Origin of the sequence: Occallatibacter riparius (assembly GCF_025264625.1) — a bacterium.
GTDB classification, from domain to species: Bacteria; Acidobacteriota; Terriglobia; order Terriglobales; family Acidobacteriaceae; genus Telmatobacter; species Telmatobacter riparius.
In genome coordinates, this window is record NZ_CP093313.1 from 4316473 (window position 1) to 4373387 (window position 56915).

Genomic DNA, 56915 nt, shown 5'->3' on the forward strand with positions numbered 1-56915 from the left:
CTGTTTCATGGGTTTCCTGCCGGCCTTTTCACAAGCGCCGGCCGCCTCCCAACCGGCGGTTAAGATCGCACCGCCCGTTCAAACCAAAAAATGGACAGGCGACCTCGACGAGTTGCTGAAGAAACGTGTGATTCGTGTCGGAGTTCCCTATTCAAAGACCCTCTACTACACCGTGAAGGGCGTGCAGTACGGTACTGCCTACGAGACCGGCAAGGAATTTGAAAAGTATCTGAACAAGAAATATCCTCAGTCCAACAAGAACATCAAGGTCCTGGTCATGTTCTTCGTTGTCCCACGCGGTAAGGCGTACGAGAAGCTTCAGGAGGGGAGCCTCGACATCCTGGCAGGCGGCGTCACCATGACCGGCGAGCGCGAGAAGATGGTCGACTTCACCCAGCCGATCTACTCCGATCTGAAAGAAATTGTCGTCATGGCACCCGGAGCGCCGGCTTTGAATTCGCTTGATGATCTGTCCGGCAAATCCGTCTACATGCGCAAGAGCTCGAGCTATGTGGAGGATATCCAGGCCATCAACGATCGCCTCAAAAAGCAGGGCAAAGCGCCCATCAATATTGCCGCCGTACCGGAAGACATCGGCGACGAGGATCTGCTCGACATGGCCAACGCGGGCCTGTTGCCCTATGTCATCGCAGACGACTGGTTCGCAAAGCTCTGGAGCAAGCTGCTTCCCAGGATGCAGGTTCGTGAAGACCTCGCCATCCATACAGGCGGAACATTTGCCTGGGCAGCGCGCAAGAATTCGCCCAAACTCATGGCCGACCTCAACGACTTCTTCAAAACGCACAAGCAGGGGACCGCGTTCGGGCAGGAGCTGCTCGGCCGCTATACCAAGGGCACTTACATGCTCAAGCAGGCGGTTTCAGAGAACGCCATGAAGCAGTTCGAGGCCACCTCCGCCCAATTCCAGAAATACGCGGGGCAGTACCAGATGGATTACCTCCTCATGATGGCTGAGGGATTCCAGGAGTCGGGCCTGAAGCAGGAGGTCAAGAGCCCCGTGGGGGCCATTGGCGTCATGCAGCTTATGCCTGCCACCGGCAAAGAGATGCAGGTGGGAGACATCACGCAGCAGGAGCACAACATTCATGCGGGCATCAAGTACTTCCATCAGATGGAGGAGAAATATTTCGGCAACGAGCCGATGGATGATCTCAACAAGGTGCTCTTCACATTTGCTGCCTATAACTGCGGCCCGGCGCGTGTGAAACAATTGCGCGCGGAAGCCGCGCAGAAAGGCCTCGATCCGAACGTCTGGATCAACAACGTCGAGGTCATCGCCGCGGCACGCATCGGCATGGAAACGGTGACTTACGTATCCAACATCTACAAGTACTACGTCACATATAAGTTGGTCACCGAGCAGATGGAGCAGCGCCGGAAAGCTCGCGAGTCGCTTACAACCAAGCCGAGTTGACTTTCGCGCTTGCGCCGGCTCACGGAAGCTCGTTCACTGGAATCAACCGTCCCCACGGGCCCATATCGAGGTGCTGTGATGAAGACTGTTCGCTGGACCGGCATCGCCCTTCTCTTCTTTCTCGCCGCAAGCTCCATCATCGGCAGCATTCCTATGCTCGCTGATCCGCACGGCAGCCCCTGGAGCATGCAGCAGTCGCTGCTTCAGCACAGCCCCTTTCCGTCCTACCTGGTCCCTGGAATCCTGCTGCTGCTCCTCAACGGCCTGCTGGCGCTGTGGGCTTTGTGGCTCGCACTGGATCAGGCTCCCCGCTACGGCCTGTGGATGGCGTTGCAGGGCTGCGTCCTTCTCGGCTGGCTGATCGCGGAGTGCCTCATGATCCGCCTGGTGGTCTGGCCGCACTACCTTTACGGAGCCATCGCCATTGGCCTCATCTCAATCGGCGTTCTGCTCTGGCGCGATGAGTACCAGCCGGGCGATCTGCCCGCGGCGCCCTTCGGCGAGAACATCTGAAGAATGAAACTGGAGTGGTGGCTGAGCCTCGCCGCAGGTTGACATGTGCGGCACATGCAAATATGCTGAGCACATGGAACGCATGATTCAGGTTCGGAATGTCCCTGAGACGCTGCATCGCGCTCTCAAAACGCGTGCCGCCAGCGCCGGTATGTCGCTTTCCGATTATCTGCTCGGGGAACTTCGGGAGATTGCGGAACGTCCTAACTTGGCCGAATTCCGTGAACGCCTGCATACGCGTAGACCGATTTCCGCCACTCTGGACACCGCCGCTCTCCTGCACGAGGAACGTGCGGCAGGATGATCGTCCTCGATGCCTCAGCCGCCGTCGATTGGCTGCTGCGAACTACGGCAGGACAACGCATCGAGCAACGGATCTATCAGCAACCCGAAACCCTGCACACCCTGCATTTGCTCGATGTCGAATTCGTTCAGGTATTGCGGCGCTTGGTGCGTGAAGGCACCTTGGCTCCAAAGCGTGCGCAGGAGGCTATTGAGGATCTGGCAGCGCTTCGGATTACACGCTATGCTCCCGTACTGCTGCTGCAGCGAATCTGGCGGCTACGCCAGAACCTCAGTGCCTACGATGCATCCTACGTGGCCCTTGCGGAAGAATTGCGTGCTCCCCTGATCACCCGCGACCATCGGATTGCGGCTGCCCCGGGCCACGCAGCCGCAGTCGAGATCTTCTGAGTACGCCTAGCCCACCGGAACCGGCTGCGTGCAATGCGCGCACCGCCGCGCTTCCAGCGGGATATCGCTCAGGCACTCGGGGCATTTCTTGGTCGCCGGCGCCGCGACTGGCTCGGCCTTCTTCATCCGCTGCAGGAACCAGGCCATGGGCATTACTACGCCGAAGTAGACTACCGCTGCGACAATCACAAAATAGATCGTCGCGTTGAGGAACTCGCCAATCTTGATCTCGCCTTTGCCCAAATGGAAGATGATGTATCCGAAGTTAGGCTTGCCCACCGTTGCGGCGATCAGCGGATTAAGAATGTTGGTCACGAATGAGGTGACGATTGCCGTGAATGCCGCACCCACCACGACCGCCACGGCCAGGTCCACTACGTTCCCGCGCAGAATGAAATCGCGAAAGCCCTTCAGCATCGTTTCGCCTCCTTAGCAGCGTACGAAGCAGCCTAACAGCCGATCCACTGTCGCTTCAACCTCTTACGGATAAAAGAAAAGGAACACCGCCATGCTCAGGATCATCACTTCGGAGTACAGCAGGATCAGGACGCCTGCATAATAGAGGCTCCAGGTGCGGTCGGCGCAGCGGATCGTTTCGACCATGCTCCAACAGGCCAGCAGCACCGCCAGGGTCTGCCAGTGCGACAGGTGCATAGTATTCATATGCGGAAAGCCGCTCAGGTACAGGCTGAGGAAGAATGCCCCTATGCAGAGAAGAATGCCGCGCAGCAGTGATCGTTGGCGCAGGCGGAAAATGGATGTGCGGGGAGGCACTATCCCTCCATTATCGCAGTGCGATTGAACCCGGCCGTTCTTGAGGAGCAAACCACTTTCGGAGCCGTGAAATGAATCAAATCCGACGGGAGTCCCATGCAGCCCTTCGATAAAGTTTCCACCGTTACCATTGCCGTCCGCGATCAGGACGAGGCGCTCACCTGGTTCACTCAGATGCTCGGATTCGAAAAGCGTATCGACCAGGTCGGCAACGGATTCCGCTGGCTCACCGTGGCTCCGCCTCAGCAGGCTGAGGTCGAGTTCCTGCTAGCGTCCTGGTTTCCCGATCTCGTCGGCAAGAATCCCACCTGGGTCATCTCCACCCGCGACTGCCAAGGTGGCTACGAAGAGCTGAAGTCGAAGGGCATTGAGTTCGTGCAGTCACCCAGTCCGCGCCCGTGGGGGATCGAGGCAGTCTTCGTCGACCTCTACGGAAATAAGTACGCGCTCGTCCAGGAGTCTGCGCAGGTCCTCACCGACGAAGCCGAATCGAACGCGCTCGGTTTGAAGGGCGTCGCTGTCGGAACTGTCCTCCCTGCGGGCCGGGCATGACTATGATCTCTCGTTCCGCCCGCCCCCAAGCGGGACTACAATAATCGATTCACACAGCAACTCTAAGTTAAGCTGTGAGAATCGCTTCCATGAAGAGCTGCCCCGTCTGCGAAACGGCATATCCCAACGACCTTGCCGTCTGCAGCAAGGACGGAGCCGTTCTCGTGCCCAATGCTGAACGCGAGCCCGGCGCAATCATTCGGGGCAAATACCGCATTGTCCGGACGCTGGGGCATGGCGGCATGGGCACTGTCTACCTCGCCGAGCACATGCTGCTGGGCCGCCTCCGCGCACTCAAGTTCATCCTCGGGAATCTTGCCCACGACATCCGTTTCGTCAAGCGCTTCCGCCAGGAGGCGCAGACAGCCGTCGAGTTGCGTCATCCGAACATCGTGGAGGTCGTTGACCTGGACCAGGCTGAAGACGGCACTCCCTACATTGCTATGGAGTTCGTCGATGGGCCCGATCTGCGCACCGTGCTGCAGTCCGGAGCGCTCCCCATCGACCGCGCTATCGCGATCGCCCGAGGCGTCGCACTCGGCCTTGGAGCAGCTCATGCCCGGGGGATCGTGCATCGTGATCTGAAGCCGGAAAACATTCTCCTTACCGCGCACCGCAGGGACGCAACTCACCCCAAGCTTGCCGACTTCGGCATTGCCGCAATCAATGACGCGGCCGGCGCCATCAGCCGCACCAGCTTACTGCTCACTCCCGAGTACGCCTCGCCCGAGCAGTGGCGCGGCACGGCGGTTCAGCAACTCGACGGCCGCACCGATCTCTACGCGCTCGGCTGCGTTCTCTACGAGATGCTCACTGGCCGCAATCCGTTCCAGGCCGAAGATCCCCACGGCTGGATGCATCAGCACCTGGAGGTTGAGCCGCCGCGCCCCAGCATGGTCCGTCCTGAAGTGGCCGAATGGGCCGGGCTCGACGAGGCCGTACTGCGTCTTCTTGCGAAAAATCGCGACCGCCGCACACCCAGCGCAATCGCTGCGTTTGACGCCCTGCAGGCTCTGCGGCGCTTGCCGCACACGGATGTGGATGATGTCATCGTCCAGCGCACTATGCGCTTCAAGCATCCGGAGCGGCCCGCGCGGCTTGAACGACCCCCGGCTAAATCGGCGCCCTCCACGGCCGCGGCCGATGAGACCGAGCAGACTTCATGGCAGAGGTCGCGCGGGATCTTCATCGGGGTCATCGCTGCCGCTGCTTTACTCCTCGGCCTCGCGATTGCCGCAGCATCGATTCCTGCTGCGACCCTCAACAGTTATGGGCGCAAGCTGGACAGCCCGAGCCATCCCGGGCTTGCCATGATGCTCTACCACGTTGCGTGTTCGCGCGGCAGCGGACAAGCATGCGCGTCCATGGGCCTGGATTATGAAGATGAGGCGGGAGGAGACTTCGACCCTGAGCAGGCCGCCCAGTTCTTTTCGCGCGCCTGCGCCGACGAATATCTGCCGGGCTGCGTAGAAGCGGGCCGCGTCTACGAGCGGGGCCGCGGAGTGCAGCAAAACCTGCCGCGCGCGGTGGAATTCTACTCCCGCGCGTGCACCCTGTCCGATCCCGAAGGCTGCGCCAGCCTCGGCCGCATGTATGAGCAGGGAAGCGGCGTGGACCAGGATTATGGGCACGCTGTCGCTCTCTTCGCGCAATCCTGCGAAAGCGCAAACCGCGACGGCTGCGAAGGCCTGGCGCGCTCCTATCGCGACGGCCACGGCGTTGACCGCGATCCGAATATGGCTGCAACGCTGTTTGAAAAGGCGGAAACGCTGACGCGACGGTGAGGTAAGTTCATAGTGCGCTGTTCACAGCCCGGCTCCCATGAGCCCAAAAGCAATCCGGCCATAAAAAGCACGCTCTGCGCACTGGCCATGGCCGGAGGGTGATGACTGTGAACTGCGAACTAAGAACGCTGAACTGTGCGCCGCCTACTGCGCAGCCATCTCCATCTCTCTGAGCGACTCCGCATACGGCGCACGCAGCACGCCGCGCTCGGTGATGATCGCGCTCACGTACTTTGCCGGAGTCACATCAAACGCGGGATTGCAGATGCCTACTCCGTGCGGCGTCAATTGCTTTCCACCATGATGTGTCACCTCAACCTGGTTGCGCTCCTCAATGGGAATCGCATCGCCGGTCGACGTTTCCATGTCGATGGTGGACCACGGCGCCGCGCAATAGAACGGAATGCCGTGCTCCTTCGCCAGGATCGCCACGTTGTAGGTGCCGATCTTGTTGGCGAAGTCACCATTGGCTGCGATGCGGTCCGCGCCGACCACTACCGCCTTGATCTTGCCCGCGCGCATCAGGCTCGCCGCCATGTTGTCGCAGATCACCGTGGTGGGAATGCCGTCGGCCGTCAGTTCCCATGCGGTCAGCCGCGCTCCCTGCAGAAACGGCCGGGTCTCATCGGCATAAACGTGAATCTGCTTACCCTGCTCCACTGCCGAGCGGATCACGCCCAGCGCCGTACCGTATCCGCACGTGGCCAGGGCACCGGCGTTGCAGTGCGTCAGCACGCCGCCTTCGTCCGGCAGCAGCGCTCCGCCGAATGCGCCCATCGTTTTGCAGGCCGCGATGTCTTCGTCGTACATGGCATGCGCCTCGGCCAGGATGCGCTCCTTGACCTCGGCCATGGAAGCGCCCTTCGAGCGCAAATCGGCAAACAGCTTCTTCATGCGGTCGATCGCCCAGAACAGGTTCACGGCCGTGGGCCGCGTTCCTGCCAGCCGCGCGCAGATCTTGTCGAACTCCGGCGCGAAGCGCTCCGCGCTCTCACTCTCTGAGTGCTGTGCCCCAAGAGCCACGCCGTAAGCGGCCGACACGCCGATGGCAGGCGCGCCGCGCACCACCATCGTTACGATGACGTCTGCCACCTGTTCGTACGTGGTGGCAACCACATAACTCTCCTCGAGAGGAAGCCGCGTCTGATCAATAAAACGGACACCCTCGGGTGTCCACGAAAGCGTAGGAATCATGCACTTCCAGTGTACCTGTTCTGCAATCGGTGCGGGTTCAATCGTCGCCGGCCGAGAGCGGCGGAAGACCTCGCAATCGCAGCACCGCTTCGCGCAACTCATGCGCCCGGCGTGACTTCACCAGCACCTCGCGCGCTCCCAGCGTCCGGCAGATCTCGTGGGTCAGATCGTCCTCTACGATTGTCCACACCAGCACAGGGATCTTCCTCAGCGTCTCGCGCCCCCGGATGTACCGCATCACTTCCTGACCCGAACTGTCTTTGAGCAGCAGGTCGAGGATTACCGCCTCTGGGGCAGATTCGTCTCCACTCTCCACCTGCTTGAGGAACTCCAGCGCCTTACCCGCCGTGTTCACCACACGCGAGGAACGCGCGCCCAGCCGCGACAGGCAAGCCGCGGCCATTGCCAGATCCATGCCATTGTCTTCCACAAACAGGAACATCTGTTCGCTCTCGCACCTCGCCGATTCATCAGCTTCCGACGAGGGTTTGGAAACAACTGAGAGCGATGGGGTTGCAGCGGCCCCCGGGTCTGCGCGGCCCGGGGCCGTCGCACGTATTGCTACTGCTCCCGGATCGCCGCCACAGGATCCGCCCTCATGGCCCGCTGGGCCGGAAGATAGCACGCGATCAGCGACATTGCCCCAAGCACAACCACCACGCCCAGCACCGTCGAAGGATCGTAAGCACTCACTCCGTAGAGCAGATCCCCAATCAGCCTCGTGAGCGCGAACGCCAGCGCCAGACCCAGCGTCAATCCAATCACGGTCAGCCAAAGGCCCTGCAGCAGAACGAGCTTGAGCACATCCGCGCGTGAAGCTCCCAGGGCTATCCGCACGCCGATTTCGTGCGTACGCAACTGCGTCCGGTACGCTACCACGCCGTAGATGCCCGTAGCTGCCAGAATCAGCGCAACCACCGCGAACATGCCCGCAAATGTGCTCTGCATGACCGCGAAGATCCGCGCCATCTGCGTTGTCTCGCGCATGGTGCGCACATCGAACACCGGTATCCCTCGATCTACCCCGCGGATCGCCTCTTCGACCGCTGGCGCCATCTCCGCCGGATTCCCCTTCGTCTTGACCTGGAAGATCGTTTCGTTATCCGCAGACTGGAAGTAGCTCATGTAGACCATGGGCTCAAGATCTTCCTTCAGGAACTGGTGCTTCGAATTCCTCACCACGCCCACCACGGTGAACAGAGTGTGGTTCCACAGCGTGAGCTTCTTGCCGACCGGATCTTGCCCCGGCCAATAGTGCTTCGCGGTTGTCTCATCGATGATCAGCACCTTCGGCGCCTTCTCATCATCGGCGAGTGTGAAATCGCGGCCTTCCACGAACGGAATCCCCAACGTCTCGAAGTACCGTGGCGTGATGTCGGCCCGGCGCACCTCCAGCGAGTCATGCGGCTTCGGTGCATAACCCTGCGGATACGCATCCGCTGTCTTCCGCGTGAAGCTCATCGGAAGCCAGTCCGTCAGCGAGGCCACACTCACTCCCGGCAGCGCCGCCAGGCGGTCGAGAATCTTATGGCGGATCACCTTCGCATCCTCATTCGAATAGCCGGCCATATTCAGGCCCACGGATGCCGTCAGCACGTGCTCCTGCTCGAATCCCGGATACGCCCCGGCCAGGTTTCGCAGCGTCTGCAGAAACAGCCCCGAGCACACCAGCAACGCCAGCGAAAGCGCGATCTGCACCACAACGAGACCGCTAAGCAGATGCCGGTTGCGTGACCCGCCTGAAATGCTCGCAGCCTCATCCTTCAGAACCTCGGCTGCCGGTACCTTCGAGGACCGCCATGCCGGAAACGCTCCGCAGAGCATGCTGGCCGCAATCGCCAGTGCCACGATCCCGATGATCACGTTTTGATCCAGAATCCCGTTCAGCACAATCGGATTGGAAGTAGGCGGAATGAAGAGTGCAAACGTCTTCGCCGTCCAGGAGGTCAGCAGCAGCGCCGCCGCACCCGCGGCGGCAGCAAGAACCATGCCCTCCAGAACCATCTGGCGCACCAGTTGGAAACGCTGCGCCCCCAGCGATTGCCGGATCGCAATCTCACGCCGCCGCGCTACAAAGCGCACCAGCGTGAGCGTGGCCACGTTGGCACACGTCAGCACCAGCACCACGCCCGCTATCGCCAGCAGGATCGGCAGTGTCGCCGCCATGTAGCCGTTGGCCCCGAAGGGCGAGCGCCACATCGGATCGAGCGTGATGGTATTCACGCCGAGATGGTCGTCAGGGTACGCCGCGACGATGCGGCGCATGATCGTTTCGAGATCCTGGTTTGCGGCCTCGCGCGTCACGCCGGGCTTCAGACGCCCGAGTATATTGAGGAAGTTCGCGCGGCGATGCGTCATTCGGTATGCATTCGTCCCTATAGGATTCAGCGTCAGCCACAGATCCTGCCGGATCCCCGGCATGGCTCCGATGAATCCCTCCGGCGCTACGCCAATCACCGTCACGGGGTGCTTGGCGATTTCGATTGACCTGCCTACGATTCCCGGGTCTCCCGCGTAGCGGTTCTGCCACAGCGAATAGGACAGGATCACCAGCGGCACAGCATCCGGACGTGTCTCTTCTTCCGGCCGGAAGAAGCGCCCCAGCCACGGCTTCACCCCCAGCACGTCGAAGAAGTTCGATGACACATTCGCCACATAGACGCGCTCCGGCTGTGCCCCGCCCGTGATACTCAGCCAGTCGTGGTTATAAGCGAGAATCCCGGAGAAGCTGTGGTTCTGCTCGCGCATGTCGCGATAATCGGGATAGGACAGCGGCGGAACCGGCGAGGGGTTCGGCTCTCCGCGCATCAGGCTCACCAAGTCGCCTGTATTGCGCGCCCCCGGAATGGGATGCAGCATGGTGCCGTCAATCCAGCTCAATACGGTGCTGTTGGCGCAGATTGCCACCGCCAGCATCACCGTCGCCGTAACCATGAAGCCCGGATTCTTGCGCAACTGCCGTAACGCAAAGCGAACATCCTGGAGCAGGCCTGTCATCGCAGCCCTCCTTCGGAACTTTGCTCTTGGGGAATCAGAGTATTGCCCCTGCTATTTGCAAGCAGTGCGCCACAGCACGTATGCACCTAACTGTCTGCTGAATCAGTAGATTACCGATAAGAACCGTAGTGCCGTCTTTCCTCCCTCTGTCCGTCTATGCGTGGCCATGTCCGAATCTGAACAGCACCGGCGTGCAGGCTCGCCCGCACCAAGGTGTCACAAAGTCTTCGATTTCACTACAACTCCCTGTATCAAAAGCCTAAGATTCGCGATGGACTTCCCCCTGGGCCCCCTACTTTCCCACGTGAGGTAGCTCTCCATGTCTAGAGTTAAGTCTCCCCTCTGTGTGTATGCAGGCACGCTCCTCTGTTCGTTCCTGCTCGCCTCCACGCCTAATTTTGCGCAACAGCTCGTTCAACATGGCGCGCCTGAAGCGCCGCAGTCCATCATCTCGCTGGCACCCACGCCGCGGCCGCAGGGGCAAGTTCTTGCACGCCTGCCCGGCGACGCCACCTTTCAGCACGCTCCTGCCAACTACCACATCTTCGCTACCGCGAACGTCGGAGAAGATGCAGGCGTCGAGCCCCTCACGCTGAACTTCGCGGCCGCTACAAAGCTTACCCGCATCGAGTCGAAGAACAAGGACTTTGTCGTCGAGCCCGGCGGCACCTGCCATGAGGGCAACAGCTACAGCCGCGGCGACAGCTGCACGCTGATGGTCCGCTTCAATCCGCAGGGACCGGGCCACAGGTTGGGGTTCATTAAAGTCAGCAACTCGGCCGAGGCGAGTCCGATGAGCTTCGGCTTGACCGGCAACGGCTATGCGCCCGTGGTCAGCTTTACTCCGTCGCAGATCACGACGGTGCCCAGCTCTGTGTCAGCGGGCACCGGCACCATTAAGAGCGCAACCAACATGGCCATCGATGGCGGCGATATCCTCTACATCGCGGATACCGGCAACAGCAAGCTCAAGGAGATGGATTCGAGCGGCACGATCGTGAACAGCGCGGCCTCTCCGATTGCGACTCCCGCGTCGGTTGCTGTCGACTCCTTCGGAATCGCGTACACCGCCAACGTCCACAGTGCCACCTACTACTTCAGCCTTTACTACCCCTGGGGATCCGAGACGGCGTATGGATTCGCCTACGCCTCCAGTACCTGCACGGTGAGTGCACCCTGTGCCTTCTCGGCTGTTGGCATGAACTATCCCGCCAACATGAGTATCGACAATTACGACAACCTCTTCTTTGAGGAGGGGACTACCGGAGCGGCCGAGATGCCGGTGACGAACATATCCGGCGGAACAGGTACGCTCAACCTGTGGCATCTGAGCGACCAGTTCTCGTACTCCTCGGGGTCTCCCGGTTCTTTCGCGGTGGATGCCTACGGCGATCTCTTCACCAAGTACAGCTTCCCTTCAGCTGGAACCTGCTTCATCCTCGAGGAGCCCCTGTATAACGCCGAGTACTCGCCCACCGCTAACCGAGTGGCCGGAGGCGTGGCTTGCGGGTTCTCCGGCGATGGCGGACTGGCACGCAGCGCGGAGATCAGCTCCAACATCGGGCAGATTGCCTTCGACATTGCAGGCAATTTGTACTTCGCCGATACCGGCAACCAGCGGGTTCGCCGCATTGATGCCGCCACCGGCATCATCAGCACGGTTGCAGGCAACGGCACGCAAGGGTACACCGGCGATTCGAACGGCGCCACCCAGGCAACCCTCAGCAATCCAACCGGCGTGGCAGTGGATTCGCAGGGGCAGATTTACATCTTGAGCAACGCTCCTTCGGCTGGACCGACCCAGGTTCTGAGGATGGTCAATCGAACCGGGCACTGGGGCTATGCTAGTCAACTGAAGGGAACAACCAGCGCGGCTAAGGTATTCCAATTAGCAAATACCGGTAATTCCACACTGGTTCTTTCATCAGCTCCCTTCTTTGCCGGCACAAATCCGACCGACTACGCCATTGACTCTCCGACTACCGATTGTGTGCTCACTACCGGCTCCACGCTCGCATCAGGCCGCAGTTGCCACGTCGGAATCGTATTCAAGCCTTCCGCTGGCGGTACTCGTTCGGCAGCGCTGGTGTTTCCGGACAACTCGGTAAACGGCTCCAACTCGATCTCCCTGTCAGGCCGCGGCATGCTCTCGCCGACCATGACCATCACTTCCCCTACCGGTGGATCGTCTGTGACATCAGGAACCACTGTGACCTTCGCAGTGAAGGTGACCTCAACCTTGTCCCCCCTCCCGACTGGGACGGTAACCTTCAAAGTGAACGGCAGCACGATTGGTGCTCCGGTTACGCTCAACTCTTCCGGCGTAGCGTCTACCACCTTTAGTGAAGCTTCGGCCAGCACCTACACGCTTGAAGCCGACTATAGCGGCGACGCGAATTATGTGTCTGCCGTCGCCACCGAGAGTCTGATTGTCACCGCGCTCAAGCTTCCGGTCTCAGTAAACCTGGTGCCCATGGCTACCCCCATGTCCTCTTGCGGTTCCGCCAGCTTCTCTGTCCAGGTCTCCTCGACGTCCGGAGCACCACCCACCGGACTGGTCCAGCTGAAGAGCGGATCGTCGGCGCTGGCGTCGGCAACGCTCACGAACGGCATCGCAACGCTTTCTGCTGCCGGGCTCTCGCCGGGTTCGCACTCCTTTGTTGCCACCTACAGCGGCGACAGCCTGCACGAGGCTGCCACTTCCGCGCCGATTACAGTGAAAAGCGGCCTGAACTGTGTCGGGATCAATCCACCCACGATTCGTGTGAAGAGCCCAGGGGTGCAATAGCTTCACCGGAAACAGAAGGGCGAGAGCCGCAACGGCTCTCGCCCGATTTGTTCTTGGATCCTCACCCTCACCGCGCAGGGTAATTCTGCGCGTAGGTGTCCCGCGGCAGTCCCAGGGCTCGCGCCTTGCGTGCCAGCGCATAAGCCTCATCGCGGTCCATCGCGCCGCCAATCGTCACCAGCCAGGGTGCTCGTCCCTTTGCAGAGAACACCTCTGGCCGCAAGTCCGCATGCTTCTGCGACAGGGACGACGCCTTCTTCTGCGCCTGGTCCTGGCGGTTGTAGGTGAAAGCCACTACGCGCCACGGTTTCCTGCTGTCGCTTGATGCTGTCGTCGCGGCGACGGGCCGAGCCGCCGGATGCGCCTGTGCGCCCGGCCTGTCCTGCACAGCCGCCGTGAACGGAGCCGCCCCTGCTGCCGGCGTCGCTGCCGTCGATCCTGCGGATGCAGAGTGCCCCGAACGGTGCACCAGCATCCATCCCAGAAGCAGAACCACCAGTACCAGCACTCCACCGATGGCCAATTTCCGGGGCTCGTGTTGAAGCCCGTTCACCCACGCCTTCCAATCGAACGTGGCACCGTCCGGCCCGGGAAACGGCTTCCGCTCCTCCACATCCCGGCGCCGCGAAGAAATAGGATCCGCCCACGGCTCTGGGCGCGGCTGAAACCGCGGCTCAGCCTTGGGCTGCGATGGAGCCTTTAGCTCAGGCACCGCTTTCGGCTGTGCCTCAGCACTCTTGTCGCTGCCAAGACCGCCGGCTGCTGGCACAACCTTCGCCTCTGCTTGCACCGTCGCGGGTTTCGAGACAGGAGCTGCCGCAGCCGAAGTGGCCAACGGCTTCGGCGCAGCAGACTGAGGCGTCGCCGCCTTCGTTTGCGTGCTCTTCGCCGTGCCATTGGTGCGCTTGTAAGGCGACAGCGCTGCCTGGATCTCCTTCAGCCCCCACTCGCCGCTCATGCCCTTGCGTACAATCTCATCGAACCGGGCAATGAGCATGCCTCCGCGCGGCATGTCCACGGCCCGCGGATTCCCCAGCAGCACCTGCATCAGCACCACCGCCAGGTCGTGCACATCGCGGCGGCGCGCAGCCAGCCCGGCCTCGCCTTCCTTCGTCTCGCGGATACAGTCGCTGCGCAGCTTCACTGCTTCACCTACTGCGTAGATGTTCCGCGCCTCCACGTGCTCGTGGACGAATCCATTGGCGTGCAGTGTCTCCAGGGCTGACGCGATGCTCAGCCCGATCTGCCCCGCCTCTTCACTCGAGAGCCGCCCCTGCTCCAGCACATCTCCCAGGTTCGCGTCCACCCGCTCGAAGACGGCATACACCGCTGTAATATCGTCGGCTTCAATCAGGAATTGACCGAAGCGGTCAATGCACAGAAAGCTGGGGTGGCCCAGCGTCTGCACGCCCCGCCACCGCGCCAGAATCTCATCCTCGTCGAAGTGGCACTCGATAATGCGAATCAGAACCGGCTCGCCGCTCGCATTGCGGGTTTGAAAGAACGCGCTGCGCCCTTCCGTCTGCAGCAGCTTGCTCAATGCGAAGGATTGATCGATCGTTACGCCTTCAAACTCTGTCCACAGATCCATAGGGAATTCCTGCTCTACGTTTGAATTTCTTCTTCAAGGCAGGAGACCCACACGGGCTAAGAATTGCAATCTAGATAACGATCCGAGACGCGACTGCGTGCAAAGCGGCTCTATTTATGGTTCGATTATGCACGATCGGACGTCACTCCAGTGTTGGCGAGTGGGATTCCAGCCAAAAATCCTGCTTGCATTCACAATGCCAGGATGTAAACGCCCAGCCCAATAAATACAAACGGCACGATCCAGCGGCCCCCCCTCAATCCCGTGAAGAAGGAGCGGACGGCGGCCGAGCCATCGACCCGTCACACACCATAGAGCGACCAGTCCGCCATAAACCATCAGAATGAGCAGGAGATGATGGCTGTTGAAACGGAAGAAGGGATGTAAACACCCACGTTGTCCGCACCGTTTGAAGGAGTCACCAGGGCGATCGCCATCGCGGTTTGCTTTGGCCCGAACCGCTCCCGCTCATCCTGGGCCTTCCTCAACCGCAGCAGTTCCTCACACCGAGCACCAGAGGCAGCAGGCCGAGAAAACGAATCCACTGTGCGGGGATCGCGAAGCTGAGCAAGCCGCCCAGGCAGCTCATCAAAACGATCATGGCGAAGCCGAGGAACTGACCCGCGACGATAGGTGGCCCGGGATTCGCCGCGGGAAAAACAATGTGAGAAGGCAAAGATCGTCGACGTTTGTCGCCGCGAAAGTGGTCACGCTCGCGGTCAATACGGAGATTTCCCGGTCCATTCCTCCAAGACTAGCAGTGCGTCTCTGCGCCATTTCCGTTGAATGCAGGCGCTCACGTACATGGGTGCGGTTCATCACTGCCGGGCCCCAGGCGATCAGTATCCACTACGGATAGCACCGACCCCAGGAGCCCATCATGGAAAGTCCTAAGCTCTGCGATCGCGTGCGCGTCCGCGGAGAGCAAAACCGGCGGACCTATATCGTCATTAGCATTGACGAAGAATCCGCGACCGTCGACCTGGTGGCGGCCGCCGGATCGACCCACCTGCTGAATGGCGTTCCTTTTTCCAAGCTCATCAGGCCCGGAGAGCGCTCCGGCTCATAGACGCTGCCACCCTTCCATTCCGCTGCTGACCCGCACTACCCAAATCACTCGGTAATCGTTCCCGTGTGACCTTCCGGGGCGGCCGTGCTGCGTTGGTGCTATTGCCGGGTGTGGTTCATTGCCGTCTAATTGAATCATCCAATAGGACGGGCCCCTTGGGTGCTTTGCTTCGGGTTCTGGGGGAGGGCACGAGGCAGGGCACCCAACAAATTTTAAAAGGGAATACGGGCGCGGGCAGTAAGCCGCGCCCAATTTCGTGTTCAGAGCAGCAGCAATCCGGCACGCTGGCCTGACTGTTCGACAAGAGCCACATGGCGGCAGATCATTTGGAGTGCCCTCCCTCGGGCCTGCTGGGGCAGGACGCGATCCGCTCCAAGCTCGTGACTTAGACCGACTGGCGCTTCTGGTACCTCACGGAAGGCCAATGCTGCTCAGGAACCCATTTCCCATGCGCTGACGCAACACCTACGGAAGCGCCGCACGATTCGCACTGGTAGATCCCCCACTGCTCTCGATTTCTGTTTTTGGTAAGGACGACTTGCAGTTCCTCCTTGAAGCGGCCGTCGCACGGCTTTGCGGGTGTTGGCATTTTTCTCCTGTTCTAAAGGGTTAGATGCGCAGCGCCCGGCGCAGGAGGCGACGGAAGAGCTTTAGTTGGCAGTCTCCTGTCGGAGGAAACACCAACTCGCCCATAACTCTCAAAGAATGTTCGGTTTCAACCCCTCATGAGCCCGCTCTCGCCTGTCTGCAGCGTAGTCCGCGAGAAAGCTCAGCAGTTCGCTGGGAGGGAACGGCTTTGCAAGGACAGGCAACTTGCTCAACTGGCCGGGACGCAGCCTCCGGCTAGTGTCCGGGTGACCCGAGATCAGTAACACGATGCAATCCGGGTAGCGGTCTTCGAGCCACGCGGCAAACTCCACGCCGTCTATTCCGGGTAGCATCACGTCTGAAATAACCACGTCCGGACGGAACTCGGGCACGATCTCGATTGCCTGCTCTGCATTGTATGCGGTGCGCGTGAAATGGCCACGGCCTTGCACAATCAGAGAGAGCGAGTTCGCAATCGTCTCTTCGTCGTCCACGATAAGGACACGAAGGGATTTGGCTTCGGTAGACATAAAGCTCAAAGATTGGGGAATGTGACTCCACTCTAAGTCTAGCGCGAGGCGCCCCGTGCTAGACCAAGGAAAACCCTAGCTAGGCCCTTCGTTCAATAGAGATGCACGCGTTCCCTCAGCGGTAGCCCGACGCACCGCGGCGGGAAGCAGGGCGAAGCGCCCAGGACCCAGCCGCGAGCCCAATCATCACGATCGGGAATGTCATGTTAGCGGGGTCCATCCACCCTGATGCAAGCTGCGATGCAACCGCGCCCGTCAAATCGAAGATCACTCCGGCGTACGCCCACTCCTTGAGTCGCGGGAACCGCGGCACGAGCAGCGCAATCGCTCCCAGGAGCTTCCATATCCCCAGAATCGAAAGGAAGTACATCGGATATCCCAGTCGTTCCATCACGCTGCGAACCTGAGGGACCTGCAGCACATCCCAAAGGCCTCCCAGGGTCAGTTCGAAAGCCACCAGCATGGTGGTCACCCAGTACGCAACCGTGCGAAAGCGTGAAACCGATCCTGCATTTGTGAATTCAGTCATAGCTGTGGTTCCCGATGTCCTCGTCAATTCATTCAGTTAGTGAGCCAGCAGCATGTGGACTTTCTCGACAGCGCTGGCCAAACCATCTTCCGTTCGCATCGCTTGCCCAATGACCCGGGCTCGCTCCCGCATCGGTTCCGATTGCGCTGCGTCGATCGCGCGGGCCAGGACGTCGGCATTCACTTTCGTGGCGCTGCTTGCCGCGGGCGCGATGCCTCGCTGGTGCAACTGCTCGGCCCAGAAAAACTGATCGGCAGCAAACGGCAGAACCACGGAGGGCACACCGGCGCGTGCCGCGGAATGCGACGTCCCCGACCCGCCGTGATGAATTACCAGCGAAGTGCGTGGAAACAACCAGTCGTGTGGAGTGTCACCCAGCACGTAGAAGTTCGACGGCAGACTCAGCCCAGCCTCGGCGCTCCAGCCCGGATAAAAGAGCGCTCGCCGGCCCGCTACCGCGGAGATCACCGCGTCGAGCAACGCGCGCTGATTGATCCCCGACATGCTTCCGAATCCCACATAGATCGGAGCATCGCCGCCGGCCAGAAAGTCCTCGAGCGGCCGCGGCGCTTGCCACTCGGTTGGCGGGTACACCCATTGCCCGCACATCCACACGTTCTGCGGCCAATCCTCGGGCTGCGGGATTAACGTTGGCGAGATGCCGTACAACATCGGATGCCCAAGCCAGATCTTCCGGCCAGGGGCGAGACCCACCGAAGCCCGAGCCTCGTTCGTGGCATGCCGGAAAGCACGCCACAATGCTCCTGCAACCAGACCATAGCTGAAGTGGTTGAGCCAACGGGGCAGGGAGTGTGGCGGTACAAACGGAGACGCAAATGCCGAGGTCGGCGTGAGCGGAATCATCCCGGCACCGATCACCGGCACCGATAATTTCTCTGCTGCCGAAAAGCCGATATAGGCTGCCAGTCCGGCGACGATCAGCCCCTCACACCCCGCCGCGGTTTCGACCACCTGCTTCATCCACGACACGGCGTTCTCGTTCGCCATGCGGGAGAGCGCCTTGGTTGTCGCCTTAAGGCTGTTCCTTCCCGCAGCCACCGTGGAAAGATCACGCTCTGCCTCGATCGCTGTACGAATGTCGCCTGCCAGAGATGCGTGAGGCACGCCGAGCTCAGCGGCGCTGCCCAGGGTTCCGCCATCGGCGAGCAAGGTCACTTCATCGCCGGCATCCATCAGCGCGCGGCAGAGCGCGGCCAGCGGCCTGGTATCGCCTTCGGTTCCGTATGTCAGAACAACCAGTCTCATCCCTTCCTCCCACGCTTCTTCGCAGGGGCGGAAACCTGTGCCGCTCCTTGCAGAAAAACCGCCACCGCGGCGTCCAATTCCCGCCGCAGTTTCAGATCTTCTGCAACCAGCCAGCGGAGCAACGCACCGAGACAAAGGTGGTGGAACAGCACAGCCAGGTGCCTGGCGTCGAAGTCTGCGCGAATGTTGCCCGCCCGCTGGCTGTTGCCGATCAGGTGCGCATACACATCCACAATGTCATTCGGGAGGTTTGTTCCAGAGCTCGGCGCCGGGTTCTGCAATTCCATAAACCGGAAACGCAAGTAGGGCCCGAGGTACTCGCGATTGGATTTGCACCACCGCGCCATAGCATCCATGAGCACTTCCACCGCTGCCGGAAAACCGGCCTCCGGCTCCATGCGCCGCATCAGTGGTTCAAGGTTCCGGCCGAGCTGCTGATGAATGGCGTACGCGAGCGCCGACTCTTTCGTCGGGAAGTGGCTGTAGAGCGTTCCCTTCGCCACGTCGGCCTCTGCTGCAATCTTCTCCATCGTGACTGCGTCAAAGCCGTGGCGCTCGAACAAGCGCATCGCCACCGTACTCAGAAGATCAAGCGTGCTTTGGCGCTTGCGGTCGCGGCGATTGGACTCGTGCGTCTGCATCGATTCAGTTCCGTCCTCACCGATATTGAACGACGTACAATATTGTACAACGTTCAACAAGTCTTCCAGAATCATTTGATGCGCGTGCTGCCCTCCACCTGCGTATAAACTGCGGCATGAAGCCCGAGTGCGTCGGTCCACGACCTCTGCGGGTGCTATACCTCCACAGTTGAAGTGCAGACTAGGATTCCCATGCGGCATTCCGTCCTCACGACCCTCTCCCTGATCGCCACCCTCGGCGCTCCATGCGCCGCCACTGCCGCCGCGCCCGAACGCCTCGAACTGGGACACACCTCAGGCGGTGCCGTCGTCGCTCTCCTCCACGCGGACACGGGCTGGTCCATTGTCATCGACGGCCCCAACGCGCCCCTTCTTTCGCAACCGGAACCCGCGTGCATTGAGGTCTCCGACTCCAGCGCCGGCAGCCCGCAGGAACTCAACGCGCCCTACACTCACGCATCGCGCACCGCCACCGGAATCGAAGCCACTGCTACCATCCGCAGCAGCCCCAGCGTCTCCTTTCTCGTCCGCGATCTCTGGCAGCTTCGCGGTGACGTGCTCTCCGTTCAGCGCACCGTCACCGTTCAGGGCTCTGCCCCCTCGGGCTTCTCCTCAGCCATCGTCTTCTCCGCTCCCAAACTGGCGTGGGATGACGCAAGCTATCTCGCTCCTGGCGTCCTCTACGCCGATCCTACCTACGACGGCGAGCGCTCTCCCGGCGGCACGCTGCTCTACGCGGCCCACCACCTCAGCCTGCGTGAAGACATCCTTCCGGCGCCGCTGCTGGGTCTCTACTTTCGTGGCGGCGCGTCCATCGCCATGCTCGACCCCGCGCCACGCGGCGACACCACCGAGTCCGAAAGCCGTCTGGCTCAACCAGAGATGACCGACGCGCGCTTCCAGTTCGGTTCGCTCAACGTCTCCCAGACGCAAGGCAAACCGCTCAGCTTCGGATTCCAGTACCCTGGTTCCGTGCAGGGCTACTTCTTCGGTCACGGCAGCGCGCCTGTCTTCATGCGCCGTTACCATCCCATTCAAAATGGTTTTACGCAGAGCTACCGGGTTGCGTTTCGCCTCGCGCACAACCCAACTTTTCGCGACTTCAGCCGCGACTCGTGGCGTTGGTCCTGGAACACCCTCAAGCCGCCCATCCATCAAATCGATATCCCCGCCGTCCGCCGCGTCCTGACGGACCACCTCGCCGCGCAGGTCACCGAAATCAACGGACACACCGGCGTGCCCTTCGTCCTCTCCACCGTCGACGACTCCCACAACTGGAACTGGACCATGATCGCCATGGGCTTCGTTGGCAAGGACATTGACTGCGCCGACGCACTTCTCCTCGAAGCCGACCGCGACCCATCGCCCCGCGGACAGCACATGCGCGCTCTCGGCCTCGCCATGATTGCCACGATGATCCAGGGCCTCCCCTCAGTGCCACTCCCCGCCACCGGCATCGATCTCACCACCGGCCAGCCCTGGGATCACATTTGGCTCGCTCCCTGGCTGCGCAATGCGACTGAAGACATGCGCGTGTTGATGCTCGCTTATCGCCGCGAAGCCAAACTCGGCCGCCCTCATCCGGAGTGGCTCGTCTGGGTGCGCCAGTATTGCGATTGGCTCATCCAGCAGCAGCGCGCCGACGGTTCATTCCCACGGCGCTGGAAACCTTCAAGCAACGAAGCGGCTGAGCCTTCCGGAACCGCCAGCTACAACGCGGTCCCCGTGCTCGTCTTGATGTCTGAGATCACAGGCGACGCCAACTATCGCGCCTCCGCGATTCGCGCAGCCGATTACACCTGGACCCAATACGGCAGCCGCGGCCTCTTCATCGGTGGCGCCAGTGACAACCCCAATATCACCGACAAAGAAGCTGGCCTGCTTAGCCTTGAAGCCTTCCTTGCTCTCTATGAGGATTCACACGACGCCAAATGGCTCGACTACGCCCAAGCCGCTGGGGACTTCGCCGAGAGCTGGATATGGATATGGAATCTCCCCATGCCCGCCGACGCTGACAACGCGCAGCTCCATTGGAAGCGCGGCGTCTCCACCGTTGGCCTTCAGGGCATCACCGCGCTGCACGCCGGCGGAGCTGACGAGTATCTCGATTGCGCGGTCGCGCTCTACGCCCGTCTCTACAACTACACGCACGACGCGCACTATCTGGAGGTCACGCGTCTTCTGCTGCACGACACTAAATCCATGGTTGCGCTGCCCGGCCGCCTTTATGACATGCGCGGTCCAGGATGGCAGCAGGAAAACTTCGGCCTCGGACCCGGCCCGCGCGGACGCGGCGTAGGCTCGCATCGCCTGTGGCTGCCCTGGATCTCCGCCAACCACCTTCACGGCATCAACGCGCTTGAAGAGTACGACCCAGCCCTCTTCAAACAACTCACCGCGAGCGCCGTGAAAGACAAAGGAGGGGCTCAATGACTATGCAGCGGTCTCATCGCTCCAGGCGCGTCGGTCTCACGTTCATCCTGTGCGCGCTCTTTGTCGGCTTCACGACCCTCTTCGCGCAGCAGCCCGCACCTACCGGCGACAACGGCCCAGTGCTCGCATCTTCCGAGATCCAGCAGGGCGCCATCCTGCTCCACTTCACCAATGCCGATGGCGGGCTGGTGCTGAAAAGCGCGGGCCGCGGTGCCTTCCAGATCGCCGGCGCTGACCGCGTCTGGTTTCCGGCAGAGGCCCATCTAGTCAACAACATACTCGTAGTCTCCACGTCGCTCGTGCAGCAACCTACCGCGGTTCGTTACACATGGCCCACCGCTGCCGACGCAGTGGTCTTCAACCGTGCAGGCATTCCCGCCGCTCCCTTCCACACCGACAGATAACCGGGTACTCTGCTTTGCGACTGCCTGTCAATTCTGCGAGAGTGAACAACCTGAGTACGCCGAATGTCGCATCTACGTATGCGGAGTAGTGCATGTCTCGGCGGTTTCTTCCCCTCATTTGCTTATTTGCGTTTGCACTCCAGATCGCGGTTATCGTAGGGTGCAGTTCAACTTCCAAATCCATGACGGGCGGCGGAGGCCCAGTCGGCGGACCTATAGGTGGCGCCACTTCGGCGTGCGGCAGTGGCAGCGACGGATATGGGTATAACAACCAGAATGGAACGATCAGCGGCGTCTGGCTGCAAAACCCGAACCCTGGCGAGAATCCGGGCCACATCCAGGTGAATGCAAGCGCACACACGTCGTCTACTTTCACCAAGTGGATGGTCTGCGTGGATGATGAACCGGTGTATCAGACAAACACCGCTACCAACTGGATTTCGCAGGCGATCGATGTGGGCACCGGCGCACACGTTATCTACGCGCGGGTGTGGGATGCCGCGGGCCATTCGAATCGATCGGAAGTAAAGCTGATCCGGGTTGGGCCGGCGCCGTCGAGCAGCACCGTGCTGCCGAGTCCGCCCGCGAACGCGCAGGTGCTGACCGAGATGCAGAACGACAAGGGCAGTTGGGCCATCTGCAGCGACTGTGCGCATGGCACGAACACCACCGGCAAATTCTGGATGAAGCCCGATCAAAGCCAGCCCTCGCGGAGCGGCAGCAGCCTTGAGATGTTTGCCGACGGGCAGGGGTGGACCAACGTGCTGTTCAGGGACACGATGTTGGGCACCAGTTCCGCTACTCACTTTCTGTGGGACTTCTGGGTCTATCACGATCCCGCTGCCGAGAACCACTTCTGGGCATCGGAGATGGATTTCTGGGAGGTGCTGGGAGGCAAGGAGTTCATGATCGGCAGTCAATGCGACTTTGGCGACGGCTACTGGTCTACCTGGGACAGTCAGGGCGATCGATGGGTTCTGAATGGAATTCCCTGTCCGCACTGGTCGGCGGGCTGGCATCACGTGCAGTGGTACATGGAGCGCATCAATTCCACGCAGTATCGCTACGACACTCTTGTGCTGGATGGACAGGCGTATGGGCTCAATCAGACTTGGAACTTCAACGATACGACGTGGCCGGATATGGTCGGGATCCAATATCAGCTGGACCAGGATACGAGCGGCACTCCGCTGCACGAGTGGGTGGACGACGTGACTCTGACGGAGTGGTGAATCGGGCAGCGGGCGGTGTGTATTGCGCCACCCGCCCGTGACCCGTTCAAGACGTGCCTGTTCGAGGCTCGATCAGATCCCACAGGTTTCCGTAAAGATCTACGAATACAGCAACTGTGCCATAGGGTTCTTCTGCCGGCGGGCGGACAAACACCACGCCTTTGTCGGAGAGTGCACGTTAATCGCGCCAGAAATTATCTGTGTTGAGAAACAGAAACACGCGGCCGCCAGTCTGATTGCCGATCCTGGAGCTTTGTTCCGGCGTGACGGCGCGCGCCAGAAGCAGCGTGAAATCCGAGGACTCTGCAGGCGCCACGCGAACCCATCGTTTCGTGTCGGTCAACGGCGTGTCCTCAACAAGCGTGAAGCCCAGCACGCCGCAATACCACTGGATGGCTTCGTCGTAATCTCGTACGACGATCGACATGCTCGCAATGTTCTGGGTCACGACAGCGCCGCCTCGCTCGCTATCTCCACCTCTACGCAATCGCCATCCTTCAGTTGATGCGCGTCGCGCAGTTTCACGTCGGTGGCGATTTCGATGATGGTTCGCGGGTGGTGTCCACGCCCTTCTTCATTTGCGGTGGTGCGAAGGATGAACGCTGGTCTGCCGAATATCGAGCAGGGAACAATGTTCACGGTGACGGTCCCGCCATACTCCGCGGCTTCGAGACGCAGGCTGCCCGCGGGAACAAACCAGGGTTCGTCGAGTTGCAGGTTCAGGGTGCCAGGGAACAGCAGCATTCCCGTCTTGCGCAGGTAGTGATCGCGGAGTCTCTCGATCCAGACCGAGAAATTCCCCATTCCTGATACGACTTTTCCGCGCAGCTTAGGCATGCCAACCTCGTCCACCGATGATAAAGGAACGCTCGGCGAGGGCCGTAGACTGCCACGGGAATGGAGCAGCGGGCCGGCGTCATTCCGGCCCGCAGTAGGGGACAAGCATCGCGCAAGCGTGGTTGGAACAGCTCACCGTCCGGGTCCGCTCAGCCGCGTCGCCGCGTGCGTCACGCAGCCAACGGAGATCACATTGCCGGCCAGGTCAGAATCGGTAATGGTCCCCTTTGCCGTGAAGCTCTGGCCGTCGGGGTTGAGCGTCATGCTGTTGAGTCCCTCGGCGATGGAATGAGGCGTGCCATCCGTGTTGTAGCGGAAGAACCAGTATGAAGCGACGTAGGCGCGCCTCTGATCACCGTGGCTCCAGGTGCCAACGCTGCTTCCGCGCAGGTAGGTGCTGGCTGTCTCGCTGAAGGATCCGTCGCGGCTGAACAACTGCAGGGCGCGAACGGTACGGATGAGATGCCCGTCGTTGCAATCCACTACGGTGACGTGCACATCCCACGTGCCCAGCATAGGATCCATTCCCATGGATTCGCGTTCCTGTGCGTGCAGGATGGTCTGCGTTGTGGCAAGAGCCAGGATAAGGGTGGCAATGCGGAACATCATCTTCGTCATAACGACCTCCGTCTCAGGTGTGAATTTGCGGCGGCATAACCGCCTTCACCCCTTCAGGCGCAAGACCGCGAAGAAAACTGGCATGAGGTCAAAATTTATTTTTCAGCTAGTTCTGGCTGATCCTAGTTATGGCTGATCTGGGACTGGAGCCAGGAGCGCGCGAATTTCCAGTCGCGCATCACAGTCTCCGGCGAAACCGCGAGGACCTCGGCGGATTCGTCCACGCTCAGCCCGCCGAAGAAACGCATCTCCACTACGCGCGCCTTGCGCGCATCCAGCTGGGCCAGCGCTTTGAGCGCATCATCTAAAGCGATCAGTTCGCGGGCGCGGATCGCGCCGATGTCCGGCAGCTCATCCAGATTGAGCCGCTCTGCGCTGCCTCCGCGTTTGGCGGCCAGGCGGCGGCGCGCGCGGTCCAGCAGAATATTGCGCATGATCTGCGCCGAGATCGCATAGAAATGAGCGCGATGCTGCCAGTCGACGTTCGTGATGTCAACCAGCTCGATGAAGGCTTCGTGGACGAGGGCGGTGGCCTGTAGGGTGTTGCCGGCGCGCTCGTTGCGCATGTAGCTGCCGGCTATGCGGCGCAGCGTGCGATAGACGTGCGGAGTGAGCTTCTCCAGGGCCTCGCGATCGCCTCCGGCCCAGGCGCGTAGCAGCGCGGTCGTTTCCGAAATGCTTTCAGTCATCTTGTTTGATTCGCGCCGATTATACCCCGGAGGCACAGGCCCGAACCCTTGCGAAATTGCAAAGAGGCGATTGCAGCCCGTACGTGCCGATCTTATGATGGTTGGCACTCCCCGCGGATATCCCCATGCGACCCGAAGATCTGCGTCAGATCGAAGAGCTGTACCACTCGGCGCGCGAGCGCGGCACTGCTGTGCTCGATGACGTTGCGCCCAGCCTGCGGCGCGAAGTGGAGAAGCTGCTGGCCCAGGACTCTGAGGACGCGGAAGACGCCGGAAAGCTTCTCGATCAAAGTGCGGCGGAACTGTTGATCCAGATGCCCGTCCCCGAAGTGGAGCCCGGCTCCCTCCTGGGGCCCTACAAGATTGAAGCCCCGCTGGGAGAAGGCGGAATGGGGCAGGTCTTTCGCGCCCGCGATACGCGGCTCGGCCGCACGGTTGCGATAAAAATCCTCAAGGAGTGGAGCGGCCGTTTCGAGAAGGAGTCGCGAGCCATAGCGGCTCTCAATCACCCCAACATCTGCACGCTGCATGACGTTGGCGCCAATTACCTGGTGATGGAGCTGATCCAGGGCGAGACCCTGACCGAGCGTCTCAAGCGCGGCTCGCTGCCCCCAGAGCAGGTTGTGCAGATCGGCAAGCAGATTGCCGAAGCCGTTGCCGCAGCGCACAGCCAGGGCATCATTCATCGTGACCTGAAACCCGGCAACGTCATGCTGACCAAAGTCGGCGTAAAGGTGCTCGACTTTGGTCTCGCAAAAACAGCCGCCGATCCCGCGGTGAGCGTTGAGGGAGTGCTCCTGGGTACCCCGGCCTACATGGCTCCAGAGCTGTTCGAAGGCGCGGCCGCCGATGCGCGAACCGACATCTACGCGCTCGGTCTCATGCTGCGCGAGATGCTGACCGGCAAATACCCCGAGCGGATGGACAAAGTTCCGCCCGTGCTGGCCCGCCTGGTGAACCGGTGCATTGAGCGCGACCCCGAGGAGCGATGGCAATCAGTCGCCGATCTGAAGTGGGAGCTCGAATGGGCCGCACTGCCTTCCGCGCCAAGCCAAAAGAGTTCATGGCGAAATCCACTCGCCGGCGTCGCTTTTGCCGCGATAGCGCTGGCCGCGTTAGCTTACTTCATGCTGCGCAGACCGTCGCCCCCGCCGCAGCCGGCGCGCCTCAGCATTGTGCTTCCCGATCGAGCGCGCGCGGTGTCCATGGCTCTCTCGCCGGATGGCCGCTCGCTGGCCCTCGTTCTGGTGAGAGACGGCCGCCAGCAGATCTGGGTCCGATCTCTGGATGCGCTGGAGATGACGCCGCTGGAGGGCACCGATGGAGCACTTCATCCATTCTGGTCGCCCGACGGGCGGTCGATCGCCTTCTTTGCCGATGCCAGGCTGAAGAAGATCGATCGCGCCGGCGGCCCCGTGCAGACGCTGTGCGTTGCGCTGGCCGCGCTGGGAGGCACGTGGGGTGCAAAGGGTGACATCCTCGTGGCCGGCCAGGACCTCATCAAACGAGTGTCACCCGTCAGCGGAGAGGTATCGCTTCTGCCCGAGTCTGCAGGCGTGAGGAGCGGCGCTTATCCCTCTTTCCTCCCGGATGGTGAGCACTACCTGGCCACGCGCGGTGATGGAGTGTGGCTGGGCGCAACGCACACAGCAGACGCGCGGAAACTCGTGCCGGACGTTACGAGCGCGCAGTTCATGGCTCCGCCGCCTGGAAGCAGGATAGGCGCTGTGCTCTTCGAGCGCGGAAACGCGCTCATGGCGCTGCCGTTCGATGTAAAACGGCTGGAGTCGGCGGGCGATGCCGTATCCGTTGCGCAGGAGCTTGCCGGCGGACCCGACCGGTACCGCCTTGCTGCGGGGTCCACCGCCGGTGTGCTTGCGTATGTTTCCGGCCAGCCAACAGGCTGGCAATACGTGTGGCGCGATCGCGAAGGCAAGAATCTCGGCTCGTATCCAAACGCGGGTGCAGTTGCGATGATCTCGCCCGACGGAAAGAAGCTTCTCGGCGAGCACTTTGACGGCGGTGTGTGGGTTACAGAATTCGCTGCAGGAACCGGCACCAGGTTGACGTTTGGTGGTGGGGCCAATCCGGTGTGGTCGCCCGATGGAAAATACATCGCCTACGGCAAAGTCGACGACGGCATCTACCGTAAGCTCGCGAGCGGCGAAGGTGATGAAGAACTGCTGACCAAGGTGAAGAATCTGGCTGCACCCAAGAGCTGGTCGCCGGATGGGAAATACCTGGTCTATGCGCAGATTGATTTCGGCGTCGGCTCTGACCTGATGGCGATCGCGGTCAACGGAGATCGCAAGCCATTTCCCGTGGTGCAAACCGCGGCCGCCGAAGATCAGGGACAGTTCTCTCCTGACGGCCGTTGGCTCGCCTACACTTCCAACGAATCGGGGCAGGGCGAGGTGTATGTGATTCCGTTCCCCCAGTCGGGAGGGGCGAAGTGGCTGGTGTCTCGGGGAGGTGGAGTGCTGCCGCGATGGCGCCGCGACGGCAAGAAGCTTTTCTACATCTCGGCTGACTCGCGCATGATGGAGGTCGATGTGACCACGCGGCCGGTGTTTCGCTCGGGGACCCCGCGACCGCTGTTCCAGACCAACATTGTCGACACCGGAATACGCAGTGGCCCCATGAGCTGGGACGTCGCGCCAGACGGAAACCGTTTCCTGATCATCACCCCCAACGTGGTAGCGACGCCCGCCGTAACTGTCGCCTTGAACTGGAAGGTGGAAGGCGCGAAGTGAGCGCAGGAGAACGCCTGCCCGAGATACCTAAGCTCGATCGTGCAGACCGAAGCTCTTCATGTCGCATCTGTTCTCGCAATCGGTCCATCGGCGGGCAGAAAGATGGAAAACACCGTGCCGTGGTGGCGAGGGTGCGTGGAAGAGCGAGCGTGTATGCTGCCACGATGCTTGTCTATGATCTGTTTGCTCACCCACAATCCCAATCCGGTTCCGGTGGCCGGCTTGGTGCTGAAGAAAGGCTCGAAAAGGCGTTTGCGAACCTCGCGATTCATTCCGTGCCCGGAATCTGCAATCGTGATCCGAACCCCTGCTTGTCCGGTGCGAGCATGCGTACACGCCTGTTCACGGATGATGATTTCTCCACTTTGCCCGACTGCATCCAGCGCATTCCGAAGCAGATTTGAGAGCACCTGCCGGAGCTCCCCGGGATAGCCGCGGATGATTGCATCGCCACGACTTTGACGCTTGATCCGCAGGTCTGGATGAGACAGCCGTGTCGAAAAGAGAGAGAGAACGGAGCCGACGAGTTCTGCCGGCCTTACCGGCGTCGGGTTTGCGCTGTTTCGATGAAAGCTCAGGGTCTGTGTCGCGATGTGCGAAACACGGTTAAGCTCGGACTGGGCCGCAGTCAGGAATTCGCGCGTCCTTGCCTCCATGTTCTGATCGCTCTCGATCAGATAAAGCAGATTCGTAATCGCCTCCAGCGGATTGTTGATCTCGTGTGCGATCGACGAAGCCATACGCCCGACAGCGGCAAGTTTCTCTGACTGACGCAGCGCCGTTTCTGCTTTGAGCTTCGCCGTAATATCGCGGAAAAATACCGCGATGCCTGCTTCGGTCGGATATGCATGCACTTCGAACCACTTGTCCAGCGGCTCGGGATAGTATTCCTGAAAATCGACGCTCACATTCTCAAGCATTACGCGATGATATTGGTGCCAGAATTCACTGCCCACAGCACCCGGAAACTCGGACCACACGGTCTTTCCAATCAGATCTCGACCGTTCGCGATAAGTTCGACAGCGTTGGGATTGAGATACGTAAAGCGCCAGTCACGATCGAGCACAAAGACCGCATCGGTGGTGCGTTCCAGAACCTCGCGGGCGCGGTTCTCACTGGCTCGGACGGCCTCTTCACTCGAAGCGCGCACCTCCGCAATCTTCAAGGCGGAACGGACGCGGGCTACCAACTCGCGGGCTGAGAACGGCTTTGTGATGTAATCGTCTGCGCCGGCTTCGCGGCCCTCCAGTTCCAGTTCCGCGCCGGCGCGTGCCGAGAGCATAATCACCGGCATCCTTGTGATCTCTGGCGTCGAACGTATGCTGTTCAACAGGGCATACCCGTCCATCACGGGCATCATTACGTCGGTCAGAACCAGGTCGGGCCGGCCCCGCTGCATCTTCCCCAACGCCTCTGCACCATTCCCGGCCGTCTCCACGTGGAAAGACGGCTCGAGCAGGCGCGTGAGGTAAAACCGCATGTCCGCGTTGTCGTCCACCACGAGTAGGCGGTGACGTTTCTCCTGCGGGAGCGCAGCAGCATCTCCAAGCAGCGCGTCCGTCACGGGCAGCGCAACGGCAGCGTCGGACGATCCCGATTCCTCGATCCAGCGAAGGGCTTCCATCACGAATCCGTCGAGGCGCGTGGAAACAAGCGCCTTGGGGGGCGCGCTCTTGATCTTCTCAGAATCCAGGTGTTGCGCTCCCTTGCGCAGCCGGACGATGAAGTGCGACCCCTCTCCCTCGGCGCTGGTCACCTCAATGACGCCGCCGTGAATCTTCACGAGTTCGTGGACGAGCGCGAGCCCGATGCCGGTTCCCTCGTAACTTCGCCCCGGTGTGTTCTCGATGCGGTGAAAGCGTTGGAACACCTTCGACAATTCCGATGCAGGAATGCCCACGCCCGTGTCCGTGACGCGCAGTTCGACGCTCTCGGCGTTCTCCGCCAACTCCACCGTCACAGAGCCGGAGAGCGTGAACTTGAAAGCGTTTGAGATTAGATTGAGGACCGTCTTCTCCCACATCTCCCGGTCCACATAGATGGGCTCGGAAAGCGGGGGTGCCTTGATGACCAGTGCGAGTCCTGCTTTGTCGAATGTGGACTGAAATCCGCTCGCCAGCTCTTTCGTCATGAGCGCCAGATCGAGCGGCTCGAATGTCGCCGCCACCCGTCCCGCTTCAATCCGCGAAAAGTCCAGGAGGTTGTTGACGAGCCGCTGCAAACGAATCACATTCCGCTGTGCGAGATCGATGCGCTCAAGGTCCGCTGCCGACATCGAAGCAGACGATGCCAGGTCCTCCAGCGGACTCGCAATCAATGTCAGCGGCGTTCTGAACTCGTGGCTGATGTTGCTGAAGAAAACCGTTTTGGCTCGATCCAGCTCCGCGAGCGACTCCGCTCTGCGGCGCGCGTCTTCCAAGGCGCGGGCATTGGCTAGCCGCCCGGAAATCACCTGCGCGCAGCGCGCGAGGAATTGCTCCATCGCGTCGTCGAACTGCTTGCGCGCATTCACGCCGATCACGATGAATCCGACTGGATTCACGGATCCGCTGCTGAAAGGAATGACGACAGCCTCGTTCGGGGTCTCTGGCCATGGGCCCGCCGGGACCTGTGCGAACCTGCTCTTCAGGTCAGGCACGTGCTGAACCGCTGTGGCCTCCAGCGCGCTGCGTACGGGCCACGGCGCATCTTCGGCAAGCGATAAAGTCTCCGGGCAAATCGGACCTCCCGCAGCAGCCCCCGTCACCGCCTGCAGTGTCGCCACCCCAACGCGTTCGTCCACAAGGTAAATCGCCGCGAACGGAATATCGAGTTGGTTTTCCGCCAGTACCCCCCCGGCGGCCCGGCATACCTCCTCCGCCGTGCGCGCCTGGGGATCGCTCGAGCCCAGGTCGCGAACGGTCTTCAGGCGTCGTTGTTCGAAGACCTGCCCCGTGACCTCCGAACAGGTGACGAAGACGCCGCCGACTTCCCCCAGATCGTCGCTGGGAATCGGGCTGTAGGAGAAGTCGTAGTAGCACTCTTCCATGTAGCCGTCGCGGTTCAGGAATAGAGCCTGGCCCAGCAACGTGGTCTCTTGCCCTGTCTGTAACACCCTCCGGAACATGGGCCCAATAAACTCCCATAGTTCAGGAAAAGTATCTGGGGTTCCGATGCCCAGAGCAGCGGGGTGCTTGAGCTTGCCCAGTATCGGCCGGTATGCGTCGTTGTAAAACTGGATGAACCCCGGCCCCCATGCAATGTACATGGGGTAGCCGCTGCCCAGCAGCAGGCGCACGGCAACCCGCAAGGAACGCGGCCACTGATCTGGATCGCCAAGCTCGGTGTTGCGCCAGTCCAGCTCGCGCATCAACCGAGCCATCTCTCCAGGGCCCGAGAACAGACTGATCCCAGGTTTCTCTAACAATTCCGCTTGCTGTTCCATGGGAGGCTCTGCCTGGTTTCTGGACACCGGATGCACTTTCGGGAAGGAGGAGTCTGCAACAGCGAAGAAGCATGCTCCGCCTGTGGGGGTGGCACTCTAAGATTGGAAGCCAACTTTAGGTCATGAGGTTGCATCGGGACAAGCGCGGAATTCGCCTCTCGGTCCCATGCAGCGGTTCAGTTGCGTTGTAGCCAACTCTGTTTTCAATTACGCACCGATGTGACATGACAGCCCCCGTCAAATGACGCCCGCGGCCAGTTGACGGCTGAAGGCTGATGGCTGACTGCCGCCTTTACTCGCCTCAACCTTGCACGCTCCAAACGCCGCCAAGTAGACTTCTCCCGTTAACGAGAGGTCATTCCCCTGATGAGATTCTTCCCGCTGGTGCTTGCCGCCGCCACCGCCGCCTCTGTCTTCTTAGGATCGCAAGCCACTGCTGCTCAGGAACTTGACCCAGCCCAACTCCTGCATCCATCCAAGGACACGTGGCCCCTCTATCACGGTGACTACACCGGGCAGCGCCACAGCAAGCTCACCCAGATCACCCCCTCCAACGTGAACAATCTCACGTTGGCCTGGGCCTTCCAGACCAACCAGGAGGCCTGGATCAAGTCCTCCCCCCTCCTGGTCGACGGCATCCTCTACTTCACCGTCCCCGACAACATCTGGGCCGTCGACGCCCGCTCTGGCCACATGATCTGGCATTACAAACATCCCAAAGGAGAAGGCGAACACATTGGCCATCGCGGTGTCGCCATGTACAAGGGCTGGCTCTACTTCACCACCCCCGACGCCCACCTGCTTTCCCTCAACGCCAAAGACGGCAGCCTCCGTTGGGACAAGGAGATCGCCGACGTCCACAAAGGCTACTGGTCCACCATGGCCCCCCTCGTCGTGAAAGATCATGTCATCGCCGGCATCGGCGGCGACCTCGATAACATCCCCGGCCTTCTCCGCTCCTACGACCCCGATACGGGCGATCTCCAGTGGGAATGGCTGGCCACTCCACCCGCCGAAGAATCTAAAGTCGGCACCGGCGGCGCAACGTGGATGACTGGTACCTACGATCCCGCGCTGAATCTCCTCTACTGGGGCACCGGTAACCCCACGCCGGTACTCAACGGCACCGTGCGCCCGGGCGATAATCCTTGGACTTGTGCCGTCGTAGCGCTCAACCCCGATACCGGCAAGCTGGTGTGGGGATTCTCCGTTTCCCCCCACGACACCCACGACTGGGACGCAGTGGAGACACCCGTTCTGGTCGACGCCAACTTCCACGGCCAGCCGCGCAAGATGCTGATGCAGAGCTCGCGCAACGGTTACTTCTTCGTACTTGACCGCACTAACGGCAAGAGCCTGCTGACCGAGCCGTACGGTCCCGTCAACTGGGCACTCGGCGTCGATAAGGATGGCAAGCCCATCCCCAACCCCGACAAGGACCCCAAGCGCGATGGACGCCTGATCGCACCCGACGAGGGCGGCCTCACCAACTACCGTTCTCCCAGCTTCGACCCCAAGACCGGCCTGTTCATCGTCGATACGCACTTCAGCTACAGCATCTACTTCGCCAAGCCCGAAGATGGCGCCTACGGCTGGGCCGGCGCCGACTACGACGTGTGGGGACACAGCTACATCCAGGCCATCGATTACCAGTCGGGCAAGATTCGCTGGCGACACGACGTGGGTGATCACTCCGGCGCAGGCGTGCTCACCACCGATACCGGCCTCACGTTCACCGGCGATTCCGAGGGGAACATGCTGGCCCTCTCCACCGCCGACGGAAAGACCCTATGGCACGCGCAGACAGGCGCCGCCATGCAGACATCTCCCATGACCTACGAACTGGACGGAAAACAGTACGTAGTCAGCGGCAGCGGAGGCGTGCTGTTCGCCTGGACTCTGCCTGATACGCACGACACCAAGTAAAGCGATGCAGCAGGAACAGCGGCTTTCAAGCTCTGACAACGTTTACATTTTCCACTGGACGCATCCGCGCTTCAGTCAATACAGTGGTACGCGGTACCTTCCACCATTTTTGCGCCTTCACCCGCGCACCCTCCGCCCAAAGGAGCACGCTTCACACTCGCTATGACTGACGCCCACCTGCATTCCGTTGATTGGCTCATCATGATCCTCTACTTCGTCTTCGTGCTGGGCATTGGCTTTGCCCTCAAGCGCTACATGAAGACGAGCAAGGATTTCTTCCAGGCCGGCCGCGCGCTCCCCGCGTGGATTTGCGGCCTGGCCTTCATCTCCGCCAATCTCGGCGCGCAGGAGGTCATCGGCATGGGCGCCTCGGGCGCCAAGTATGGCCTCGAAACCGCGCACTTCTACGGCATCGGCGCCATCCCGGCCATGATCTTCGTCGGCATCTTCATGATGCCGTTCTATTACGGCTCCAAGGCTCGCAGCGTGCCGGAGTTTCTCCGCTTGCGATTCGATGAGAAGACCCGCGCCCTCAACGCCTGCTCCTTCGCCGTGATGACCGTGTTCTCTTCCGGCATCTCCATGTACGCGATGGCGCGCCTCATCCAGGCGCTGCACGTCTTCGACTCCCTCTTCAACTCGCTTGGCCTGCCGCCCGGAGGCATCTTCACGTTCGCCATCATCCTCTCGGCCATCATCGTGCTCTGCTACATCTTCCTCGGCGGACTCACCAGCGCCATCTATAACGAGGTCCTGCAGTTCTTCCTCATCATCGCCGGCTTTCTGCCGCTGGTGCTGATTGGCCTCAAAAACATCGGCGGATGGTCGGGGCTCAAAGCGGCGCTGCCCGTCGAGTACATGCATCAGTGGCGAGGCGTTCTTCACCCCTCCACCAATCCCATGGGCATCGACATCATCGGCATCGGCATGGGCCTGGGCTTTGTGCTTGGTGCGGGCTACTGGTGCACCGACTTCCTCGTCATCCAGACCGCCATGGCCTCGCACAACATGGACTCAGCCCGTCGCGTGCCGCTCATCGCCGCCGTGCCCAAGATGCTGTTTCCGTTCCTCGTGATCCTTCCGGGACTGATCGCGATCGCGATTCCCACGCCGCACTCAACCACCACCGTCACCCGCGCCGCGGACGGCACCATCACCCACGAAATCCAGGTAGTCTCGCCGCAGGTGGAGCAAGGGAAGGGAATTGTCCCCGCCAAGATCAATCCTGTCACTGGGCAACCCATGCTCGACGCCAGCGGGAAGCCGCTGCTCGACTACGATATGGCGACGCCCAACATGCTGCTGCACTATTTTCCCACGGGCATCCTCGGCCTGGGACTTACCGCGCTGCTTGCAAGCTTCATGTCAGGCATGGCCGGTAACGTCACCGCGTTCAACACCGTATTCACCTACGACCTCTACCAGTCCTACATCCACAAAGGCGCGAGCGACCGGCATTACCTCAAGGTCGGCCGATGGGCCACCGTCGGCGGCATCCTCTTGTCGATTGCTACTGCGTACGCCGCCATCAGCTTCAACAACATCATGGACACGCTGCAGCTCGTATTCAGCTTTGTGAACGCACCGCTGTTCGCCACGTTCCTCCTCGGCATGTTCTCTAAGCGCACCACGGGCCACGGCGCTTTCACCGGTCTCATCTTCGGAACCGGTGCAGCCGTGATTCATCATGGCCTGACTCTGCCGATCGAGGCGCATGTGGGCATTCACGGCGGATGGCTGCACGTCATCCACACGTATCCCAGCGACATGGCGATGAATTTCTACGGAGCCATCTGGGCCTTCAGTGCCAACTTCATCGTTACGGTGATCGTGAGCCGCTTCTCCCCGCCCAAGCCCGAATCCGAACTCGTGGGCCTGGTGCACTCGCTCACGCCCAAGCCGGAAACGAGCCACCTGGTCTGGTGGAAGCGCCCCGAAGCCCTGGCCGTGGCGATTCTCCTCGGCGCCATCGCCCTCAACATCTTCTTCGCGTAAGAGCATCGTCGCCGCAAATCCGGGGTGCCCCATCCTAAGCGCGTACTTTGCGCTTGGGGTGGGAGACCACAGATTTCCCACAGACTCTGTCATCCTGAGTGAAGTAGCGTGAGCGGACGCGGTCGAAGGATCTGCGGTTGTATCCTCCTGTCGTGCCCATACTCCCATTCAAGATCGCGCTATACGTTCTGACCATCGGCGCCGCATTCTTCTGCGCATTTTGGGAGCGGAGACGCAGGCTCAGATTGACCGACGAGCCCCTGGAACTCCAACACCAAGACGTGAGCGATTATGGCGCGCTATACGTCATAAAGGAGGAGATCAGGCGGGAGCGCATTCTGAAGAGCCTGCCTCGAGAAACCCTCGCCAAGTTGAGATTAGTCGGATGTCTCAAATTCCTGTTCCTCGCTGTTCTGGCTATCGAGGTGGTTCTCCTTCAGAGATAGGAGAATTGGCATGTGTCGCAAGCGGCAACTATCGCGGCTTCACAATTCCCGGAAACCATTTCACCGCGTTTTCGTGGTAGATCTTCCGCAGAACAGTGTCCGGGAGGCTCAGCCCCTTCACCTGCTTTCCCTTGTACTCGATCGTGTCGCTGGTCGCGAAGTAGCGCCAATCATTCGCATACACTGATTCGATCCAGCCGAGCGACGATTCCGCTCCCCCTGCATAATCCACGTCGGTTCCATAGATCAGCCTGTCCTGATACTTCGTGATGAATGCGATCATCCTCTCCCGCGGCTGCATCTCGAAGTAAGGCACGCGTGCCGCAATATCCACGGCGAAGTTCGGGTATCGATCCAGGCGCCTGCCGAGTTCATCCAGGTCCGACTCCATGCTGCCGAGGTGCGCGCCCACCACGCGCAGGTTTGGATTCTGTTCAAGCACATGATCCCGCGCGCGCAGAATCTCCTCTTTCGAAGGCACGCCCTTCTTTCCGTACATATACGCACTCGGGTGGTCCCGGTAGTACTCGTAGTCCGGCGACGCCGGATTCGGCGGCTGCCATCCCGAATCCGGATCGGCAAGATGCGCCACAAGCGTCTTGTTACGCGCAGCAATATCCTGAAAAATCGGCGCGAACACCGGATTGTCGGCCATCAGGTAATGCCCGTTCGCGTCTTTGATCTCCATGCCCACGTTCTTCCAGAGCTTCACCGCAATCGCGCCGTTGTCGAAGTCCTCATCCAATCCGCGGATGACGTTCTTCGCGTAGCCTGGCTGATTGAACGAATACGGATCGAAGCTCGTGCAAAGCGCGGCATATCCATGGCTGGCCCTCACGACGTCCATGGCCTCGCTCCGTTGCCTGCTCAGATCCTTGTGCGTGGGCGACATATCGTCGACAACCAGGATGTCCAGAATGTGCAAATTGAGCCGTTCAAGGAGCGCAACAAAGCCATCCGCCGCAAACACGTGCGCATGCGTATCGATGGGTTCAACCGCGCGAAAGCTCTGCAGCTCGTCCGTCGAAAAGGGACCGCTGGCGATCTTGTCGTGTTCAGATTGTTGCGCGCCTGAACCTGCTGCAAAACTCAACGCGATGAGTAGTCCCATGACTTTCATGGGGTCCCACTATAGCGCACTCTGCCTCGTCGCACCTGCCTGCACTCAACCGCGCCGCAGTCAGCCTACTCCGTCCTCAGCGCCTGCATGGGCTCGATCCGCGTCGCCCGATGCGCCGGCAGCCATGCCGCGGCAAGCGTCATCACAGCCACAACAGCGATCGAAATCGCCATAGCCATTGGATCCAGCGGGCTCAGCTCATACAGCAGACTCTTGAGAATGCGCGTAGAGCCTACCGCCACCGAGGCTCCCACCGTGAGTCCCAGGGCCAGCAGCAGAAGGCTCTCGCGCAGAATCATCCACAGCAGAGCGCCTGAGCGCGCCCCCAGCGCCACGCGGATCCCCAGCTCGCTCGTGCGCCGCGCCACGGAATACGACAGCAGCCCATAGATCCCGATGCATGCCAGAAACACCGCGACGATTCCGAAGAAGCTCGATAGCCGCGCAATCAGAGATTGCGTCGCGATCGATCCATCCACCTGCTCTTCAAGGCTGGTCACGCTGTTGAGCAGAATGTTCGGATTGATTTGCGCAACTGCCGCACGGGTCCGCGAGATAATCTCGCTGCGATTCGCACCGGGAGCATAACGCACCACAAAATTGCCGTAGAACCCGACCTGCTGGGTGCATGGAAAGTACGCGCCCATCAGTGTCCCTTCGTTCAGAGCGGTGTACTTAGCGTCCTTCACGATGCCGATCACTTCAATCTCGCCGGGATGATCCGGAGCCTCCCCAATAGCGAAGCGCTTCCCAATCGCCCAACCGTCTGGGAAGAACCGCCGCGCCATGGTTTCATTGATCACCGCGACCTTTGGTGAAGTCTGTGTGTCGTTCGCCGTGAATGTGCGCCCGGCAACCAGCGGAATGCCCATCGCAGAGAAGAATCCGTTGCCGACGTTGTTGAAGAACACATCCTCACCGTTATGAGGTGTTCGCGTAACACCCTGGAACAGCACCTGGTCGCTCCACCCGCCCTGGTTGAACGTGAAGAACGCAAAGCTGTCTGCCTGCACGCCGGGAATCGTCTGCACGCGCGATTCGATCTGCTCCTGCAACCGCACCGAGCGAATCTCATCGGGCGTTTTGTGCGGCAGATTCGCCGTGCTCGAATCGAGCGAGAACACCAGCGCATTGTGCTTGTCGAACCCAGTATCGATGCTGGCCAGATTGATGAGACTCCGCACGAACAGCCCCGCAACAACCAGCAGCAACACAGACAGCGCCACCTGGCCAACAATGAGCGACCGCGCCAGCGCGCCGCGCGTCGACACCGACGAACTCCCGCGCCCATCCTTGAGCGCCGGCGTAAACTCCAGCCCCGTTGCGCGAAACGCCGGCAGCATCCCAAATAGCAGTGCCGTAATCACCGTGACGCCGAGCGTATACGCAAGCACTGCAAGGTCGGGGTGAACATCCAGCGGAATCGGCTCCGGCCCTGGCGTGGCCATATGCAGCAGCAGCGCGCTCGCCTTCCATGCCAGCGCCATGCCCGCCGCCGCTCCCAGCAAGGCCAGCAGCAGCGACTCCGTCAGCAGTTGCACCACAATGCGCCGGCGCGTCGCTCCCACCGCCATGCGCACCGCAACTTCGCGCGTGCGATTCACTCCGCGCGCCAGAAGCATGTTGGCGATGTTGGCGCATGCGATCAGAAGCACGAGCGCGACAATCGCCATCAGGATCATGAGCGGCGATGAGAACTTTCCGCGCAGCCGCGACACTCCATGTGCGCCCGGCGTAAGCTCCACGCTCGCGTGCGCAAGATCATCCAGGTGCTGTGCGGAAGGCTGCGCGCCCATGTAGCTGCGCACAATCTGCTTGAACAGCACGTTGGTCTCTGAACTCGCCTGTGCCGCCGTCACCCCAGGCTTGAGGCGCCCGATCAGATAAAGCGATTGAAAGAACTTGTTATCCAGTCCATTCCATCCCGGCGAAATTTCCTTCTCCATCGATAGCGGAATCCACAGATCCGCGGGCTGCCCAACGGATATGCCGGTGAACCCCGGCCGCGCAACGCCCACCAGAGTGTAATCGTGCGATTGAATCCGGATGACCTTACCCAGCGCCGCCGTATCCCCATTGAAGTGCCTCTGGAACCACGTGTAGCTGGCTACGGCGACCGGCGCCGCTCCTGCCGTAGCGTCATCGGACTCCCCGATCGTTCGTCCGAGGAACGCCGGTACACCCAGCACATTGAAGAAGCTGCCTGAGACCAGATCGACCTGCGTCGTCTGATAAGCCCCACCCGCAATGGACGCCTTCGTATGAAATTGAGAGCTGCTGATCGCCGCAACGCCCGAGAACGAAACGTCCTTCGCGCGGAAGTCGCGATAGAACGAATACGAGAACAGCCGCCAACTGCCGTCGGGAATGGATCCTGTGCTGCCAGAAGCCCTGCCGTCTCCAAACAGCAGCAACTCCTTCGGGTTCTGCACCGGCAGCGGGCGCAGCAGAATCACGTTCAGCAGCGTAAAGATCGCTGTGTTAGCGCCAATGCCCAGCATCAGCGAGAGAATCGCAATCGTCGTGAAGCCCGGACTCTTAATCAATTGCCGCAGAGCGAAGCGAATGTCCTGAAAGAAATTGTCGGGAACCGACTCCCAGCGCGACGACCAGACCTGGTGCTTAACCGCGCCCGCGCTGCCGACTTCAACACGCGCCGCCCTCTGAGCCGCTTCCCGCGACATGCCGTGGCGCTGCTTGTCCGCAGCCGACGCCTCAACAAACGCGGCCAGTTCCTCATCGAGTTCCCGGTCCACACGGCGCTTGCCAAACAGCGATCGAAGACCACGGAATAAGTTCGTCAGCAGGTTCATTCCCGTTCTCCATGCGGCACTGAGCGTTGTGAAATGCGCAACCGTTGCGCCCATTGCGATCACAGCCTGCGGAATCGTCGCGGCTCGAGCGGCCGCTGCGGACTCCCTCAGGCTTCGAGGATGCGGCGAATCGCGGCCGCCTGGCGGTCCCACTGTTCAGTCTCGCTGGCCAGCGCCTTGCGCCCCTTTGCGGTCAGCATGTAGTACTTCGCGCGCCGGTTGTTCTCCGTCGCGCGCCACTCTGATCGGACATGCCCGGCGCGCTCCATGCGGCTCAGAGCGGGCAGAAGGGAACCGGGGTTGATGCGGAATATTCCCGAAGAGACTTGCTCAATGCGCACGGAAACGCCATACCCATGCATGGGCTCGAGCGCCAGCGTTTTCAGGATGAGCATCTCCAGAGTGCCCTGGACCAGGCCTCCGGACTTCGACTCACTGGATTTGGATTCGCTGGACTTGGCAGCGCCGGAACCGGCGCCTGACTTCGCGGATTCAGACAAGCAGACATTCTCCTCTCGACAATCAAGAGGAAACAATCAGCTCCACTAGATTGTCAAGAGGAAAGTTTTTGGAAGGCACAATTTCATGTGCCCCATCCTAAACGCGCTTTTTGCGTTTAGGGTGGGAGAGCACGAATTCACCTCAGACTCTGTCTTCGCAGTCCCTCGATCACTTCTTCGGCGGGAAATCCTTCAGCAACTTCTGAATCGCCTTATCGGCTTGATCGAAGGCTTTGGACTTCTTGTCCGGATCGAGCTTCTGTTCCACCCATCCCATCCACACCGACTTGTTCGTCGCGCGATCCACAAAATTCAGCTCGACCATGCCCTCAGGCATCGGCTTGCTGCCAACTCCCGGCGGTGCCGTGTTTCCGGGCCAGTCCCCTGGATCGAGAATGGGAGCCTTGCAGTTTGCGCAGTCTGAAGCCGTCGGCGCGTTCTCCAGGCCGAAATCCGTGCCGCCCGTGAGCATCAGCACTAGATCGCCGTCCGTCTCCGCATGCGTCATGCCTTTGGCCGCCAGCTCTTGCTCGATCGCGCCCACAATATGTACGTAGAGCAGCGGATGAGCCGGGTCTTTCGCGGGTTTTTGCACGCTGAAGCTCTTGTACTTTGAAAAATCGGCGGTCTTGTCAAACCCCACCTTGGTCTTCTGCGCAAAGCCCGCAGCAAGACCAAGCGCCACAGTCAAAACCACTACCGCAATCCCACGACCCCGAACGAACACAGGCTCTCCCCTGCGCGGATCATCACGCGCGCAGCTCTCATCCTACGCATCCGCGCATTGGTCGCAACTGCCACTCTGAACAGGGCATCTACCCGGGATTGGCCCCGTCCTCGCCGCGCATCAGCTTTCGGATCGGTTCGTTATCCGCAAATACCTGCCACTCGGCAACCAGTCCGTCCTCGATCCGCGCTCGCACCGCTGCCGGCGTCTGCCACTTGTTCATCAATTTCGAGGTCCCGTCGGGAAGCACCATGGGCATGCCCGTCGCGCGCACGCTTTCGAATCCATGGGAATACGTGCCCCCCGCAATGCCCAGCATCACCACCGCCGATTCGTTTACATACGTCTCTTCAACCTGAAGTTGATAATCGGGAACCATCTGGAAGTAGAGCTTCCAGCCCTCGCGCATGCTCTCGCGCCCGCGCGCCACGTTCCCCAGCGAGTCGGTGAACAGATGATCGGGAGTCATCAGGTTCGCCACCGCATTCACATCCTGCCGATTGATCGCGTCCACAAACCGCTGCGCCACCCCAACCGTGTCCTGCACGTCTCCGCTCATCCGGCGATTCTATCCGCGTTCCCTGCCGTCCGTAACCCGGGACCATCCCCAGCCACGGTAGCCAGGTCCGCATACAACTGTGAGCTGCGAATTACGAACTGTGAACTGCGACCTGTGAACTCTTCTAGAGCACTTTATCCTTCGCCGCTCCCAGCCCCACCAGCGGCCCTGCCAGCGGCGCGAGAATCGCAAGGATGATCACCGGAATTCCGATGAAGATGCCCCACCCAGTCAGGCACAGCATGATGCCGAATACCAGCGCGATCGGCGCTGCAATCAGCCCGAACAGGGCCCCGCTGAAGGCGCCTGTCACTGGAGCGGGCTCATGCTCGTGCCCCGCCGTAGCAATCTCCGCCGTCGGCCCCTCAATCTTCGCACCGCACTGGGGGCAGAATACCCATTCCGCATCCATATGCTCGCCGCACTTCAAGCACCCGCCGTTCATACACACCTCCCGAACGGCCCACAATGCTACGCCCGTCGCACGCCTCAGGATGTGAGCCCCAACACACTCGCACGCTCACCGCATACTGGCACTTCTCTGCCGTCGAGCGTCGCCGTACGGAGCTGATAACCGAAAACCGGCAACTGAAATCAGCTCTACGCGCGTGATCGCCATCACAGACCTGCATCCATGAACGCGTTACCGTACTTCCTGACGGCGGTGGTGTCTTTCTGCTTCATTTCTTGAACACGTTTGGTCGTATGTTTACTAGAAAATTAGCTACCCCTCCCCCTGTTTTGGCTTCTCCCTATGTTCGCTTTTTGAGGGGTGCTTAAGGGGCAAACCATTCAAAATAAGCTGTTTAAGTTGATACAATAAACCATATTGAGAATCCTGAGAATTTGGCGCCAATAGGGCCCAAGGCTAACGAGTTAGTAAACCGTAGGTTCACAAAGCCTGCTCTCCATTCCTGTATCGTGGAATCGCGTGCCGATCCGCAGATTCCGCCTCCTCATCCTGCTTGTTGTGTGTGCTCCTTGGCACGCCGCAACGCTGCACGCCCAAATGCCCTTCTACACCGACGACCCCGCCGTCACGGAGCGCCGCGTGGTCCACTTCGAGTTCTTCAACGAATTTGACGCGCTCCAGTCCTCGCAATACCCCAACCTCAACCAGAACACCGCCAACTTCAAGCTGAACTACGGCTTTGCCCACAATCTCGAAGGCGACATCGACCTTCCGTATCTCTCCATCTACCGCTCTAAGCAGCACGAGACGTCAGCGGGCGTCGGCGACCTCGATCTCGGCCTTAAATGGGGCATCCGCAAGCTCGATACCAAGTCGTACATCCCGGCACTCGGCGCCAGCCTCTACATCGAATTCCCAACCGGCAACGTCCAGCAGGAACTCGGCTCCGGCCTCCACGACTACTGGCTGAACTCCATCGCCCAGGAGCCCTTCGGCGACAAGACCCGCCTGACCGCCAACTTCGGCTACCTCTTCGCCGGCAACACCAGCACCGGCGTCATAGGAGTTTCGACAACGCGCGGCCACGTCTACACCGGCGGCCTGTCGCTGCTCCACGACTTCACGAAAGACCTCACCCTCGGCGCCGAAGCCTACGGCGGACTCGGAGACACCAAGGGCCTCGAAAAAGATCAGCTCCAGTTCCTCGGCGGCGGTTCTTACCAGCTCCGCGATGGCTTCAGCATGACCTTTGCCGTCCTGGGTGGCAAGTACGAGGCCAGCCCGCACATCGGCGGGCAGTTCGGTTTCGCCGTCGACTTCCCCAACGTTTTGAAGTCCCACGACTGAGCACGATAGTCTAAGCAAAGAATGCGGTTGCCGGCTCGGGCGCTGGGATTCTCGTCTAGCTGTCGGATCGCTCCCCAATAACGAGGTCACGATGAAGCATCTGACGATTGCAGCGCTGTCCTTGGCCCTCGCTTCGAGCAGCGCCTACGCGCAGGTGAACGCGGGCGAACAGAAGGACGACCCGAACCTGCCGTTCACCATCACCCAGGTCACCACGTTGAGTCTGCCGTGGCGCATCGCCTTCCTCCCCGACGGCCGCATGCTCATCACCGAAAAGACCGGCGGCCTGCAACTCGTCACCCAGCAGGGTGAAAAGACTCCGGTTACCAATGTCCCCGCGGTGCTCTGGGAGGGGCAGGGCGGAATGCTCGGCGTCTTCACCTCGCCGCATTATGCGCAGGACCACAGCGTCTATCTGACCTACTCCGAGCCCGGCGACGGCGGTTCCAGCCTCGCGCTTGCGCGGGCCCAGTTGAAGATCGGCGACAACACTGCCAGTCTCGAAAACCTCAAGGTGATCTGGCGCGACGGCGAGCGTGGCGAAGGCGGTCAGTTCGGCGCGGCCATCGCCTTCTCGCCGGACAGCAAATATCTCTACCTCTCAAGTGGCGACCGCCAGCGCATGACGCCGGCCCAGGATCCCAACCAGCCGCTCGGCAAAATCCTGCGTCTTACGCTCGACGGCAAGCCCGCTCCCGGCAATCCCATGGCGGGCAAAACCGGCGCAGCCACCGTGCCAATCATCAACCCGCCCGACGACACGGAGAAAGCTAAGCCCGCTCCGGTCGTTCGCACCTACACCTTTCCCGGCCCCAACCTTACGCCCTCGGAGACATGGGCATCCGGCTTCCGCACTCCCTATGGCCTGGCGTTCGCGCCGGATGGACGGCTGTGGGAAGTGGAGCACGGCCCTCGCGGCGGCGACGAGCTCAACCTCATCGAACGCGGCAAGAATTACGGCTGGCCGCTGGTCTCGTACGGACACAACTACAACGGCGTCCCGATCCCGAGTCCCGATACGCGCGCTGACCTCGCCAAGCCCGTCATCTACTGGGATCCTGTCATCGCTCCGGGCAACCTGATGTTCTACAAGGGCGCAATGTTCCCGCAGTGGGACGGCTCAGCCTTTGTTAGCGGCCTTTCAACCGAGGCACTTGTCCGGATCACCTTCGACGGCAAAGGCGGAGCGCAGGCCGTCGATCGTTGGAAAGTGGGCCACCGCGTTCGCGACGTCGAGGTCGCACCCGACGGCGCGTTATGGATGGTCGAGGACGCCAAGCCCGGCGGTCTCTTCCGCCTCACTCCGGTGGGAATGGCTGTCGCGGCTCCGAAAGCGCCGGCCGCGCAGCCGGGAACGCCCGCTCAGCCGCCGAGTGAATCTGCGGCGGCCGGTACCTCGGATGCCGATCACGCAAAGAGCATCATAGACAACAATAACTGTCTGCTGTGTCATCGCATAGGACGCACCGGTGGCGATATGGGCCCGTCGTTAAACGGAGTTGGCACGCGGCGCACGGCGGACCAGATCACGTCGACGATCATGAGCCCGCCTGCCAAAACCAGCGCCGGCACCACTAACCCGATGCCTCCCTATAAGGACAAGATCAGCGAAGAAGACCTGAAGAAACTGGTGGAGTATCTCAGGACTTTGCCGGCTACACCTTAAGCTCTACTTCCGCGGATCGACCAGCGCGGAGTACACAGCAGAGTGCGTTCTGTAGGCCAGCGGGTGGTTGTCGCCGCCGCCCATCCGCTGGATCATTCCGACGAACACAACGTCATTGGTCGGGTCCACCCAGAACCAGGTTCCGGCGGCGCCGTCCCAGAAATAGGTTCCGGCGCCGTCCGGCAGGTTAGCCTCTGCGGGGTCGAACACTACCGCGCCGTCATAGCCGTAGCCGAATCCCGGCCGCATCACGTGCATTCCGATGCCGAACTGACCGGTCATCAGCTCTTTGGGCAGATGGTTCGACATCATCAGCTTCACCGAAGCGGGTGACAGCACCCGCACTCCGTTCAGCTCGCCGCCGTTCGCGAGCATCTGCGCAAATCGGTAGTAGTCCTCTGCGGTCGACACGAGCCCCCCGCCACCTGAGGCGAGCTTTGGCTCTTCGGAATAATCCGTCGGCGGCCCTGCTGCTTCCTGCGTAGGAACCAGCTTCCCCTTGTCGTCGCGATAGTTCGATGCAAAGCGCGAGCGCTTGTCAGCCGGAACATAGAAGCCGGCGTCTTTCATCCCGAGTGGCGCAAAAATGTGGTCGTGCATGAACTGCGGCAGACTCTGGCCTGAATACTTCTCAATGACATATCCCTGCACATCCATCGACATGGAATACTGCCAGCCCTTGCCGGGTTGATACGCCAGGGGAAGCTTCGCCAGCCTGTCGATCATCTCTTGCAGGTTCGCGGCCGCCAACGGCTTGGCTTCCTTGTACAAATCATCCATCTTGCTGTTGCCGAACCCATAGAGAAAGCCAGCAGAGTGCGACATCAGCTCCCGCATCGTGGGCGCGTGCTCGGGGTCCACCAGGATCGGCTTGCCGTCGCCATCAACTCCGTTGAACACCTTCAGATTGGCGAACTCGGGAACGTACTTCGATATCGGATCGGCGGGCAGCCACTTGCCCTGCTCGAACAGGATCATCATTGACACGCCCGTGATCGGCTTGGTCATCGAGTAGTCGCGGAAAATGGTGTCCTTCGTCATCGGCGCGTTGATAGCCAGGTCCTTCACGCCGTACGTGCGGTACTCGACGATCTTGCCGTGCCGCGCGAGGATCGTGACGGCTCCGGCCAGGTGCTTCTCGTCGACTTCGGCCTGGATGATCTTGTGCAGGTTCTCGAGGCGCTCTGTTGAGAAGCCGACTGTCTCTGGCTTCACTGTCTGCATTGAGACAGCATCGCGTCCGCTGCCCTGCGCTGGCGCGTGCGACGCCAGCCCAGACAGCAGCAACGCGACAAACCCGATCTTGCGCATCATCATGGAAATCTCCGTATCTCCGGCCGCATCACTGGCAGGCCCTGGAACCGGGACCGTTATATCAGACCGGACCGGTGAACCCGTTTACAGATGGTGATCTCAAGATAGAATGGCGAGCATGTACACGCTCGCCAAGCAGTTCGCCTTTGTGTTCGTCGCAATTCTGACAGCGAGTTTCGGCACAGCCGCCTTCGCGCAATCGGCGGAGGAGCAGGCGGTGCTGGCCCCAATTCAGGCGATGTTCGATGGCATGGCTAAGCGGGATGCTGCCGCGATCAAGGCGCCCACGTTGCCGGGTGGCACCATGGTGCTGATGCGCGACGGCAAGCCCGCGCAGATGACGTTCGAAGCTTTCGCAGATCGCGTTGGAAAACCCGGCCCCACGCAGATTGAAGAACGCATTCACGATCCCCTGGTGAAGATCGATAACGATCTTGCTGTAGTGTGGGCGCCGTTCGACTTTCTGGTGGACGGCAAGGTCGATCACTGCGGAACGGATCTGTTCAATGTGGTTCGCGTCGAAGGGAAATGGATGATTGCGAGCGTGGCCGATACCGGCAGGAAGAATTGCTCCGCAAAATGAAAGCAGGGCAGCGCGCGATGACCTCCGACCTCTTCCGACTGAATGGCGCTGTTGTGCGAGATGCCGCTGTTGAAGCGTGGTTAAGCGAGCACGACGGCGAGCTGGGAGCGATCGCGCGCCACTGGTTCAGGTGATCCGGACGTGTGGCGACGAGGTGCGCGAGCTTCTGCACGATGGCTGCCCGACGGCCTGCCTGGGTGATGTTGCCTTTGCCTACGTCAACGTGTTCGCGGCGCACGTCAACGTCGGCTTCTTTCAGGGAGCGGCCTTCCTCGATCCGGCGCGGCTGCTTGAGGGGAACGGCAAGCGGATGCGGCATGTGAAGCTGAGGCCGGAGACGCGGCTCAATGCGGAGGCGCTGAGCGAGCTGATTGCCGCGGCGTACGCAGATATCAAGTCGCGGATTGAGAACGGGTAGAGCGCCGGGGCTTTCGCATGAGCAACTGAAAGTGTTCGCGCAGCGCTTTTACGGTGCGGTCGAAAGGATCTACCGAGCCATAGGAACGGGATAGCATGACTCCGCCTTCCATCACGGCGAGGACGTAGGTTGCGAGGGCGTCGATGTCAGTGCCTTTCGGCAGCTTTGCCTCTTCAAGGCAAGCCCGAACGGCGCCGATCCAGCCGCGGAAATTCTCTGCAATGAGTTTGTGAGCAGGCCGGTTCTCGGGGTCGATCTCGAGCGCCAGGCGTCCCAGCGGACAGCCGTATTGCGCATCCGTCATCAGAATGCGCCCGCGATAGCCCTCGAGAATGGCGAAGATGCGCTCGATGGGCCTTGATGTGGCCGCGTATGCCGGCTCGACGATCATGGGGTGGAGCGCGACGAGGTAGCTTTCGAGCACTTCTCGTAACAGGGCTTCCTTGCTGTCGAAGAAATGGTAGAAGCTGCCGGAGTTCACCTTGGAATGGGCCAGCAGGTCGGCCATTGAGGTGCCGGCAAAGCCGCGTTCCCAGAACAGGTAGCGGGCGGACTCGACCAGCCGCTGGCGCGTGGCGGGGCCTGCTCCCTGCAGGAGGGTGGGCTTCCTTACCGTCGAGGTTGGGACTACGTTGGCCATGAGAGAAGACCTCAGAGATTGTTAGGGAACCGCTTGACAAGTCAGCTTACGGTAGTTTACTTGATTAATCAACCAACGACTACTTGAACGATCAACCAAGCGAGGTCTTCCTGATGAAAACTGCTGTACTCGCTCTTCTCCTTGCGGCCGGCATCCCAGCGCATGCGACCTGCGCTGGGCAGCCGGACGATAAGGCGAAAGTGTTGCAAATCGAGCTTTCCATCCCTGCGCCCGTGCACGAGGTGTGGCAGGCATTCACCACCGAACAGGGATTGACCACCTGGCTCGCGCCCAGTGTATCCGTGGATTTGAAACCCGGTGGCGACTGGCTGGTGAAGTTTCCAGGAAGCACTGGAGGAGGGACGATCGTTAGTTTCGTCCCAGAGAAGGAGATTGTGATCAATGCGCTTGCGCCCGACCGATTCCCGAATGTGAGGGTCGCGCGAACCCGCGCAGTTTTTACGTTCACGCCGGCAGGAGGCAGCACGCTCGTCCGTCTGACGCAAACCGGCTGGCAGAGCGGAGCTGAATGGGACGCTGCCTACGAATACCTAGCCGGGGGTAACGCCCAATTGCTCGCGATGCTACACCACCGTTTTGTGGCAGGACCAACTGACTGGCAAAAAGCAATGGCGATCGCGCCGAAGCCCGTCTCCAAAGGAGAGAAGCAATGAACGCACACCTGAACTATTGGGCAGTGCTGGCCGCCGCGGTCTCTGCCTTCGTGATTGGCGGCATCTGGTACAGGGTCTTTTCCGCTGCCTGGATGAAGGCCAACGGGTTTCAATCGGAGCCATCTGGTAATCCAGCGAAGGTTTTCGGGATCAGCTTTCTCTTCAGCCTGATGATGTCGTTCAATCTGGCCAAGTTCCTAGACGCGCCCGGAACGACTGCTACGTGGGGAGCCACGGCGGGCTTCCTTGCCGGCTTCGGGTGGTGCTTCATGGGGATCGGCATCATCTCTCTGTTCGAGCGCAAGCCGTGGAGCTACGTATTGATCAACGGAGGTTACCTGACGGTGGCGCTGACTGTTATGGGGTTGATTCTCGGCGCGTGGCGTTGAAGAGCCGATAAAGCAGGAGGCGACGGGTTCGCAGGCCGAGCACCTTACAATGATTTGAGAAGTTCAGGAGAGGTTCCCTCATGCCGCTTTCCGGTGAAGCAATCCGCTTGATGAACTATATCGACGACGTGTCCGTTACCCTGCGCCGCATGCTGGCGTTCATCCCCACGCTGTCCCCGGAAGAGCGGGCCCGCGTACTCGAGCACCTTCGCCAGTCGAAGCCCAGCGCCGAAGACATCGCCAAGGCCCTCGAAGCGGAATAAAGTCAGCTATTCGCCGTCAGCTCGTCGAGTCCAGTGATCCATCTCGGGGCGAGTTTGGAATGACCGAGCTGAAGGCTTTCTTGAACGCATTTCCAACCAACGCGCCCTCAGTCATCAGCACTCAGCGTAAGCCGGGAAAGAAGCTGGGGGCTGGTGGCTGAAAGCTGCGGCCGTTCTTGATCACCCTCGCCATTATCGGAGCCGGACCGTTGGGCCGCTGGCTTGCACTGGCGGCTGCCCGGGCCGGCTTCCGCGTCTTTTTGGAAGACGTGATGCCCTCGAATCTGCACCACGCGCAGGAGTATCTCCGCCAGGAGCTTTCCGTCGAAGCGCTCGCCGGCGATCCGGCGCAGGTGCACTTTGTTTCCACTGTGGAAGATGCCGTACGCGAGGCCGACCTGGCGATTGACTGCGTCCCCGACGAGCTCGAATCGAAGCTCGAGATTCTGTGGCTGCTGGATCGCATGGCGCCGCCGAAGACCGTGCTGGCAACCCCGACGACCAATCTCTCAATTGAGGACCTGGCTTCGTGCACCTATCGCCCTGAGAAGTGCATTGCGATCGCCGCCTCCCCGCGCAGCCTTTCCGACGAACGGCCCGGCTCGGCGATCCGTCTGATCTCGACCAAGCGGACAGGGCCCGAAGCGCTGGCCCTGGTTAGGAACTTCTGGGAGCGGCTGGGGTTCCCTACGCAATTGAACAGCCCCGCCAACTAGCCCCCGATAGGGCGAATGCCGCGTCAGCGCACCTGCGCCGCGAATAATGCGTGATGCGCAAGGATGAAGAGCGTCCGGTGATCGGCGCCTCCGAAGACGAGTTGCAGAGGCCGCTCAGGCACATCGATCTGCGCGATCTGTTTGCCATCAGGCGCGTAGACGAAGATCTGACCGTTGGCGACATAGACGTTCCCGTGCGGATCGACGGCGACGCTCTCTCCCCCGCGTTGCGCGAACGGCTTCAAGTCCGAAAGCGTCCCGTCGGGCTTCACCGTAGCGCTGTAGGTGATGCCCTCCGATTCGCTGCTGACATAGACGCGCTGTCCCGGTTCGGCGACGAGGAAGCCGTAGGTGTCGAGGTTGTCGCTGAAGCGCCATCCGGAGGTATCGTTGGCCGTGCCTTGCTGGAAGACTCTGCGCGCGGGCAGAAACACGCTGCCATCTCTAGAGACGTATTCGCGCGCAATTGGCGTGGTCGCGTCTGCGGCGAACATCTCGGCGAGCGTGGTGAAGCGCATCGTATCCAAGTTCAACTGATCTTTGAACTCGCCGTTGTTCCACCAATTCACCGGCAGAATGACCGCAGCGTTTGCGTGAGGCTTGGCAGCCTGTGGAGTCAAGACGGTGAGCTCCTCTGCTGAGCTTCCGGGCTTGAGCGTGTACACCGTGCTCCCAGGTCCGGCGGATGAGAGAACCAGGAGATTCCCTGACTTGTCGAATGCCAGATTGACAGGGTCGATCGGGTTATCGCGTTCAATGGTGAGGCCTTCTTTTTCTGACCAACCATAGATGCGCTGGTTGTGATGGTCGACGAAGTAGAGCTTGCCAGTGGAGTCGACCGCTGCTCCCAAGATGGAGTAGAAGCCGTCCTCCAGCTTCTTTAGAGGGGTGCCCCGCGCGAGCACGACGGATGCCTCAGTGTCTGCGGGCCGCTTCGGATCACCAACGATGTCCAGGACCGCGAACTCCCGTTCGCGCACTTCGACATGATGGGTCACGTCTTCAATCGCGTTCTCGTAGGGAAACTTGCTAAGGCGCAGGAAGGTGCCGCAGCCGTTCTGATCGCAAATGCCATAGCCGCTTTCTGCGTTTACGTGAACATTGCGGAAATGAATATCTGACGATTGATAGATGCGAACGGCCGCGGGAAAGGGCGCGCGCGAACGCGTAACGCGATATCCGTGATAATTGGCGATGGTGAGATTGTGGCAGTAGGCGATCTCGAGCGAAAGCGCCTCTGGGCTTTCGCCCGCTTCTTCTTCGGTTTGCGGAGCGTTGATGTCCCAGTTCTCCACGTGATCGAACTTGATCTCGTTGCGCACGTGATGCTCGTTCGAGAGTTCATACACGTGGCCAGGCGTCTTCGTGTTCGACACCACAAAGCCGGCTTGTGCGAAAGTGTTGGGCGTCCAGATGTTGGCGAAGGTGCCGCCACCTCCATCGGCTACCCACAGGCTTGGATACTGTCCGTCCCAGCGCTTGTGCAGGTCAGGATCAGCTGTGTGATTGTTGTTATAAGGATTGCTGCCGCTGCCGTGCCCACCGAGAAAGCGGACATCGTCCATCAGCGAATTTTCTCCGGCCTTCCACAGTACGGCTACCGCACGCGGATTAATTCCGCCGGCGAAGACACCTATTCCGCTGACGATGTTCTCTCCGCCGGAAGGCACGAGAAGCACGGCCTTGGGGGCACCAACGCCCTGGAAGCCCGGTGTCTCATCCATGAGATCGATTTGCGTGAGCGTGGGATGGAGTCCTATCAGCACGCTATCCGGTTTCAGAGTGATCGTGTCGCGGACGATGTAGTGCCCACCGGGAAAATAGAGGACCCGATGTCCGTTGATGGCCTGCTGCAGGGCCGAAGTGTCATCGGATGTTCCATCGCCCTTCACTCCAAGCGTGTGTACATTCACCCACTCGCTGCTTGGCGGCAGGGGCCTGATCGCGGGCGGAGCGGCCGCGGGAAGCGAAGCGAGCGGCGCAGCATCGTACTGCATTCTGATGGAGCCCATTTGCCCCTCGCCGGGCACGATCAAACCGTAGTTGAAGCTCTGCACTTGGTAGGCAGGACCTTTGCCAGCGATTGTCTTGCCGCTCTCGCGCAGCTTTGCGAATGTCGGTGCATTGCTCAGAGTGGCGTTCTCGAATCCGATCTCGGTGAGCGGACTGTTCTCAAGGCTGATGGTGACGACCGGCCCGCTGATGTTCTCGAAGCGCGAATCCTTTACCCAGAGCTGGTCTGGATATCCTTCATCGATATCGATTGCTTTTGGCACGTTTCGGAACGAATCGCGGATCAAGGTCAATCCGACTTCGTGCTCGCGAATGGCGGCTTCGCGCTGGCCATCGAATGTCGAATCAATGAGCGTGAACTGCCAGGCGGGCGAAGTGTTCTCAGTTAGGATGCCGTTACGGCCTGCATAAAAGTGCAGGTCTTCAGCCTCGTTGCCTGCCTGATAGACAGCGGCGAGGCCTGAGCCAATGTGGAAATCCATGTGAGCGAGAAACGAGTGCTGGGCCACATGAAAGCGGACCGCCACTGCTGCCGGATTCCCCTCTCCGATTTCGAAATCGATGTTGCTCATGGCCGAATAGAATGTGTTCGGATTTGCGTCCGCTACGTCGTTGTTCGGAGGAACCGTGCCGGGAGGGGGAAAGGCAATGCGCTCTCCAGCTCGCGGGCGCTCGTGAGGCGTAAGGCCGGCGAACATCACCATCACGCCCATGCCTTTCTGAAAGCCGGGAGTGTTCGGAGGCAGCACAAACACAGGGCGCGTGGCGCCATACCCGATGAGCCGCACGCCCGGCCATAGATAGACCGTGTGCGTGATGGTGTAGCGGGCGGCGGGGACAAACACAATGCCTTCGCGACCAGTGCCTGAGGCCTTATCAATGGCTGATTGCAGCGTGGCGGAGCTGTCGGCTGATCCGGGAGGCGCAACGAGATAGATGGCTTTGGGATCCTCAAGGCGGGTGGTGATGAGAGACGAGGCGAATGCAGACGAGCAAAAGCAAAGGATGGCGACGGCCAGCACAGCTTTGTTCATGTGGCTCCCGGAGACGGTGGTTTCGGGCTGGACTGCGAAGTCCAGCATAACGGACGGCCGCTCGGGTTCACCTTAGAAGGGCTGGTTTCGCGTCGGCTTTACCGTTACGATGATGCGTCGGTACTGCGTCAGGCGCGGCGATCCGTCGTCGGTCACGGCCAGAATGATGTGGGCCACGCCGTCGCCGCGGCACGGGATCATCCCCTTCAGCCATGCAGCCCGACAGGGCGAATTTGCAGTCAGCTTTACCGTCGTGTTGCCATTGCCGGCTATCGACACGTCCGCGCCGTTCACTCCCGAAAGGCCGGCTTCCGGATAGAGGAACCAGTTGTAGGTGAGCTTGTTGTTGTCGGGGTCGCTGGTTCCAGTTGCGTCCAGCGTCACCGTCTCGCCAGCTTTCATTTCCATCTCGATCGGTTCGGTGCCTTCCTTTCCATTCACCACGACGACGGGCTCGTGATTCGCGTGGGCGAAATCTTTGATTGTCCAATCCATGCGCGCAGCAAAGTCATTCTGGTATGCCTCACGCCATCGCCAGATGGTCGCCTGGTCGGAGGTGTGAACCTTGCCGTCTATGCCGGGGACTTCGTCCTGCGAGCTCCTGCGGAAGAACTCATCGCCGCCTTGCGTCCAAATGGCGTGCGTTTCGCCATAGGGCTGCAGGCAGACGTAGCGTCCGCCCCAACCTCCCCAGTCGGGCCGGCGATATGCGTTCAGCCCGTTGTCGATGAGTCCCAGATAACTCGGTGTGTCGCCCTCCATGATGAACACGAATTTGGGATACACCATTCCCAATGGACCCTTGGCGCGAATTTTCTTGTCTAGCCATTCATTTGTGACCAGGCTGGTGTCAGCCCCTTCGCCGTTGCGGTAGTAGATGTCGCCACTGATGCCGGTCCAGGTCGCGGCGTAATACGAATCGCTGTTGGCGCGGCTCGGATTCACCACATAGAAGAGCGATGGAAACTCCTTCCGGATCCACGGCCCCGCGTCATCCTGGTCAGAGATTGAGGAGACTCGCAGTCCCGCGATGATTCGATTCAGTTCTTCAGAACTCACCTCCGCGCGCAGGTCCATCAACGCCTGCGCGAGGGTATTGGCGCCGCCCCAGAGGCAAATCCACAGCGGACGCGAGTCTTGTCGCTTCATAGCCTCCATGAGGGCCCTAGATCCTGCGGAGGCGTTGCCGGCGCCGGTGCCATCCATTCCATACGCCGGCTGACCCGTGTAAACACGCTCATCGAGTTGGCTGGCTTCAGGCCATCCCTTCGCATGAAGCAGGAGGTTCGGACGCACCCGACCAAAGGCCGCGATCAACTGGTGCATCGTTTCCGGATGCGTCGCGGCCTTCTGCCATGTGCTGGTCGCGGCGATGAGCGCCTCGAGATCGATCTCGTCGGAGTACAGTAGCAGGCGAACCAACGACATCTGGTCGTCGGGCTCATTGCCGATGTCGGTAATAATGATCGCCCTAGGCTTGCCGTGGAAGGTGTCCACCGGCTGCGGCGCACCGAACTGGGCGAATCCACTAGCTACAAGCGCGCCCATTGCCAGTGATAATGTCAGCAGCGTTCTGCCTGGCCTGCACATATCTCCTCCCATCGTTTGAAGACGTTGCCATCGCTCATCCGGGCACGGCCCTCAATAGCGCCAGCTGGTAACGTCAGCGTCCTTTGGTGCGGTCTGCTCGATGCGCTGCATGATCTTCGGCACGTACATGGTCTCGTAGTGCAGGCGGCTGTACGCGTTTGGGAGGGATGGATCGCCGTTCCAGCAGTGCTCCGCGCGAGGGCCATAGGCTACCTCCGCATGGGCGGGTGGATTCGCGGCCTCGAGGAAGTCCTGGAGGAGATACACAGCGTTGTTCAGCATGTAGCTATCGTCGTAACCCACATACACATGCAGCTTGCCGTCGAGTTTCGGCTGCAGCTGCGACCATTCGCGCTGCAGTTTGGCGGTGAGATCATAGTGTTCGTGCCAGTATTGCGCGATGGTGTGATCGATGGCGCCTGTTTGTTTGTCGAAGATCGGGGCGGGGTAGCCATCAGCACCCACCGGTGAAAAGACGGCTTGCCAGATATCGTACTGCTCACCAGAGCGGCCGTGATCGCCGAGCGCGGCTTCGTACTGATTGACGCCCCGCTGCGTGATCAATGTGTGGCCAAGGTAGTCGCGCATAGAGGGCTGCTCTATCTGCTTGTTTGCGCCGGGAATGAAATATGCGTTCGCATCCTTATAGATGTCGATGTTGGTGTAGGCGTGGAAGTCGACCGGATCTGGGCAGGCAATGAACGCGCCGTTGTAGTGATCGGGATAGAAAACCTGCGCGGCCATGGCCTCCCAGCCACCGGTTGAGCCCCCGTAGAGGAAACGAGCCCAGCCCTGGCCGATGGCGCGAAATTTCTTTTCAACCGCGGGGATCAACTCGGTCTCGATGGCCTCGCCGTAGGGACCGAGGTTGGCCGAATCGACCGCATAGCTGTCGTCATAGAACGGATTGGCGGTCTGGATTCTTACAACGAGAAATCGCGGGAAATCCTTAGAGATCCAGGTCTGGTAGAGCTTGTACGCCTCCTGCTGCTGGATGCGGTTGTAACCCGCGAGGTGGAAGCGCTCAGAGTAATCGGGCTTGAGGTTCGGGTCAGGGGGAGTAGTACGGAACTCCTCGAACCCATCGTCGAAGTGGTCTTCAAACAACATCAGCGGGAAGCGCGCGTCGGGATGCTGATCGAAGCCCGCAGGCACGAGCACTGTAGCGGCGAGATAGACAGGCCTTCCCCAGAACTTTGTGAGCAGCGGCGACTGAATGCGAATGCGGCGGACAAACTCGGAATCCGTGATGGGCGCGATGGGAGGGATTGCTTCAGTGAGAGCAATGTCGACATCGTGTTCCGGCTTGCCGTTCGTGCCGATTGTGATCTCGAAAGGCTTGCTGTAAAGATTGCCGGGGGCGATGTTCCAGTGCTGACCTTCGCCGCGATCGGGGGCGAGCTTGATCACGCGGCCATCGCCCATGTGGAACGTCTCATACAGGTTCAGCACGGCTTGCACGGTGTATTTGCCCGGCGGAACATCGCCAAGTCGCTGGCGCGGATACGCCGCTGCGGTGTCGTCGACCGTGACGGTGCTGCCGGGCTTGGCGCCGTCGAGCGTGATGCCAAAGATGTTTTGCGTGTTTGCGCCGAGGCTGATCTGCATGCGCGGTTGGGCATTGGGGTCATTCGAGAGCAGCAGGAGCAAGCGGCCATCGATAGGCCCGGGTTGAGCTGCGCGCTCTCCTCCACTCGCAAGTGGCCGCGCATCCTGCGGAATGTGAACGCGGAAACTCTGGGCGTGCAGGTTCAGAGCAGCGTTTAAGCACAATGCGAACAACAGGGCGACGGTACGTTTCGCATGCAGCGTAAGCATGCGAATGAGTGTATACGGGACGGCCACGCATCGGCATGGCCGTCACTCCGGGGCAATCAGTGCTTTCCTGAGCTCAATTCTTTGGCCAGGAGTTCGTATTGGTCAGAGGCGATGTAGTCTACATGGGCGGCTTGCGCGGCCCGCCAGCGGCTGCGTGCGGCCTCAAGCGAACCGAAATTGTAACTGCGGAACCACCCGTTGCAGCTCAGTTCTTTTTCGGTAGCTCCATCCAGCGTGTAGAAGCGAATCCAGAGGCCATTCGCGTGGGCGCGCTCGACAAGCGCGCGCAGACGCGCCATCTTCTCCGGCGTCCACTCCCCGGCATTGGGCTGGCCCGCGGCTTCCACTACACGCCACGGATTGTTCCACCAGCGCCGGTAGTTGTTGGCCTTTTCAGGATCGAGCACCTCGGGCGCCGCCTGCGGATTCTTGCCCTCGGTGTGGATGGCTCCAAAGGCGAGGACGCGCTCGTTGGGCTGTAATTCGTCGTAGAAGACTTTCTGCTGCGCATCAGGTTCTCCGGTAAGAACAAGGATCGGCTTCACGTCGAGAGGCTGGACAGTCCCGAGCGAATCGCCTTTCGGAGCTGAGGTGATCCAGTCCTGGTATTTACGCAA

At 60.6% G+C, this 56915-nt stretch carries 51 protein-coding genes (1 of these 51 running past the window's edge); 24 read left to right on the forward strand and 27 right to left on the reverse strand.

Features of this window, described 5'->3' with window-relative positions; genetic code table 11:
- Positions 1 to 7 precede the first annotated feature (7 nt).
- From MOP44_RS17510 to MOP44_RS17525, 4 genes are all read left to right on the forward strand, one after another.
- A complete protein-coding gene (locus MOP44_RS17510; RefSeq protein ID WP_260791539.1) occupies positions 8 to 1435 on the forward strand; it encodes an MltF family protein in 1428 nt (475 codons plus the stop codon).
- Positions 1436 to 1513: 78 nt separating this feature from the next.
- A complete protein-coding gene (locus tag MOP44_RS17515) occupies positions 1514 to 1948 on the forward strand; it encodes a hypothetical protein (protein ID WP_260791540.1) in 435 nt (144 codons plus the stop codon).
- Positions 1949 to 2021: 73 nt separating this feature from the next.
- Positions 2022 to 2252: a FitA-like ribbon-helix-helix domain-containing protein gene (locus tag MOP44_RS17520; RefSeq protein ID WP_260791541.1), complete on the forward strand. Its 231-nt coding sequence runs from the start codon at positions 2022 to 2024 to the stop codon at positions 2250 to 2252.
- Positions 2249 to 2641, forward strand: a complete 393-nt coding sequence (locus tag MOP44_RS17525) for a type II toxin-antitoxin system VapC family toxin (RefSeq protein ID WP_260791542.1) — start codon at positions 2249 to 2251, stop codon at positions 2639 to 2641. The genes MOP44_RS17520 and MOP44_RS17525 overlap by 4 nt, the downstream gene beginning before the upstream one ends.
- Positions 2642 to 2647: 6 nt before the next feature.
- Here MOP44_RS17525 and mscL read toward each other — a convergent pair whose 3' ends face one another.
- Both mscL and MOP44_RS17535 read right to left on the reverse strand, forming a co-directional pair.
- The gene (gene mscL / locus MOP44_RS17530; RefSeq protein WP_260791543.1) at positions 2648 to 3058 is read right to left on the reverse strand and encodes a large conductance mechanosensitive channel protein MscL; all 411 of its coding nucleotides are present in this window, start codon (positions 3056 to 3058) and stop codon (positions 2648 to 2650) included.
- 63 nt (positions 3059 to 3121) lie between these two features.
- Positions 3122 to 3415 (reverse strand): permease, encoded by a 294-nt coding sequence (locus MOP44_RS17535; RefSeq protein ID WP_260791544.1) that lies wholly within the window; start codon positions 3413 to 3415, stop codon positions 3122 to 3124.
- 96 nt (positions 3416 to 3511) lie between these two features.
- Between MOP44_RS17535 and MOP44_RS17540 the strand changes: the two genes are divergently transcribed.
- Together MOP44_RS17540 and MOP44_RS17545 are read left to right on the forward strand one after the other, a co-directional pair.
- A complete protein-coding gene (locus MOP44_RS17540; protein ID WP_260791545.1) occupies positions 3512 to 3967 on the forward strand; it encodes a VOC family protein in 456 nt (151 codons plus the stop codon).
- Between the two features lie 89 nt (positions 3968 to 4056).
- Positions 4057 to 5751 (forward strand): serine/threonine-protein kinase, encoded by a 1695-nt coding sequence (locus MOP44_RS17545; protein ID WP_260791546.1) that lies wholly within the window; start codon positions 4057 to 4059, stop codon positions 5749 to 5751.
- Positions 5752 to 5895: 144 nt separating this feature from the next.
- Here the strand turns inward: MOP44_RS17545 and mtnA are convergent, their stop codons facing one another.
- From mtnA to MOP44_RS17560, 3 genes are all read right to left on the reverse strand, one after another.
- Positions 5896 to 6945: an S-methyl-5-thioribose-1-phosphate isomerase gene (gene mtnA / locus MOP44_RS17550; RefSeq protein ID WP_260791547.1), complete on the reverse strand. Its 1050-nt coding sequence runs from the start codon at positions 6943 to 6945 to the stop codon at positions 5896 to 5898.
- Between the two features lie 37 nt (positions 6946 to 6982).
- Positions 6983 to 7387 (reverse strand): response regulator, encoded by a 405-nt coding sequence (locus MOP44_RS17555; RefSeq protein ID WP_260791548.1) that lies wholly within the window; start codon positions 7385 to 7387, stop codon positions 6983 to 6985.
- 119 nt (positions 7388 to 7506) lie between these two features.
- A complete protein-coding gene (locus tag MOP44_RS17560; RefSeq protein ID WP_260791549.1) occupies positions 7507 to 9942 on the reverse strand; it encodes an ABC transporter permease in 2436 nt (811 codons plus the stop codon).
- Between the two features lie 319 nt (positions 9943 to 10261).
- Here MOP44_RS17560 and MOP44_RS17565 point away from each other — a divergent pair, with 319 nt between their 5' ends.
- The gene (locus MOP44_RS17565; protein ID WP_260791550.1) at positions 10262 to 12730 is read left to right on the forward strand and encodes an Ig-like domain repeat protein; all 2469 of its coding nucleotides are present in this window, start codon (positions 10262 to 10264) and stop codon (positions 12728 to 12730) included.
- A 67-nt stretch (positions 12731 to 12797) separates the two neighbouring features.
- Here the strand turns inward: MOP44_RS17565 and MOP44_RS17570 are convergent, their stop codons facing one another.
- Positions 12798 to 14321, reverse strand: a complete 1524-nt coding sequence (locus MOP44_RS17570) for an SPOR domain-containing protein (RefSeq protein WP_260791551.1) — start codon at positions 14319 to 14321, stop codon at positions 12798 to 12800.
- Positions 14322 to 15201: 880 nt separating this feature from the next.
- Between MOP44_RS17570 and MOP44_RS17575 the strand changes: the two genes are divergently transcribed.
- Entirely contained in the window at positions 15202 to 15390 is a 189-nt protein-coding gene (locus MOP44_RS17575; protein ID WP_260791552.1) for a hypothetical protein, read from the forward strand.
- Positions 15391 to 16088: 698 nt separating this feature from the next.
- Here MOP44_RS17575 and MOP44_RS17580 read toward each other — a convergent pair.
- From MOP44_RS17580 to MOP44_RS17595, 4 genes are all read right to left on the reverse strand, one after another.
- The gene (locus MOP44_RS17580) at positions 16089 to 16508 is read right to left on the reverse strand and encodes a response regulator (RefSeq protein WP_260791553.1); all 420 of its coding nucleotides are present in this window, start codon (positions 16506 to 16508) and stop codon (positions 16089 to 16091) included.
- 115 nt (positions 16509 to 16623) lie between these two features.
- Entirely contained in the window at positions 16624 to 17037 is a 414-nt protein-coding gene (locus tag MOP44_RS17585; protein WP_260791554.1) for a DoxX family protein, read from the reverse strand.
- A 36-nt stretch (positions 17038 to 17073) separates the two neighbouring features.
- Complete coding sequence (locus tag MOP44_RS17590; RefSeq protein WP_260791555.1) at positions 17074 to 18303, reverse strand: glycosyltransferase; 1230 nt, start codon at positions 18301 to 18303, stop codon at positions 17074 to 17076.
- Complete coding sequence (locus tag MOP44_RS17595) at positions 18300 to 18944, reverse strand: TetR/AcrR family transcriptional regulator (protein WP_260791556.1); 645 nt, start codon at positions 18942 to 18944, stop codon at positions 18300 to 18302. Before MOP44_RS17595 ends, MOP44_RS17590 begins: the two co-directional genes overlap by 4 nt.
- Positions 18945 to 19136: 192 nt before the next feature.
- On the opposite strand from MOP44_RS17595, the gene MOP44_RS17600 reads away from it, so the two are divergent.
- From MOP44_RS17600 to MOP44_RS17610, 3 genes are all read left to right on the forward strand, one after another.
- Complete coding sequence (locus MOP44_RS17600) at positions 19137 to 21377, forward strand: glycoside hydrolase family protein (protein WP_260791557.1); 2241 nt, start codon at positions 19137 to 19139, stop codon at positions 21375 to 21377.
- The gene (locus MOP44_RS17605) at positions 21374 to 21781 is read left to right on the forward strand and encodes a hypothetical protein (protein ID WP_260791558.1); all 408 of its coding nucleotides are present in this window, start codon (positions 21374 to 21376) and stop codon (positions 21779 to 21781) included. Before MOP44_RS17600 ends, MOP44_RS17605 begins: the two co-directional genes overlap by 4 nt.
- Before the next feature lie 182 nt (positions 21782 to 21963).
- The gene (locus MOP44_RS17610; RefSeq protein WP_260791559.1) at positions 21964 to 23013 is read left to right on the forward strand and encodes a hypothetical protein; all 1050 of its coding nucleotides are present in this window, start codon (positions 21964 to 21966) and stop codon (positions 23011 to 23013) included.
- Between the two features lie 178 nt (positions 23014 to 23191).
- Here MOP44_RS17610 and MOP44_RS17615 read toward each other — a convergent pair whose 3' ends face one another.
- The 4 genes from MOP44_RS17615 to MOP44_RS17630 form a co-directional block, all read right to left on the reverse strand.
- Entirely contained in the window at positions 23192 to 23461 is a 270-nt protein-coding gene (locus MOP44_RS17615; protein ID WP_260791560.1) for a VOC family protein, read from the reverse strand.
- Positions 23458 to 23850 carry a DUF120 domain-containing protein gene (locus tag MOP44_RS17620; protein ID WP_260791561.1) on the reverse strand — a complete coding sequence of 131 codons (393 nt, stop codon included), beginning with the start codon at positions 23848 to 23850 and terminating at the stop codon, positions 23458 to 23460. Before MOP44_RS17620 ends, MOP44_RS17615 begins: the two co-directional genes overlap by 4 nt.
- A 132-nt stretch (positions 23851 to 23982) precedes the next feature.
- Entirely contained in the window at positions 23983 to 24468 is a 486-nt protein-coding gene (locus MOP44_RS17625) for a hypothetical protein (protein WP_260791562.1), read from the reverse strand.
- Positions 24469 to 24590: 122 nt separating this feature from the next.
- A complete protein-coding gene (locus MOP44_RS17630) occupies positions 24591 to 25157 on the reverse strand; it encodes an ECF-type sigma factor (protein WP_260791563.1) in 567 nt (188 codons plus the stop codon).
- 125 nt (positions 25158 to 25282) lie between these two features.
- Here MOP44_RS17630 and MOP44_RS17635 point away from each other — a divergent pair, with 125 nt between their 5' ends.
- Positions 25283 to 27910 carry a protein kinase domain-containing protein gene (locus MOP44_RS17635; RefSeq protein WP_260791564.1) on the forward strand — a complete coding sequence of 876 codons (2628 nt, stop codon included), beginning with the start codon at positions 25283 to 25285 and terminating at the stop codon, positions 27908 to 27910.
- A 56-nt stretch (positions 27911 to 27966) separates the two neighbouring features.
- On the opposite strand, the gene MOP44_RS17640 is transcribed toward MOP44_RS17635, so the two are convergent.
- Entirely contained in the window at positions 27967 to 31272 is a 3306-nt protein-coding gene (locus tag MOP44_RS17640) for an ATP-binding protein (RefSeq protein ID WP_260791565.1), read from the reverse strand.
- Between the two features lie 429 nt (positions 31273 to 31701).
- Here MOP44_RS17640 and MOP44_RS17645 point away from each other — a divergent pair, with 429 nt between their 5' ends.
- The 3 genes from MOP44_RS17645 (at position 31702) to MOP44_RS17655 (ending at position 35702) form a co-directional block, all read left to right on the forward strand.
- Positions 31702 to 33261 carry an acido-empty-quinoprotein group A gene (locus MOP44_RS17645; RefSeq protein WP_260791566.1) on the forward strand — a complete coding sequence of 520 codons (1560 nt, stop codon included), beginning with the start codon at positions 31702 to 31704 and terminating at the stop codon, positions 33259 to 33261.
- A 162-nt stretch (positions 33262 to 33423) separates the two neighbouring features.
- A complete protein-coding gene (locus MOP44_RS17650) occupies positions 33424 to 35256 on the forward strand; it encodes a sodium:solute symporter family protein (protein WP_260791567.1) in 1833 nt (610 codons plus the stop codon).
- 152 nt (positions 35257 to 35408) lie between these two features.
- Positions 35409 to 35702, forward strand: a complete 294-nt coding sequence (locus tag MOP44_RS17655) for a hypothetical protein (protein WP_260791568.1) — start codon at positions 35409 to 35411, stop codon at positions 35700 to 35702.
- A gap of 28 nt (positions 35703 to 35730) precedes the next feature.
- Here MOP44_RS17655 and MOP44_RS17660 read toward each other — a convergent pair whose 3' ends face one another.
- From MOP44_RS17660 to MOP44_RS17685, 6 genes are all read right to left on the reverse strand, one after another.
- Positions 35731 to 36822 (reverse strand): amidohydrolase family protein, encoded by a 1092-nt coding sequence (locus MOP44_RS17660; protein ID WP_260791569.1) that lies wholly within the window; start codon positions 36820 to 36822, stop codon positions 35731 to 35733.
- A 65-nt stretch (positions 36823 to 36887) separates the two neighbouring features.
- A complete protein-coding gene (locus MOP44_RS17665; RefSeq protein WP_260791570.1) occupies positions 36888 to 39635 on the reverse strand; it encodes an ABC transporter permease in 2748 nt (915 codons plus the stop codon).
- Between the two features lie 107 nt (positions 39636 to 39742).
- Positions 39743 to 40051: a PadR family transcriptional regulator gene (locus MOP44_RS17670; protein ID WP_260796672.1), complete on the reverse strand. Its 309-nt coding sequence runs from the start codon at positions 40049 to 40051 to the stop codon at positions 39743 to 39745.
- A 253-nt stretch (positions 40052 to 40304) separates the two neighbouring features.
- Positions 40305 to 40862 (reverse strand): DUF4136 domain-containing protein, encoded by a 558-nt coding sequence (locus tag MOP44_RS17675; RefSeq protein WP_260791571.1) that lies wholly within the window; start codon positions 40860 to 40862, stop codon positions 40305 to 40307.
- 88 nt (positions 40863 to 40950) lie between these two features.
- On the reverse strand, positions 40951 to 41421 hold the full coding sequence (locus tag MOP44_RS17680; RefSeq protein WP_260791572.1) for an ester cyclase: 471 nt from the start codon (positions 41419 to 41421) through the stop codon (positions 40951 to 40953).
- Positions 41422 to 41545: 124 nt separating this feature from the next.
- On the reverse strand, positions 41546 to 41866 hold the full coding sequence (locus MOP44_RS17685) for a zinc-ribbon domain-containing protein (RefSeq protein WP_260791573.1): 321 nt from the start codon (positions 41864 to 41866) through the stop codon (positions 41546 to 41548).
- 486 nt (positions 41867 to 42352) lie between these two features.
- Between MOP44_RS17685 and MOP44_RS17690 the strand changes: the two genes are divergently transcribed.
- Both MOP44_RS17690 and MOP44_RS17695 read left to right on the forward strand, forming a co-directional pair.
- Entirely contained in the window at positions 42353 to 43180 is an 828-nt protein-coding gene (locus MOP44_RS17690; protein ID WP_260791574.1) for a transporter, read from the forward strand.
- A 91-nt stretch (positions 43181 to 43271) separates the two neighbouring features.
- Positions 43272 to 44846 carry a PQQ-dependent sugar dehydrogenase gene (locus MOP44_RS17695; RefSeq protein WP_260791575.1) on the forward strand — a complete coding sequence of 525 codons (1575 nt, stop codon included), beginning with the start codon at positions 43272 to 43274 and terminating at the stop codon, positions 44844 to 44846.
- A 3-nt stretch (positions 44847 to 44849) separates the two neighbouring features.
- On the opposite strand, the gene MOP44_RS17700 is transcribed toward MOP44_RS17695, so the two are convergent.
- Complete coding sequence (locus MOP44_RS17700) at positions 44850 to 46163, reverse strand: serine hydrolase domain-containing protein (protein ID WP_260791576.1); 1314 nt, start codon at positions 46161 to 46163, stop codon at positions 44850 to 44852.
- Between the two features lie 115 nt (positions 46164 to 46278).
- Between MOP44_RS17700 and MOP44_RS17705 the strand changes: the two genes are divergently transcribed.
- From MOP44_RS17705 to MOP44_RS17715, 3 genes are read left to right on the forward strand one after another with little or no spacing between them, the layout of a single operon-like run.
- Positions 46279 to 46743, forward strand: a complete 465-nt coding sequence (locus tag MOP44_RS17705) for a nuclear transport factor 2 family protein (RefSeq protein ID WP_260791577.1) — start codon at positions 46279 to 46281, stop codon at positions 46741 to 46743.
- Positions 46740 to 46877 (forward strand): hypothetical protein, encoded by a 138-nt coding sequence (locus MOP44_RS17710; RefSeq protein WP_260791578.1) that lies wholly within the window; start codon positions 46740 to 46742, stop codon positions 46875 to 46877. The genes MOP44_RS17705 and MOP44_RS17710 overlap by 4 nt, the downstream gene beginning before the upstream one ends.
- Positions 46874 to 47161: a DUF1801 domain-containing protein gene (locus MOP44_RS17715; RefSeq protein WP_260791579.1), complete on the forward strand. Its 288-nt coding sequence runs from the start codon at positions 46874 to 46876 to the stop codon at positions 47159 to 47161. Before MOP44_RS17710 ends, MOP44_RS17715 begins: the two co-directional genes overlap by 4 nt.
- Here MOP44_RS17715 and MOP44_RS17720 read toward each other — a convergent pair.
- Positions 47136 to 47801 (reverse strand): TetR/AcrR family transcriptional regulator, encoded by a 666-nt coding sequence (locus MOP44_RS17720; RefSeq protein WP_260791580.1) that lies wholly within the window; start codon positions 47799 to 47801, stop codon positions 47136 to 47138. The two genes, MOP44_RS17715 and MOP44_RS17720, sit on opposite strands and share 26 nt — an antisense overlap.
- 113 nt (positions 47802 to 47914) lie before the next feature.
- Between MOP44_RS17720 and MOP44_RS17725 the strand changes: the two genes are divergently transcribed.
- The 4 genes from MOP44_RS17725 to MOP44_RS17740 all read left to right on the forward strand — a co-directional run bounded on the left by MOP44_RS17725 (position 47915) and on the right by MOP44_RS17740 (position 49843).
- On the forward strand, positions 47915 to 48475 hold the full coding sequence (locus MOP44_RS17725) for an SRPBCC family protein (RefSeq protein WP_260791581.1): 561 nt from the start codon (positions 47915 to 47917) through the stop codon (positions 48473 to 48475).
- Positions 48472 to 48864: a DUF1761 domain-containing protein gene (locus MOP44_RS17730; protein WP_260791582.1), complete on the forward strand. Its 393-nt coding sequence runs from the start codon at positions 48472 to 48474 to the stop codon at positions 48862 to 48864. Before MOP44_RS17725 ends, MOP44_RS17730 begins: the two co-directional genes overlap by 4 nt.
- 80 nt (positions 48865 to 48944) lie before the next feature.
- A complete protein-coding gene (locus MOP44_RS17735; protein ID WP_260791583.1) occupies positions 48945 to 49127 on the forward strand; it encodes a hypothetical protein in 183 nt (60 codons plus the stop codon).
- A 209-nt stretch (positions 49128 to 49336) separates the two neighbouring features.
- Entirely contained in the window at positions 49337 to 49843 is a 507-nt protein-coding gene (locus MOP44_RS17740) for a 3-hydroxyacyl-CoA dehydrogenase NAD-binding domain-containing protein (protein WP_390905443.1), read from the forward strand.
- 23 nt (positions 49844 to 49866) lie between these two features.
- Here the strand turns inward: MOP44_RS17740 and MOP44_RS17745 are convergent, their stop codons facing one another.
- The 4 genes from MOP44_RS17745 to MOP44_RS17760 all read right to left on the reverse strand — a co-directional run.
- Positions 49867 to 52938, reverse strand: coding sequence for a glycosyl hydrolase family 28-related protein (locus MOP44_RS17745; RefSeq protein ID WP_260791585.1), 3072 nt, complete (start codon positions 52936 to 52938; stop codon positions 49867 to 49869).
- 24 nt (positions 52939 to 52962) lie between these two features.
- Complete coding sequence (locus tag MOP44_RS17750) at positions 52963 to 54438, reverse strand: nucleoside hydrolase-like domain-containing protein (RefSeq protein WP_260791586.1); 1476 nt, start codon at positions 54436 to 54438, stop codon at positions 52963 to 52965.
- A 93-nt stretch (positions 54439 to 54531) separates the two neighbouring features.
- Complete coding sequence (locus tag MOP44_RS17755; RefSeq protein WP_260791587.1) at positions 54532 to 56298, reverse strand: hypothetical protein; 1767 nt, start codon at positions 56296 to 56298, stop codon at positions 54532 to 54534.
- A gap of 56 nt (positions 56299 to 56354) precedes the next feature.
- A protein-coding gene (locus MOP44_RS17760; RefSeq protein WP_260791588.1) for a hypothetical protein crosses the window boundary here: on the reverse strand, positions 56355 to 56915 show its 3' portion. It continues 417 nt past the right edge of the window; only the last 561 of its 978 coding nucleotides appear in the window; the start codon falls outside the window, past its right edge — the gene reads right to left on this strand; it ends in the stop codon at positions 56355 to 56357.

Excerpts from the sequence above, each read along its gene's own strand:
- MOP44_RS17510 (WP_260791539.1), top strand. The coding sequence starts at position 8 with ATGGGTTTCCTGCCGGCCTTTTCACAAGCGCCGGCCGCCTCCCAACCG.
- MOP44_RS17515 (WP_260791540.1), top strand. The coding sequence starts at position 1,514 with ATGAAGACTGTTCGCTGGACCGGCATCGCCCTTCTCTTCTTTCTCGCC.
- MOP44_RS17520 (WP_260791541.1), top strand. The coding sequence starts at position 2,022 with ATGGAACGCATGATTCAGGTTCGGAATGTCCCTGAGACGCTGCATCGC.
- MOP44_RS17525 (WP_260791542.1), top strand. The coding sequence starts at position 2,249 with ATGATCGTCCTCGATGCCTCAGCCGCCGTCGATTGGCTGCTGCGAACT.
- mscL (WP_260791543.1), bottom strand. The coding sequence starts at position 3,058 with ATGCTGAAGGGCTTTCGCGATTTCATTCTGCGCGGGAACGTAGTGGAC.
- MOP44_RS17540 (WP_260791545.1), top strand. The coding sequence starts at position 3,512 with ATGCAGCCCTTCGATAAAGTTTCCACCGTTACCATTGCCGTCCGCGAT.
- MOP44_RS17545 (WP_260791546.1), top strand. The coding sequence starts at position 4,057 with ATGAAGAGCTGCCCCGTCTGCGAAACGGCATATCCCAACGACCTTGCC.
- mtnA (WP_260791547.1), bottom strand. The coding sequence starts at position 6,945 with ATGATTCCTACGCTTTCGTGGACACCCGAGGGTGTCCGTTTTATTGAT.
- MOP44_RS17555 (WP_260791548.1), bottom strand. The coding sequence starts at position 7,387 with ATGTTCCTGTTTGTGGAAGACAATGGCATGGATCTGGCAATGGCCGCG.
- MOP44_RS17560 (WP_260791549.1), bottom strand. The coding sequence starts at position 9,942 with ATGACAGGCCTGCTCCAGGATGTTCGCTTTGCGTTACGGCAGTTGCGC.
- MOP44_RS17565 (WP_260791550.1), top strand. The coding sequence starts at position 10,262 with ATGTCTAGAGTTAAGTCTCCCCTCTGTGTGTATGCAGGCACGCTCCTC.
- MOP44_RS17570 (WP_260791551.1), bottom strand. The coding sequence starts at position 14,321 with ATGGATCTGTGGACAGAGTTTGAAGGCGTAACGATCGATCAATCCTTC.
- MOP44_RS17575 (WP_260791552.1), top strand. The coding sequence starts at position 15,202 with ATGGAAAGTCCTAAGCTCTGCGATCGCGTGCGCGTCCGCGGAGAGCAA.
- MOP44_RS17580 (WP_260791553.1), bottom strand. The coding sequence starts at position 16,508 with ATGTCTACCGAAGCCAAATCCCTTCGTGTCCTTATCGTGGACGACGAA.
- MOP44_RS17585 (WP_260791554.1), bottom strand. The coding sequence starts at position 17,037 with ATGACTGAATTCACAAATGCAGGATCGGTTTCACGCTTTCGCACGGTT.
- MOP44_RS17590 (WP_260791555.1), bottom strand. The coding sequence starts at position 18,303 with ATGAGACTGGTTGTTCTGACATACGGAACCGAAGGCGATACCAGGCCG.
- MOP44_RS17595 (WP_260791556.1), bottom strand. The coding sequence starts at position 18,944 with ATGCAGACGCACGAGTCCAATCGCCGCGACCGCAAGCGCCAAAGCACG.
- MOP44_RS17600 (WP_260791557.1), top strand. The coding sequence starts at position 19,137 with ATGCGGCATTCCGTCCTCACGACCCTCTCCCTGATCGCCACCCTCGGC.
- MOP44_RS17605 (WP_260791558.1), top strand. The coding sequence starts at position 21,374 with ATGACTATGCAGCGGTCTCATCGCTCCAGGCGCGTCGGTCTCACGTTC.
- MOP44_RS17610 (WP_260791559.1), top strand. The coding sequence starts at position 21,964 with ATGACGGGCGGCGGAGGCCCAGTCGGCGGACCTATAGGTGGCGCCACT.
- MOP44_RS17620 (WP_260791561.1), bottom strand. The coding sequence starts at position 23,850 with ATGCCTAAGCTGCGCGGAAAAGTCGTATCAGGAATGGGGAATTTCTCG.
- MOP44_RS17625 (WP_260791562.1), bottom strand. The coding sequence starts at position 24,468 with ATGACGAAGATGATGTTCCGCATTGCCACCCTTATCCTGGCTCTTGCC.
- MOP44_RS17630 (WP_260791563.1), bottom strand. The coding sequence starts at position 25,157 with ATGACTGAAAGCATTTCGGAAACGACCGCGCTGCTACGCGCCTGGGCC.
- MOP44_RS17635 (WP_260791564.1), top strand. The coding sequence starts at position 25,283 with ATGCGACCCGAAGATCTGCGTCAGATCGAAGAGCTGTACCACTCGGCG.
- MOP44_RS17640 (WP_260791565.1), bottom strand. The coding sequence starts at position 31,272 with ATGGCTCGGTTGATGCGCGAGCTGGACTGGCGCAACACCGAGCTTGGC.
- MOP44_RS17645 (WP_260791566.1), top strand. The coding sequence starts at position 31,702 with ATGAGATTCTTCCCGCTGGTGCTTGCCGCCGCCACCGCCGCCTCTGTC.
- MOP44_RS17650 (WP_260791567.1), top strand. The coding sequence starts at position 33,424 with ATGACTGACGCCCACCTGCATTCCGTTGATTGGCTCATCATGATCCTC.
- MOP44_RS17660 (WP_260791569.1), bottom strand. The coding sequence starts at position 36,822 with ATGAAAGTCATGGGACTACTCATCGCGTTGAGTTTTGCAGCAGGTTCA.
- MOP44_RS17665 (WP_260791570.1), bottom strand. The coding sequence starts at position 39,635 with ATGAACCTGCTGACGAACTTATTCCGTGGTCTTCGATCGCTGTTTGGC.
- MOP44_RS17680 (WP_260791572.1), bottom strand. The coding sequence starts at position 41,421 with ATGAGCGGAGACGTGCAGGACACGGTTGGGGTGGCGCAGCGGTTTGTG.
- MOP44_RS17685 (WP_260791573.1), bottom strand. The coding sequence starts at position 41,866 with ATGAACGGCGGGTGCTTGAAGTGCGGCGAGCATATGGATGCGGAATGG.
- MOP44_RS17695 (WP_260791575.1), top strand. The coding sequence starts at position 43,272 with ATGAAGCATCTGACGATTGCAGCGCTGTCCTTGGCCCTCGCTTCGAGC.
- MOP44_RS17700 (WP_260791576.1), bottom strand. The coding sequence starts at position 46,163 with ATGATGATGCGCAAGATCGGGTTTGTCGCGTTGCTGCTGTCTGGGCTG.
- MOP44_RS17705 (WP_260791577.1), top strand. The coding sequence starts at position 46,279 with ATGTACACGCTCGCCAAGCAGTTCGCCTTTGTGTTCGTCGCAATTCTG.
- MOP44_RS17710 (WP_260791578.1), top strand. The coding sequence starts at position 46,740 with ATGAAAGCAGGGCAGCGCGCGATGACCTCCGACCTCTTCCGACTGAAT.
- MOP44_RS17720 (WP_260791580.1), bottom strand. The coding sequence starts at position 47,801 with ATGGCCAACGTAGTCCCAACCTCGACGGTAAGGAAGCCCACCCTCCTG.
- MOP44_RS17725 (WP_260791581.1), top strand. The coding sequence starts at position 47,915 with ATGAAAACTGCTGTACTCGCTCTTCTCCTTGCGGCCGGCATCCCAGCG.
- MOP44_RS17730 (WP_260791582.1), top strand. The coding sequence starts at position 48,472 with ATGAACGCACACCTGAACTATTGGGCAGTGCTGGCCGCCGCGGTCTCT.
- MOP44_RS17735 (WP_260791583.1), top strand. The coding sequence starts at position 48,945 with ATGCCGCTTTCCGGTGAAGCAATCCGCTTGATGAACTATATCGACGAC.
- MOP44_RS17745 (WP_260791585.1), bottom strand. The coding sequence starts at position 52,938 with ATGCTGGACTTCGCAGTCCAGCCCGAAACCACCGTCTCCGGGAGCCAC.
- MOP44_RS17750 (WP_260791586.1), bottom strand. The coding sequence starts at position 54,438 with ATGGGCGCGCTTGTAGCTAGTGGATTCGCCCAGTTCGGTGCGCCGCAG.
- MOP44_RS17755 (WP_260791587.1), bottom strand. The coding sequence starts at position 56,298 with ATGCTTACGCTGCATGCGAAACGTACCGTCGCCCTGTTGTTCGCATTG.